39 protein-coding genes are annotated in these 45,446 nt (G+C 59.9%); 23 read left to right on the top strand and 16 right to left on the bottom strand.

Annotated features, from left to right (window positions below; translation table 11 throughout):
- The first annotated feature begins 131 nt into the window (after positions 1 to 131).
- On the top strand, positions 132 to 536 hold the full coding sequence (locus ACQ4OE_RS26010; protein WP_430948372.1) for a cupin domain-containing protein: 405 nt from the start codon (positions 132 to 134) through the stop codon (positions 534 to 536).
- A 229-nt stretch (positions 537 to 765) separates the two neighbouring features.
- Positions 766 to 1,479: an ATPase gene (locus ACQ4OE_RS26015; RefSeq protein WP_430948373.1), complete on the top strand. Its 714-nt coding sequence runs from the start codon at positions 766 to 768 to the stop codon at positions 1,477 to 1,479.
- 164 nt (positions 1,480 to 1,643) lie between these two features.
- Here the strand turns inward: ACQ4OE_RS26015 and ACQ4OE_RS26020 are convergent, their stop codons facing one another.
- Both ACQ4OE_RS26020 and ACQ4OE_RS26025 read right to left on the bottom strand, forming a co-directional pair.
- Positions 1,644 to 6,539 (bottom strand): NAD-glutamate dehydrogenase, encoded by a 4,896-nt coding sequence (locus ACQ4OE_RS26020; protein ID WP_430948374.1) that lies wholly within the window; start codon positions 6,537 to 6,539, stop codon positions 1,644 to 1,646.
- A 480-nt stretch (positions 6,540 to 7,019) separates the two neighbouring features.
- Positions 7,020 to 8,414 carry a hypothetical protein gene (locus tag ACQ4OE_RS26025; RefSeq protein ID WP_430948375.1) on the bottom strand — a complete coding sequence of 465 codons (1,395 nt, stop codon included), beginning with the start codon at positions 8,412 to 8,414 and terminating at the stop codon, positions 7,020 to 7,022.
- Between the two features lie 384 nt (positions 8,415 to 8,798).
- Here ACQ4OE_RS26025 and ACQ4OE_RS26030 point away from each other — a divergent pair, with 384 nt between their 5' ends.
- From ACQ4OE_RS26030 to ACQ4OE_RS26065, 8 genes are all read left to right on the top strand, one after another.
- Positions 8,799 to 9,356, top strand: coding sequence for a hypothetical protein (locus ACQ4OE_RS26030; protein ID WP_430948376.1), 558 nt, complete (start codon positions 8,799 to 8,801; stop codon positions 9,354 to 9,356).
- A gap of 77 nt (positions 9,357 to 9,433) precedes the next feature.
- A complete protein-coding gene (locus ACQ4OE_RS26035; protein ID WP_122594297.1) occupies positions 9,434 to 9,787 on the top strand; it encodes a hypothetical protein in 354 nt (117 codons plus the stop codon).
- Between the two features lie 272 nt (positions 9,788 to 10,059).
- Positions 10,060 to 11,019 (top strand): AAA family ATPase, encoded by a 960-nt coding sequence (locus ACQ4OE_RS26040; RefSeq protein WP_007913915.1) that lies wholly within the window; start codon positions 10,060 to 10,062, stop codon positions 11,017 to 11,019.
- Between the two features lie 5 nt (positions 11,020 to 11,024).
- The gene (locus tag ACQ4OE_RS26045) at positions 11,025 to 11,969 is read left to right on the top strand and encodes a DUF58 domain-containing protein (protein ID WP_430948377.1); all 945 of its coding nucleotides are present in this window, start codon (positions 11,025 to 11,027) and stop codon (positions 11,967 to 11,969) included.
- Positions 11,966 to 12,463: a DUF4381 domain-containing protein gene (locus ACQ4OE_RS26050; RefSeq protein ID WP_430948378.1), complete on the top strand. Its 498-nt coding sequence runs from the start codon at positions 11,966 to 11,968 to the stop codon at positions 12,461 to 12,463. Before ACQ4OE_RS26045 ends, ACQ4OE_RS26050 begins: the two co-directional genes overlap by 4 nt.
- A complete protein-coding gene (locus ACQ4OE_RS26055; protein ID WP_430948379.1) occupies positions 12,456 to 13,535 on the top strand; it encodes a vWA domain-containing protein in 1,080 nt (359 codons plus the stop codon). The genes ACQ4OE_RS26050 and ACQ4OE_RS26055 overlap by 8 nt, the downstream gene beginning before the upstream one ends.
- Positions 13,532 to 15,268, top strand: a complete 1,737-nt coding sequence (locus tag ACQ4OE_RS26060; protein WP_430948380.1) for a tetratricopeptide repeat protein — start codon at positions 13,532 to 13,534, stop codon at positions 15,266 to 15,268. The genes ACQ4OE_RS26055 and ACQ4OE_RS26060 overlap by 4 nt, the downstream gene beginning before the upstream one ends.
- Positions 15,265 to 16,902, top strand: coding sequence for a BatD family protein (locus ACQ4OE_RS26065; protein ID WP_430948381.1), 1,638 nt, complete (start codon positions 15,265 to 15,267; stop codon positions 16,900 to 16,902). The genes ACQ4OE_RS26060 and ACQ4OE_RS26065 overlap by 4 nt, the downstream gene beginning before the upstream one ends.
- Positions 16,903 to 17,014: 112 nt before the next feature.
- On the opposite strand, the gene ACQ4OE_RS26070 is transcribed toward ACQ4OE_RS26065, so the two are convergent.
- The 3 genes from ACQ4OE_RS26070 to ACQ4OE_RS26080 all read right to left on the bottom strand — a co-directional run bounded on the left by ACQ4OE_RS26070 (position 17,015) and on the right by ACQ4OE_RS26080 (position 18,946).
- On the bottom strand, positions 17,015 to 17,317 hold the full coding sequence (locus tag ACQ4OE_RS26070; protein WP_430948382.1) for a hypothetical protein: 303 nt from the start codon (positions 17,315 to 17,317) through the stop codon (positions 17,015 to 17,017).
- 314 nt (positions 17,318 to 17,631) lie between these two features.
- Complete coding sequence (locus ACQ4OE_RS26075; protein ID WP_430948383.1) at positions 17,632 to 17,934, bottom strand: hypothetical protein; 303 nt, start codon at positions 17,932 to 17,934, stop codon at positions 17,632 to 17,634.
- Positions 17,935 to 18,469: 535 nt separating this feature from the next.
- Complete coding sequence (locus ACQ4OE_RS26080; protein WP_430948384.1) at positions 18,470 to 18,946, bottom strand: hypothetical protein; 477 nt, start codon at positions 18,944 to 18,946, stop codon at positions 18,470 to 18,472.
- 210 nt (positions 18,947 to 19,156) lie between these two features.
- Here ACQ4OE_RS26080 and ACQ4OE_RS26085 point away from each other — a divergent pair, with 210 nt between their 5' ends.
- Genes ACQ4OE_RS26085 through ACQ4OE_RS26095 form a run of 3 tightly spaced genes read left to right on the top strand, consistent with a single transcriptional unit; the run spans position 19,157 to position 24,632 of the window.
- Positions 19,157 to 20,401 carry an exonuclease SbcCD subunit D C-terminal domain-containing protein gene (locus ACQ4OE_RS26085; RefSeq protein ID WP_430948385.1) on the top strand — a complete coding sequence of 415 codons (1,245 nt, stop codon included), beginning with the start codon at positions 19,157 to 19,159 and terminating at the stop codon, positions 20,399 to 20,401.
- Positions 20,398 to 24,039, top strand: a complete 3,642-nt coding sequence (locus ACQ4OE_RS26090) for an AAA family ATPase (RefSeq protein WP_430948386.1) — start codon at positions 20,398 to 20,400, stop codon at positions 24,037 to 24,039. The genes ACQ4OE_RS26085 and ACQ4OE_RS26090 overlap by 4 nt, the downstream gene beginning before the upstream one ends.
- Complete coding sequence (locus tag ACQ4OE_RS26095) at positions 24,036 to 24,632, top strand: glutathione S-transferase (RefSeq protein WP_430948387.1); 597 nt, start codon at positions 24,036 to 24,038, stop codon at positions 24,630 to 24,632. Before ACQ4OE_RS26090 ends, ACQ4OE_RS26095 begins: the two co-directional genes overlap by 4 nt.
- Positions 24,633 to 24,692: 60 nt before the next feature.
- On the opposite strand, the gene ACQ4OE_RS26100 is transcribed toward ACQ4OE_RS26095, so the two are convergent.
- From ACQ4OE_RS26100 to ACQ4OE_RS26135, 8 genes are all read right to left on the bottom strand, one after another.
- The gene (locus ACQ4OE_RS26100) at positions 24,693 to 24,950 is read right to left on the bottom strand and encodes a hypothetical protein (protein ID WP_430948388.1); all 258 of its coding nucleotides are present in this window, start codon (positions 24,948 to 24,950) and stop codon (positions 24,693 to 24,695) included.
- Positions 24,947 to 25,159, bottom strand: a complete 213-nt coding sequence (locus tag ACQ4OE_RS26105) for a hypothetical protein (RefSeq protein ID WP_430948389.1) — start codon at positions 25,157 to 25,159, stop codon at positions 24,947 to 24,949. The genes ACQ4OE_RS26100 and ACQ4OE_RS26105 overlap by 4 nt, the downstream gene beginning before the upstream one ends.
- Before the next feature lie 365 nt (positions 25,160 to 25,524).
- On the bottom strand, positions 25,525 to 25,704 hold the full coding sequence (locus tag ACQ4OE_RS26110) for a hypothetical protein (protein ID WP_430948390.1): 180 nt from the start codon (positions 25,702 to 25,704) through the stop codon (positions 25,525 to 25,527).
- Between the two features lie 156 nt (positions 25,705 to 25,860).
- Entirely contained in the window at positions 25,861 to 27,036 is a 1,176-nt protein-coding gene (locus ACQ4OE_RS26115) for a lactonase family protein (RefSeq protein ID WP_430948391.1), read from the bottom strand.
- Positions 27,023 to 27,334, bottom strand: a complete 312-nt coding sequence (locus ACQ4OE_RS26120) for a DUF5629 family protein (protein WP_122594284.1) — start codon at positions 27,332 to 27,334, stop codon at positions 27,023 to 27,025. The genes ACQ4OE_RS26115 and ACQ4OE_RS26120 overlap by 14 nt, the downstream gene beginning before the upstream one ends.
- 179 nt (positions 27,335 to 27,513) lie before the next feature.
- A complete protein-coding gene (locus tag ACQ4OE_RS26125) occupies positions 27,514 to 29,094 on the bottom strand; it encodes an aldehyde dehydrogenase (NADP(+)) (protein ID WP_430948392.1) in 1,581 nt (526 codons plus the stop codon).
- Between the two features lie 9 nt (positions 29,095 to 29,103).
- Positions 29,104 to 30,096 carry an AraD1 family protein gene (gene araD1, locus ACQ4OE_RS26130; RefSeq protein WP_430948393.1) on the bottom strand — a complete coding sequence of 331 codons (993 nt, stop codon included), beginning with the start codon at positions 30,094 to 30,096 and terminating at the stop codon, positions 29,104 to 29,106.
- 146 nt (positions 30,097 to 30,242) lie between these two features.
- Positions 30,243 to 31,565 carry an MFS transporter gene (locus ACQ4OE_RS26135; RefSeq protein WP_108226766.1) on the bottom strand — a complete coding sequence of 441 codons (1,323 nt, stop codon included), beginning with the start codon at positions 31,563 to 31,565 and terminating at the stop codon, positions 30,243 to 30,245.
- Between the two features lie 193 nt (positions 31,566 to 31,758).
- Here ACQ4OE_RS26135 and ACQ4OE_RS26140 point away from each other — a divergent pair, with 193 nt between their 5' ends.
- Both ACQ4OE_RS26140 and ACQ4OE_RS26145 read left to right on the top strand, forming a co-directional pair.
- Positions 31,759 to 33,495 (top strand): IlvD/Edd family dehydratase, encoded by a 1,737-nt coding sequence (locus ACQ4OE_RS26140; RefSeq protein ID WP_430948394.1) that lies wholly within the window; start codon positions 31,759 to 31,761, stop codon positions 33,493 to 33,495.
- Between the two features lie 240 nt (positions 33,496 to 33,735).
- Positions 33,736 to 34,455, top strand: a complete 720-nt coding sequence (locus ACQ4OE_RS26145) for a FadR/GntR family transcriptional regulator (protein WP_430948395.1) — start codon at positions 33,736 to 33,738, stop codon at positions 34,453 to 34,455.
- 158 nt (positions 34,456 to 34,613) lie between these two features.
- Here ACQ4OE_RS26145 and ACQ4OE_RS26150 read toward each other — a convergent pair whose 3' ends face one another.
- Together ACQ4OE_RS26150 and ACQ4OE_RS26155 are read right to left on the bottom strand one after the other, a co-directional pair.
- Positions 34,614 to 36,998, bottom strand: coding sequence for an efflux RND transporter permease subunit (locus ACQ4OE_RS26150; RefSeq protein WP_430948396.1), 2,385 nt, complete (start codon positions 36,996 to 36,998; stop codon positions 34,614 to 34,616).
- The gene (locus ACQ4OE_RS26155) at positions 36,995 to 38,038 is read right to left on the bottom strand and encodes a WD40/YVTN/BNR-like repeat-containing protein (protein ID WP_430948397.1); all 1,044 of its coding nucleotides are present in this window, start codon (positions 38,036 to 38,038) and stop codon (positions 36,995 to 36,997) included. Before ACQ4OE_RS26155 ends, ACQ4OE_RS26150 begins: the two co-directional genes overlap by 4 nt.
- A gap of 462 nt (positions 38,039 to 38,500) precedes the next feature.
- Here ACQ4OE_RS26155 and ACQ4OE_RS26160 point away from each other — a divergent pair, with 462 nt between their 5' ends.
- From ACQ4OE_RS26160 to ACQ4OE_RS26190, 7 genes are all read left to right on the top strand, one after another.
- Complete coding sequence (locus tag ACQ4OE_RS26160; protein ID WP_122594276.1) at positions 38,501 to 39,091, top strand: amino acid synthesis family protein; 591 nt, start codon at positions 38,501 to 38,503, stop codon at positions 39,089 to 39,091.
- Positions 39,092 to 39,122: 31 nt separating this feature from the next.
- Positions 39,123 to 39,956, top strand: coding sequence for an alpha/beta fold hydrolase (locus ACQ4OE_RS26165; RefSeq protein WP_122594275.1), 834 nt, complete (start codon positions 39,123 to 39,125; stop codon positions 39,954 to 39,956).
- The gene (locus ACQ4OE_RS26170; RefSeq protein ID WP_430948398.1) at positions 39,953 to 41,434 is read left to right on the top strand and encodes an aldehyde dehydrogenase; all 1,482 of its coding nucleotides are present in this window, start codon (positions 39,953 to 39,955) and stop codon (positions 41,432 to 41,434) included. The genes ACQ4OE_RS26165 and ACQ4OE_RS26170 overlap by 4 nt, the downstream gene beginning before the upstream one ends.
- Before the next feature lie 12 nt (positions 41,435 to 41,446).
- Positions 41,447 to 41,932, top strand: coding sequence for a flavin reductase family protein (locus ACQ4OE_RS26175; RefSeq protein WP_430948399.1), 486 nt, complete (start codon positions 41,447 to 41,449; stop codon positions 41,930 to 41,932).
- 72 nt (positions 41,933 to 42,004) lie between these two features.
- Entirely contained in the window at positions 42,005 to 42,409 is a 405-nt protein-coding gene (locus tag ACQ4OE_RS26180; protein ID WP_016984498.1) for a carboxymuconolactone decarboxylase family protein, read from the top strand.
- 42 nt (positions 42,410 to 42,451) lie between these two features.
- Positions 42,452 to 43,204: a GntR family transcriptional regulator gene (locus tag ACQ4OE_RS26185; protein ID WP_122594272.1), complete on the top strand. Its 753-nt coding sequence runs from the start codon at positions 42,452 to 42,454 to the stop codon at positions 43,202 to 43,204.
- Position 43,205: 1 nt separating this feature from the next.
- A complete protein-coding gene (locus ACQ4OE_RS26190) occupies positions 43,206 to 43,769 on the top strand; it encodes an NUDIX hydrolase (protein ID WP_122594271.1) in 564 nt (187 codons plus the stop codon).
- A 144-nt stretch (positions 43,770 to 43,913) separates the two neighbouring features.
- On the opposite strand, the gene ACQ4OE_RS26195 is transcribed toward ACQ4OE_RS26190, so the two are convergent.
- Positions 43,914 to 44,210 carry a DUF1330 domain-containing protein gene (locus ACQ4OE_RS26195; protein ID WP_430948400.1) on the bottom strand — a complete coding sequence of 99 codons (297 nt, stop codon included), beginning with the start codon at positions 44,208 to 44,210 and terminating at the stop codon, positions 43,914 to 43,916.
- Between the two features lie 68 nt (positions 44,211 to 44,278).
- Between ACQ4OE_RS26195 and ribBA the strand changes: the two genes are divergently transcribed.
- On the top strand, positions 44,279 to 45,388 hold the full coding sequence (gene ribBA / locus ACQ4OE_RS26200; protein WP_430948401.1) for a bifunctional 3,4-dihydroxy-2-butanone-4-phosphate synthase/GTP cyclohydrolase II: 1,110 nt from the start codon (positions 44,279 to 44,281) through the stop codon (positions 45,386 to 45,388).
- Positions 45,389 to 45,446 lie beyond the last annotated feature (58 nt).

Raw genomic sequence — 45,446 nt, forward strand, 5'->3', positions numbered from 1 at the left:
TTTGCGCTACACCGACTGCCTTCGTGACTCACCGCCGATTGGTCACCTGATCTTCCCGAATATTGGCCGTTTGAATGCCCCGCCCCGCGGACTAGTGTGATTGCACCCCCAATCATCACAGGTAACCCGCCATGAAAGCCCTGCCCTTGCTCGCCGCCGCCCTCACCTTCAGCCTCTGCACCCCAGCCGCTTTCGCCCACGATCCGTCAGAAAAAATCACCGTCCTCCAGGACCAAATGCTGAAAAACGCCCCCGGCAAAAAAGCCATGATGATCGAGGTCGACTACCAACCCGGCCAATCCTCCATCGCCCACAAACACGACGGCACTGCGATGGCTTACGTGCTCGAAGGCGAAGTGATCTCTCAGGTCAAAGGCGAACAGGCGATCACCTACAAGAAGGGTCAGTTCTGGTACGAACCGGCAGGTTCCGAGCATCTGGTCTCGAAAAACGCCAGCCAAACCAAACCGGCCAAGTTGCTGGTGTTCATGGTGCTGTCGCCCGATGAGCAAGTGTTGATCCCGCTGAAAAACTGATGGTTGTTTAGCCAGCCATAAATAAAAAAGCGCAAATCGACGATTTGCGCTTTTTTATATCCCGATGCAATTAACCAGATCGGGTTACAGCAAATAAAACTATCCAGCACAAAACCAGACAGCAAATTGTCAGGTTATTTACAGCGTGACGGGGTTAGTCTGAATTAACTGTCATTAACGATGACAACTTGAAACTTTCCGACTGATGTTGTTTCACGGGAGAAACACCATGAAACTTGCGTTTGCCACCGTCTTGGCTATATCAGTTTTAACCTTGTCCGCGTGCTCGGTCCCTACGGCACCGAAAGCAGTCTCATCTCTCGATACTTTGCTGCCGCATCCAACCGGTCGCAGTAGCGCCACTCAGGTAAAAAGCGGTCCCGCCGTATCGCTCGGCGTGGTCTACAGCCCGAGCACCCAGAACAACCGTGAATATCTGCGCGACTATCAGGCCAACGCCGGCACCGGTTTCGGCCAGAGTCTGCTGGTGCAGCCGATCCACGACGCCTACGTCGCCAGCTCGAAACCGGACATGGCCGTGGAATGGGTGAATGCCTCGCTGCAACGCCAGTTCGGCTCGGTGACGGTCTACCCGGATATGCAAAGCCTGCGCGCGGCCAAACCGGATGTCGCAGCGATCGTCGACACCCACAGCCAGTTGATCACTTCGCGCAGTTCCGATATCAAGGCTGATGTCAGTGCCGATTTCTATGATGCGCAGTTGAACTATATCGGTACGGCGAAAGGCTCCGAGGCAAGAGAACTGACGCCGGTGTGGGCGGACTTCAAGCGGTCGGAAGAGATAGTTGCCGATATTAATCAGCAGCAGGATGTGCAAGTTCGGGCGCTGCAGAAGTTTGACCAATCGCTCAGCAATTTAGTCGCGAGACCTGCGGACAAAGTGTCGATGCTCGATAGTAAACAGGATAAAAACCTGTATTGAATGTAAGGGCGCTTTCGCGAGCAGGCTCGCTCCCACATTTGAAATGCATTCCACTGTGGGAGCGAGCCTGCTCGCGAAGAGGCCAGACCAGACAACACAAAACCCTCAAGCATAAAAAAGCCCCGGCATCTAACGATCCCGGGGCTTTCTCATTCAGCCACTACCTACGCCAATTCAAGCTCGGCATTTGCAGTCATAGCAGGCACAACCGCTTGCCCGCTCAAGGCGAGGTCCAGCAGTTCACGGTTGGCCACCGCGTACATGGCGTAGTCCGTGCCGCTTGCCGCGCGGATTTCCACCAGCATGGCGCGCCAGCGCGAGATCATGCTTTCGTGCTGTTCCATCCACAGCGCCAGGCGTGCTTCCACGTCCAGAGTGCCGTCGCCCTGTTGCAGGACGGAGATGGTGATCGCGCGTTGCTGCCAATCGACGTCATCGCGGAACGCTTCACGGGCCAGGGCCTGCCAGTTGTTTTCAACCGGCAGTGCGCTGATCTGTTGCAGGTACCAGGTGATGTCCAGCGCACTGCCCACGGCGAAGTAGGCCTTGGCCACTTCAGCAGGGTTTTGGCCAGTCACGTCGGAGGCTTCGATGATCGGCAGCAGGGTGTACAGGTGCGAGGTGCCCGCCACCATACGCGCCAGCAATTCCGGTACACCGGCTTCGACGTAAGCCTGATAACGCGCCTGCCAGTTTTCACGGATTTCGCCGCTCAGCAGTTCGTCGAGTTTCAGGCCCAGCTCTTTCAGGTGCGGACCGAAGTGCGCGACGTCACGGGCAGCGTTCTGCTCGTTGCGACGGGCACGCAGGAACCAGCGCGTAGCGCGACGGCCCAGACGCATCAGCTCGTCCATCAGCTCCAGTTGCACATCAGCGGAAACCTGATAATCCAGCGCTTCGATCTGACGGAACCAGTGCGGGAGGTGAAAGATGTCGCGCACGATCACATAAGCGCCAGCCACGTTCGCCGGGCTCATGCCGGTCGACTCTTTGAGTCGTTGAACGAAGGTGATGCCCATGTGGTTGACCAGATCGTTGGCGATCTGGGTGCTGACGATCTCGCGCTTCAGACGGTGACGACGCATGGCTTCGGAGAACTTGCTGACCAGGGTCGGCGGGAACGCCGTTTCCATGTCGCGGGTCAGGTAGTCGTCGTCCGGCACCAAGGAGCCCAACAGCTGCTCTTTGAGGTCGATCTTGCTGTACGAGATCAGCACCGACAGCTCTGGGCGGGTCAGACCGTGGCCTTCGGCAATGCGCTCGTTGATCTGCTCTTCGGTCGGCAGGAACTCGATGGCACGGTCCAGCTTGCCACGGCCTTCCAGATCGCCCATCAGACGCTTGTACTCAGCGATGCGCGCATAAGCGCGACGTGCCGCCAGGGACAGGGCCTGAGTCTGCTTGTAGTTGTTGCCCAGCACCAGATTGCCGACTTCGTCGGTCATGCTCGCCAGCAACTGGTTGCGTTGCTTGTCGGTCATGTCACCGGCCTGAACCACTTCGTTCAGCAGGATCTTGATGTTTACTTCGTGGTCGGAGCAGTCCACGCCGCCGGCGTTGTCGATGAAGTCGGTGTTGGAACCGCCGCCATTCAGACCGAATTCCACACGACCCAGCTGGGTCATGCCGAGGTTACCGCCCTCGCCCACGACTTTGCAGCGCAGTTCGTTGCCGTTCACGCGCAGTGCATCGTTGGCCTTGTCGCCGACATCGGCGTGGCTTTCGGTGCTGGCCTTGACGTAAGTGCCGATACCGCCGTTCCACAGCAGATCCACTGGTGCCTTGAGCAAGGCGTTCAGCAGTTCGGTCGGGGTCAGTTTGTCAGCCTTGATGTCGAAGCGTTCCTGCATCTGCGGCGAGATTGCGATGCTCTTCGCGCTACGCGAGAAGATACCGCCACCTTCGGACATGATGCTGGTGTCGTAATCGGTCCAGGCCGAACGCGGCAGGTCGAACATGCGCTGACGCTCGACGAAACTGGTCGCCGGGTTCGGGTTTGGATCGATGAAGATGTGCAGATGGTTGAAAGCAGCGACCAGTTGCAGCTTGTCGGACATCAACAGGCCGTTACCGAACACGTCACCGGCCATGTCGCCGACGCCCACTACGGTGATGCTGTCTTCCTGAACATTGATGCCGCGCTCGCGGAAGTGACGTTGTACGCCAACCCACGCGCCCTTGGCGGTGATGCCCATTTTCTTGTGGTCGTAACCGGCCGAACCACCCGACGCAAACGCGTCACCCAGCCAGAAGCCGTAGTCGATGGCGATGCCGTTGGCGATGTCGGAAAAGGTTGCAGTGCCCTTGTCCGCTGCCACTACCAGGTACGGGTCGTCATCGTCGTGGCGCACCACGTTCAATGGCGGCACCAGTGCGCCGTCTTTCAGGTTGTCGGTGATGTCCAACAGACCGGAAATGAAGATGCGGTAGCAGGCGATGCCCTCGGCCGCGATCTCGTCACGGCTGCCGCCCAGTGGCAGGCGACGCGGCAGGAAGCCGCCCTTCGCGCCCACCGGCACGATGACCGAGTTCTTCACTTGCTGAGCTTTTACCAGGCCGAGGACTTCGGTACGGAAGTCTTCTTCACGGTCGGACCAGCGCAGACCACCACGGGCAACGTTACCGAAGCGCAGGTGCACGCCTTCAACGCGTGGCGAGTAAACGAAGATTTCGAACTTCGGCACTGGCTTCGGCAGTTCAGGGATCGCGTGCGGGTTGAACTTGAAGCTGAAGTACGACTTGTTCTGGCCGTTGGCGTCAGTCTGATAGAAGTTGGTCCGCAGGGTCGCTTTGATCAGGTCGAGGTAACGACGCAGGATGCGGTCTTCGTTGAGCACCTGAACATCGTCCAGTGCGGTCAGAATCGCTTGCTCCAGACGCTGTTGCTTGTCTTCCAGATCTTCATCGCTGAGCTTGCGCGCCAGATAGAAGCGGGTCTTGAACAACCGGGTCAGTTCGCGAGCGATGTCGGTGTGGTTGTTCAGGGTGCTGGCGATGTAACCCAGGTCGAAGCCCAGACGAATCTGCTTCAGGTAACGGGCGTAAGCACGCAGCAGCGCAACGTCGCGCCATGGCAGGCCGGCGGTCAGCACCAGACGGTTGAACGCATCGTTCTCGGCTTCGCCACGGACGATGTGGACGAAGGCGTCCTGCAGGGTGTCGTTGAGTTGCTGGATGTCGAGGTCCAGACCTTCAGCGGCAGTGAACGCGAAGTCGTGAATCCAGAACTCGCGGCCATTGGTGTGACGCAGACGGTACGGGAATTCACCCAATACGCGCAGGCCGAGGTTTTCCAGAATCGGCAAGACGTCGGACAGCGCCAGCGGGGTGTCGGCGTGGTACAGCTTGCAATGCAGCTCGCGTTGGCCGGAGACCTGACCGAGCGGCTGATAGAAGCTCATCACCAACGGATTTTTTTCGTTGAGGCTCAGCAGGTGCTGCATGTCGACCACGGCCGAATGCGCTGCAAAGCGCTCGCGGTAGCCAGCCGGGAAGCCTTTCGGGAAGTCGGCCAGCACGTTGGTGCCGTGGGCTTCGCCGAAGCTCTCGACGGTCAGTGCGGCGTAATCGTCCTGCCAGCTGCGGCAGGCTTGCACGACTTCTTTTTCCAGCAGCACCGGGTCGATGTCGAGACGGTTTTTCGGATCGACGCGCAGAATCAACTGCACACGCGCCAGCACCGACTCGGAGAAGAACGTCCAGAATTCGCAGTCGGAAGCCTTCAGGCGCTCCATCAGCACTTGCTGGATCTTCTGGCGAACTTCGGTGGAGTAGATATCGCGCGGCACGTAGGCCAGGCAGTAGCAGAAACGACCGTACGGGTCTTTGCGCAGGAACACGCGGATCTTGTTGCGTTCCTGGATCTGCACGATCGACATCACGGTGGTGAACAGTTCGTCGACCGGGGTCTGGAACAGGTCATCACGCGGCAGTACTTCGAGCACCTGCGCCAGTTCCTTGCCCAAGTGAGCCTTGGACTGGAAGCCGGAGCGCGTTTCGATTTCTTCGACCTTGCGGCGGATGAACGGGATGACCCGCACGCTCTCGCCATACACCGACGAGGTGTACAGGCCCATGAAGCGGTGTTCCTTGATGACTTTGCCGTCAGCGTCGATTTCACGGATCGACACGTAATCCGGGTAAGCCGGACGGTGTACACGGCTCGGGTGCGCAGCCTTGGCAAACGACAGCAGGGTCGGTTCGCGCAGGTAGTTCACCGCGTAGTCTTCGATGCGCAGGTCATCGTAGGTCAGGCCGGTGCGCAGCAGTTTGGTCAGGCCGAGGAAGGAGCTCTGGTCGTACTCGATGTGGCCGCCATCGGCCTGATCGGTGACCACGAATTCTTCGTAGCCGAGGAAGGTGAAGTGGTTGCCCACCAGCCATTCCAGGAAGCTTTTGATTTCGTTCTTTTCGTCGGCATCGACGGCGAAAGCGCTGTTGTCGAGCTTGGTGAGGAGTTCCTGCACCTTGGCTTTCATCGGCTCGAAATCGGCGACCGCGACGCGGACTTCACCGAGAACCTGTTCCAGCTCTTTGCTCAGCACATTCAGTTCGGCCGCGTTGGCGCAGCGGTCGATTTCCAGGTACATCAGCGATTCGTGCAGAACGCCTTCGCCAGTGCTGCCCTTCGGCAGGATTTCCAGCAGCTCGCCCTTGCTGCCACGACGCACGCTGAGCACGGTGGTTTGCAGGGTGTGGATGCTGTAGCCGCGACGGTTCAGTTCGGTACGAACCGAGTCGACCAGGAATGGCAGGTCATGGTGCAGGACTTCGACCGCAGTGTGGGTCGACTGCCAGCCATGACGCTCGTAATCAGGGTTGTAGACGCGCACTTGCGGTTGCGCGTGATCGAAGCGCTCAAGCAGGCGCCACGCAGAGAGAGTACAGCCAGCGAGGTCGGAGAGGCGACGTTGAGTCAGCTCGTCCAGAGAAATGATGCCGAAGAATTGTTCAGCGAACAGCGCCACTTGTGGCAGTGCCTGTTCACTGATGTGCTGCGCCAGTGCCGCTTGCAGTTGGTGCTGGAAGTCGGCTTTGCTGGCTGCGGTGAAGAACGCCATCTGTGGTACTCCGCTTAAGCTTGTTATTGATGGAAAGCGTCGCGTGCAACACCCCTTTCGGGGCTTGTGTCGCCCTGTTCCTGATTCTCGGGCAGAGGAAACAGGGGGACAGGTGGGTGAAGCTGGACGAGACACTGAGGTCACATTCACCTTCCATTGAATGAGCATCTGCAAAAGCGACTGCCCAGGCTTGCGACAATGCCTTTACGGGTGCTCATCCGTTGCGCAGCTTAAAGGGTGCGACAATGTGTCTGCTTGCGGTGCTGCGACATATTCGGTCATTGGCACGTAAACAAAGGCCTGTGCAACGATAAACACTAGCAGCCATGAGGAAAAATGACGGCCCGAGTACCCGGTTTTACGGGACTTTCGTGCCAGAAACGGCCTGCGCGACGCTACATATCAGGAAACGAAAACGCTCAGGGACGTTTAATCGACCCTGAGCGTGGCATTGGGTTCAGCGCCAGCGGTTGACGCGGATCAGTCGGGCAACTCTTCGTAGGCTCTGAATTTGCTGATGGTGGCGCAGTCGTAGCACATGGTTTTAAGGATCAACTTGTCCATGCTGGCATCGATGTTGCTGGAGTCGCACTCGCGGCAAAACAGCTTCAAATGCCCGACCAGATCACTGTCGAACGCCGCTGCGGAAAAGAACTGCGGCACCAGTTCATCGCGCCAGTACATCCCCGGCGATTTGGAAAACCCCGCGCCGCTGTCCTTGAGCACCACGTCGTACAACAACCGGCTCAACGCCGATTGCGGTACCCGCGAATCGCGGTGGGCATTTTTGCGCCAGTTTCGCGTCAGGGCATCCTGCGCGGTGCCGAGCATGTTGCGCGGGATGGTGTTGGACGCATGATTGCGTCCTTTGGAATTGCCGGTGGCGTAGAAGTGCGCGGCATTTTTCACCGCCAGACGGGCGAAGTAGTAGAGCTGACTCACGGAAAAATCCTGCAAGAGTTGCCCCACCACCGTTTCAGCACGGGCCTCGGCCGTGAACGTGAAACTGACTTCATTGGCCAGCACGCGGATGTATTGCAGCGACTCTTCCCGGGCCAGATCGAAGATCAATCCGTAGAGCTCGCTCTTCCACGCAGCCTGAACGTCACCGGACAATTCCTGATAGAGCGCCAGGTACAAACTTTCCCGGGTGCAGCGCGCAGTACCGCCAAGCGCGACATTGGGTTGCCAGCGTACCGCCGAATAGTCGCTGATACTGCAACCCTCAGTGCGATCAAACGCCCTGATATCAGAACTCGTCGCAACCGTTAACACGCCGGACTCATGCAGGCTCTTCAGCCTTTCCTCACTGGCCTCGGTGGTCAGTGCGAGATGTTCGTTGCGCGAAGGCGCGCCCAACGGGGCGATCGATTCGATTGGGCTGCCACTGCCATCGTCGAGCAAGGCCAGCAATGTCAGCTTCTGCACAAACCCCAGCGCCGAATAAGGCACTGCCGGGCACGGCGTGCCGTAGCGTGATTCAAGTTCCCGCCGATCACGCTCGGCCTGCGCCGCCAGTTGTTGCTGATGAACTTTGAAGCATGCCTGGCAATTACACGCTGTGCGTCGGCCATTACGGGCGGACGCAGAATAGCGGTGTTCGCACCGCACGCACTTGTACGGATGCCGCAGCGAGACCGGCGTGCCCCGCGCGTGCCGGCGTACCCACATGGGCAAATCGCAGTACGGGCACTTCAGATCCTGACTGACGATCGGTGGCAACACTTTCAGCAAACTGCGAACCGTGGCCGGTATTTGATATTCGGCCATGAGTGCGGCACTTTTTTCCCCGTCCAGATAACGCTGGTAAACCTGCTCGATCTGCTCTTCGGACAAGTGCGCGATTTCCCCGGCGCGTTCAAAATACTGATGCATTGAAAGAGGTCCTTTTTTTCAGTTTTTGTTTACGCACTCCTTTGCGTTCGAACGGCGAAAATAATTGCATCTGCGCGGTGAAAACAAGCCTGAAAACACCAATCACCCGAAATATTCAGCCACTGGAATACATCCTACGGCCCATTTGGAAATTTCCTTATCTGACTTTAGAAAGAGTTGCAGGAAATCCCCTACAAAAGTGAAAAGTCATGAGACGACGCATTGGCCGCTATCATCAGACCCGATTGGGCACCGGAAAACCTGGAGAAAATAAAACCTTTGACCTCCTTGCCCAATTGAAAGACAAGCGCTACACACACTTCAGGGGCTTGCGCGACACCGGCCATAACTTGGTTTAACCCGTGGATCCGTGGACAACAGATCATGATGAAAGAGAAGCCCGCCCAGCCTTTCCCCTGGAAAGCGTTTGGATTGTTCATAACTCCAATTTTTCTCATGAACCTGATGCTTCCGGCGCACCCACAGTCCAGCCTGGACATTGCTATAGATCAATTTCTGGACGACCAGCTATTCGGCGTGATTGGATTCTGGTCATCCTTATTCCCCTTCAGCTCAAAAGTCACAGCAAATTATGTTGCGATTTTTGGGCCACTACTCGCCGCAACTTCAACTTATTACGCCTTCACGAAAAAATTCGAATCGGCGAAATTTACACAACTCACATTGAGACGGTATCTAGGCGTATTGGCTGGAGGTGTAATGCTTCCTGCACTTTTTGTCTGGTTCTTTTATCTAACCTCCACTGACCTCGGAATAGGCAAAGGCAGATATGGCAACTTGTTTGGGTCAAACGTCATCTTTGTTTCCATACCCAACGTAACATTGTCTTTATTTACGTTTGTTGTCGCCCCATTCGTGGTGCATCGCTGCCTCTATTACATTCCGCGCCACCTGATAGAGAAATGGTTGGCTACCCGATAAAATCCTGGGCCAATAGCCCCAAAACACCCTTGGGGTGGCAAACTTACGTTTTTGACCTGCCCTTCAGGAATTCCCCCATGCAAATGACCACCGCCCTGCTCATCGTCAACCCATGCGATGACGAAGAAGACAACATGGCCATGCTCTGCTGCCACAGCGACAAGGGCGACATGTTCCTGATGAGCCGCTATCCGGACGAGGATGAGCTGGAAATCACCCTGGATGGCGAGCCTTCCACGCTGGACGGGGTGAAAGTTACCTTGACCTCGACGCTGCTGAAGATCGAGATCGCGGCGGCGGATGCTGATGCGTTGAATGGGGATGATGTGCTGGAGATCAGTTTTAACCCGGATATGGTGGATATGGATGAGGTGGTTGAGACCCTGAAAAACATCCTCGACGGGACTGGCACCTTCATCAACGAGGCTTGATGGTGCTTCAACCGGCCCCTTCGCGAGCAGGCTCGCTCCCACATTGACGGATGTACGCCGCTCAAAATGTGGGAGCGAGCCTGCTCGCGAAGACGTCCGAAAGAACACCGCACTTTCCCGGCACTACAAAATTCCAACAATTCCCCCAGTCATTTCCCGCACTTTGCGCAAAATGCCGTTAGTCGCCACCCCCCGCGATGGATTAAAGTAACGCCCCCAGCCCCGGCGTTATCCGAACGCCCGTGGCCACCCCTTTCCAGGAACAGTCACCGATGGAACATCGTGAAGCGCTATTGGCGCTGCGAACCTTTCTTTCAACGCAGATTCTCGGCCAGGAAAAACTCATCGAGCGTTTGCTCATCGCCCTGCTCGCCGACGGCCATATGCTGGTCGAGGGCGCTCCGGGTCTGGCCAAGACCAAAGCGATCAAAGAACTCGCCGAGGGCATCGAAGCCCAGTTCCATCGCATTCAGTTCACCCCTGACCTGTTGCCCGCCGACATCACTGGGACCGAGATCTACCGCCCGGAAACCGGCAGTTTCGTGTTCCAGCAAGGGCCGATTTTCCACAACCTGGTGCTGGCGGACGAAATCAACCGTGCCCCGGCCAAGGTGCAGTCGGCGCTGCTCGAAGCCATGGCCGAGCGCCAGGTCAGTGTCGGCCGCAGCACCTATGAGCTGTCGCCGCTGTTTCTGGTGATGGCCACGCAAAACCCCATCGAGCAGGAAGGCACTTACCCGCTGCCGGAAGCGCAACTCGACCGTTTCCTGATGCACGTGAAAATCGGTTTCCCAGACGCCGCCGTCGAACGCCGCATCCTCCAGCAGGCCCGTGGCGAAGCGCTGAACGGCGAGACCAAACCCGAGCGCCGCGTGAGCCAGCAAGCGATCTTCGCCGCGCGCAAGGAAATCCTCGGTCTGTACATGGCCGACGCCGTGGAGGAATACCTCGTGCAACTGGTCATGGCCACGCGCAACCCGGCCAAGTTCGACCCGGAAATGGCCGAGTGGATCGCCTACGGCGCCAGCCCGCGTGGCTCGATCGCCCTCGACCGCTGCGCCCGCGCCCACGCCTGGCTGGCCGGTCGCGACTTCGTCAGCCCGGAAGACATTCAAGCGGTGCTGTTCGACGTGTTGCGTCACCGCATCATTTTGTCGTTTGAAGCCGAAGCCGCTGGCATCGATCAGGATCGCGTGGTGCAGCGGATTCTCGACGTCGTAGCCGTCGCTTGACCCCCATGAACGCCCCCCTGCCGTCCGAACCGGGTGTCCGCATCAGCCTCGCCGAGCTGATCGAGATGCGTCACCGCGTGCGCGAGGTGCAGCTGTTTTCCACGCCGAGTCAGCGCAGCCCGCTGATCGGCCTGCATCACTCGAAATTCCGTGGCCGTGGCGTCGACTTCGATCAGGTGCGGGTCTATCAGGCCGGCGACGATGTGCGCACCATCGACTGGCGCGTCACGGCGCGCACGCAAGAGCCGCACACCAAGCTGTTCCATGAAGAACGCGAACGACCGATTTTCATCATGGTCGAGCAAAGCACGCGGTTGTTTTTCGGCTCGGGGCTGATGTTCAAATCGGTGTTGGCCGCACAAGTCGCGGCGCTGATCGGCTGGGCCGCGCTCGGTCATAACGACCGGGTTGGCGGGCTGGTGTTCGGCGACAACGAGCACTACGAAATCAAGCCACGGCGCAGCAAACAGAGCCTGCTGCAACTGCTCAACCGCTTGGTGAAGGTCAATCAATCGCTGCACAGCGAGCGTGAGCCGGATCGTGATGCGTTTGGCGTGGCCCTGCGCCGCGCCCGTGAAGTGCTGCGTCCGGGCAGTCTGGCCATCGTGATCTGCGACGAGCGCGCGTTGTCCGACAGCGCCGAGCAACAGCTGAGCCTGCTGGCACGCCATTGCGACCTGTTGATGCTGCCAATTTCCGATCCACTGGATCACGCCCTCCCCGCTGCCGGCCTGCTGAGGTTTGCCGAGCGCGGCGCGCAGCTTGAACTCGACACGCTGAACTTCGACCTGCGCCAGACTTACCGCGCTCAGGCCGAAGCGCGCATCGCCCGCTGGGAATTGCTAGCGCAAAAACTGCGGGTGCTGCTGATGCCGCTGAGCACGCAGAGTGAAATGGTCGAGCAGATGCGCGAATTCCTCAATCCGCAGCGTCCGGGGAAAGGTCGATGAACGGCCTCGAACAATTGCAACCGCTGATCTCGCCGCCGCCGATTGCCTTTTGGCCACCGGCGCCGGGTTGGTGGCTGCTGCTTCTGTTGTTGCCGCTGTTGGGTTTCGGCGTATGGAAACTGCGCCGCTTCGTTCCCATGAAAAAACGCCCGATCGTCCGCGCTGAACAACCGCTCGACCCGGTGCGCATCGCCGCCCTCGCGGAACTCGCGCAAATGCCCAAGCCCTACGACGGCGCCCCGGCCGGCGCCTGGCTGCAACAACTCAACGGTCTGCTCAAGCGCTTGTGCCGCAACCACTATCCCTACAGCCAAAGCCACACGCTCAATGGCCGCAAATGGCTGGCGTTCCTCGATAACCGCTGCCCGGCGGCGGGCCTGACGCGTTGGATGGTATTGGTCGAAGGCGCCTACAAACCGGAATGCAAACTCGACGACAAAGCCATCGCCGGCCTGACCCAAGCCGTCGACACGTGGATTCGCAAACATGTTTGAGTTCGCCTGGCCGTGGATCTTCTTGCTGTTGCCGCTGCCGTGGCTGATGCGCCTTGTGCTGCCGGTGGCCGACAGCGGCGAGCCGGCGTTGAAAGTCAGCTTCCTCTCCGACCTCGAAGGTCTTGCCCGCCGTCGCGCCCGTGCCAACCTGCCGGCATGGCGCCAACAAGCGCCATTCATGCTCCTGTGGTTGTTGCTGTTGACCGCCGCCGCCCGCCCGCAATGGCTCGGCGAACCGTTGCCGATTGCCGCCAGTGGTCGTGATCTGCTGGTGGCGGTGGATGTTTCGGGCTCGATGGATTTCCCTGACATGCAGTGGCAGGACGAAGAAGTCAGCCGCCTCTCGCTGGTGCAGCACCTGCTCGGCGACTTCCTCGAAAGCCGTGACGGCGACCGCGTCGGCCTGATCCTCTTCGGCAGTCAGGCATACCTGCAAGCACCGCTGACCTTTGACCGCCGCACCGTGCGCGTCTGGCTGGACGAAGCGCGGATCGGCATTGCCGGCAAGAACACCGCCATCGGCGACGCCATCGGTCTGGGCCTGAAACGCTTGCGCATGCGTCCGGCACAAAGCCGCGTGCTGATTCTGGTCACCGACGGCGCCAACAATGGCGGCGAGATCAACCCACTGACCGCGGCGAAACTGGCGGCCAGCGAGGGCGTAAAGATTTACCCGATCGGTATTGGCGCCAACCCTGAAGACAGCGGCTCGACCGGCCTGCTCGGCGTCAATCCGAGCCTGGACCTCGACGAGCCGGCGCTCAAAGCCATCGCCGAAGTCACCGGCGGCCAGTATTTCCGCGCCCATGACGGCAAAGAACTGCAAGCGATCAAAGACACCCTCGACCAACTCGAACCGGTGACCCAGCAACCGACTCAGGCGCGCCCGGCGCAGGCTTTGTATCCCTGGCCTCTGGCGCTGGCGCTGTGGTTGAGTCTGCTGCTGGTCGCCCGTGAATTGTGGCCGGATAACCCGTTGCAACGCCTGTTCACCAAGGAGCTGTACCTGCAAAGTCCGCTGCCCGACTGGCGTGAACGCTTGAAACGCCTGCGCTTGCGGAGGCGCCGATGATTGCGCTCTGGCCGCACTGGTTCCGCCCCTGGTGGCTGCTGCTGTTGCCGCTGCTCGGCTGGCTGATCTGGCAGCTCTGGCATCGGCAGAAACGCGCCGGACGCTGGCAGATGATTCTGCCGCCGGCGTTCCATGCCGCGCTGCTCAGCGGCGGCAACGGTCGCGACAGCAAACTGCCGTGGATCGCCCTCGGCGCTGCGTGGCTGCTGACGATCCTGGCGCTGCTCGGGCCGAGTTGGGAACGCGTCGAACAGACCAGCCAGAAACCCGCCGCCCCCTTGGTCGTGGTGCTGGAACTGACGCCGGAAATGCTTGCCACCGATTCGCCGCCGACACGTCTGGAACAGGCGCGGCGCAAGCTGTTCGACCTGTTGCAGGCGCGCAGCGATGCCCAGACCGCGATCGTCGTCTACGCCGGCAGCGCACACACGTTGGTGCCGTTGTCCGACGATCTGGCGACCAGTCGCAACTTGCTCGACGCGCTCAAGCCGTCGCTGATGCCGGAGAGCGGCCATCGCGCCGATCTGGCCGTCAGCAAAGCATTGGCCTTGCTGAAACAGGGCGCGCTGGGTCAGGGGCGGATTCTGTTGATCGGCTCATCCTTGAACGAAGAAGAGCGCCAAGGCATTCGCCGGGCGCTGAGCGGTGAATCGGCGCAACTGTTGATGCTCGGCATCGGCACCGCCGAGGGTGCGCCGATTGCGCAGGAGGACGGCAGCTTCCTCAAGGACGAGCAAGGTGCGATCCGTGTGCCGCAACTCGACAGCCCTGGCCTTGCAGCGTTTCTGAACAGCGTCGGCGGCGAATACCACCCGGCACGACTCGACGAAGCTGACCTCGGCGCCCTCGGCCTGCTCAACGGCCCGCGCAGCCTGCGCGACGACGGGCAGACCGTGCGCCTCGACACCTGGGCCGATCAGGGTTACTGGCTGCTGTTGCCGCTGTTGCTGCTCGCCGCCTGCGCCGGTCGACGCGGCTGGCTGTTTTGCCTGCCGTTGCTGTTCTGCCTGCCGCAGCCAAGCTACGCTTTCGACTTCGAAGACCTGTGGCTGCGACCCGATCAACAAGGCTTGCACTTGCTCAAGCAGAAGCGCCCTGCCGAAGCGGCGCAGCATTTTGACGATCACCAGTGGCAAGGGGTGGCGTTGTACGAGGCCGGCGACTACAGTGGCGCCGCCCAGCGTTTTGCCGAAGGCAGTGACGCCCGCGCCCACTACAATCGTGGCAACGCCCTGGCGAAAAGCGGTGAGCTGGAAGCGGCCATCGACGCTTATGAACAGGCCCTGGAACTGCAACCGGATCTGCGCCCGGCGCAGACCAACAAGGCATTGGTGGAAAACCTGCTCAAGCAGAAAAACGCGCCGCCACCCGCCGACCCGGACCAGAAACCGACCGAGCAAAGCCTGCCCGGCGATGAACCGCCGCCCGCGACTGCGCCACCGCCCGCGGTGAAAAGCGAAACCCAGGGCGACACGCAGCCTGCCGAACCGGCCAGCGAACCACCGCCGACCACACCGCCGCAACCGGGCCCCAATGAAATACCGGGCAGCGACGAGGAAGAAGAAACCGACACCGTGCCCACCCTGCGCCCCACCGAGGACAACCTCGAAGGCGAGCAACGTCAGGCATTGGAGCAATGGCTGGGCAAGATCCCGGACGATCCGGGCGAACTGCTGCGACGCAAATTCTGGTACGAACAGCAACAACATCAGGATCAGGAAAACAACCGATGACCCGCTTCACCGTGCTCTTGCTGCCCCTGTTGATCTGCACGGCCACCGCTCAGGCGGCCGAGCTGACCGCCAGCGTGGATCGCAGTCGCCTCAATTCCGGCGAGACGGTCGAGCTCACGCTCGAATCCAGCGACGTCACCCAATTCGGCAAACCTGACCTGACCCCACTGGAGCCGCTGTTCGAAGTGCGCGGCACGCGGCAGGTCAACCAGTTGAACACGCTCAATGGCGACAACCGCGCGACCACGCGCTGGATCGTCACCCTGCTGCCGAAAGAGACCGGCAGTGTGGTGATTGCGCCGCTGCAACTGGGTGACGCGCAAAGCGAGCCGATCACCGTGCAAGTGGTCGAGAGTGACGCTCGCGAAGAACAGAACAACCTCGCCCCGGTGTTCATCGAAGCCAGCCTCGATCAGACCAGCGTCTACGTGCAGGCCCAGGCCATCCTGACCCTGCGTATCTATCACTCGGTTTCGCTGTACGACGACAGCAGCCTGACCCCGTTGCAGATCACCGACGCACGCATCGAGCAGCTCGGCGACACCCGCACCTACGAAAAAGACATCAGCGGTGTGCGCCACGGCGTCATCGAGATGCGTTATGCGATCTATCCGCAGCACAGCGGTTTGCTGAACATCGCGCCACAGACATTCAGTGCCACGCTGGTCGACACTCAGCCGGCGCAGGACGCCGCCGCACAGGGGCCGAAGCCCGGCAAACTGATGCGCGTCAACTCGGCGCAGATGTCGCTGACGGTCAAACCGAAACCACTGACCTACCCCGCCGACGCGCCGTGGCTGCCAGCGCGCAGCCTGACCCTCAGCGAGAGCTGGAACCCGGAACCGGAACACACCCAGGTCGGCGACTCCCTGACCCGCAGCCTGACGCTGAAAGTCGAAGGCCTCGCCGCCTCGCAATTGCCGGCCCTGCCCGCCACCGACGTCAACGGTTTGCGCCGCTACCCCGATCAACCGGTGCTGAGCAATCAAAGCGGCGACCGTGGCCTGATCGGCAGCCGCGAAGAGCGCGAAGCGCTGGTGCCGAGTCGCAGCGGTTCGATCGATTTGCCGACCGTCGATGTGGTCTGGTGGAACACTTTCGAAGACCACCTGGAACACAGCAGCCTGCCGGCACGCACCCTGCAAGTGGCCAACAACCCGAGCCTGCAGGTCGACACACCGGCCGGCAGCCTGCAACCGACAACCGTCGATAGCGATGTGTTGTGGTGGTGGAAACTCAGCACACTGATTTTCGCCTGCACCACCCTCCTCGGCTTCGGCCTGTGGTGGCGCGCGCGTTGGCAACCGGCGGTCCATCGCGCCGCACAAACCGGGCCGAGCCCGCGCACCCTGATGGACGACATCAAACGCGCCAGCCAGGCGAATGATCCGCAGGCGACGCGGCAGGCACTGGATGCGTGGGCGCGGCAGCAGCCGGAGACGCTGGCAGACATGGCGGCGCGGTTTGTGCCGTTGTCGGATGCGCTGGATGGGCTCAATGGCGCCTTGTATAGCGAAACCGGGCAGCATTGGCAGGGTGAGGATTTGTGGCGGGCGATCCGTACCATTCCGGCATTGGAGCGTGTGCAGGATCCGGTGGGTGACAGTGGGTTGCCGCCGCTTTATCCGAAGTAAAAGCAAAAGATCGCAGCCTTCGGCAGTTCCTACAGAGGGTATGTGTAGGCGCTGCCGAAGGCTGCGATCTTTCGATTTTGCTTTAGGGAAAAAAGGCTGAAGACAATCGGAATCAATAGTCGAATTTCGTTTTCACTTGTTCGCCTTCGCGATAGGAGAGAACAAATGCCTTCCAGGGCTCACCGCGAGCGACTGCATGCTCGTGTAATTTTTCTACAAGCGCATAGATTTTCGAATGGTTGAAATCAGTTTCAGCGTCCCAGATTTCTGAGCCATTTTTTTCAACGGCGAGGTCTGCCTCCATATAGTTCCCCCCCCATTCAACGCGGTATCGAAAGGCGTCATAACCGTGAACAATTCCGACCTCAACCAGCTGAAAAAGGGCTGTCACAAGTTCAAAATCTTCAGCAATCACTCTCTGACCTCCGGAAATTGATTGTTCCAATCATCCACTCTTCTAAGTGTGCGCGGAAAAGCTCGACACAGTTGGCCTCGACATCCTGTCAACTTCAATCGCCCAATCCCAAGCAACTAATTCAGAACCGGGGACAGACCACGTTTATTTAAACGTGGTCTGTCCTCCCATTATCCTCCGGTATGAAGGAGGATACGCTTCGAGATGCTGCCACGAAGCGCAGGCAACGAAGTAATTCAAATGCGAAAAACGGACGGCGAGTGCAGTCCATCGTTCCGGACATAAGGTCACGCTTTTGAAAAGACTTGGGTGAATTACTGATTGAATTTGGTCTTCACTTGCTCACCGTCGCGATAAGACATGACAAAAGATTCCCAGGGTTCGCCACGCTGCACGGCATTCGCCTTTAAATCTTTTGCCAAAAAATACACGTCGGAGACATCAAAATCGACTTCAGCGTCCGTTACCTCAACTCCGTCTTTTTCGACTATCAGTTCGGCTTCCATGAACCCTTCACCCATCTCTATCTCGTAACGGAAGGCGTCGTATCCGTGAACAATACCCTCGTGGACCATCTGAAAAATTTTTTTGACGATTTCTAGATCATCTGTAATCACTCGATTATCTCCGGTATTTTTCGGGCTTGAGGCCAGAATCGGGGACAGACCACGTTTACTTAAACGTGGTCTGTCCTATTTATAGCTTCCTCGACCTAACACCACAGCGTACCGACTGTTCATCAAATCCTTATCGATTCTAAGCTCAGCCCCTTTCTTCCGTTTCAGTGATGGCCTATGGCAATTTCAGCACGACCTCGTCAGATCCATCCGGCAATTCGAGAAGCCACTTCCATTGCTCCAGAACCTCCCTCCACGCCAGATTCACACCGCCTAAGGCTCTTCGGAAATGATGTCCAACTCGCCCCACAGCATTGAAAGCCCCAGGCTTTTCATGTAAGTACCAAAATCCATAGAAGGTTCAATGCCAACTTTCTCAATTGCAAACCAGATGGCGTCACACTCTGGACATATAAATAGCTCAGTCCCGGTAGCCCTGATACTGGCACCGACAATGTGGTCCTGCTCGCACCTCGGGCAAAGTATCTTCACTGCCCGTATTCTCCGGGCGGAAAGCCTGCCAACCCACTATCAATCATTTCTTCACCTGATAAAACGTAATCACCGGGCCGTAATTCTCATCGGAGTTCGACACCTCGACACTGAACAACTTGTCCGGGAATTTTTCCTTCAGCACCATGCGCCAGGCAAACCCAATGACCTCGCACAATTGCAGAAATATGCTGTGTGATACGCCATCTCCGTATTGACCAAATACATCGTAGAGCTTCACATAATTCAACAGCCGCTCAGTCTTTGCCATGTCGTGAGAGGCCAGGCTCAAGCAGCGCGCGAACGTTTCAATTGAAAAATTTCGCTCTAGAAAAACGCCCCCTTGAGACACGACGAACGTCGGGAAGAACAATGTCGAAAACACCAGCATCTGTTCCGGATGGCATTGATCATTGATGTAAGAATGGATATCCAGGCCTTCCTGATTCGCCCACTGTTTCTTCCAGGCGTCATATTGTTCAGTATCGATGACCGGGGGTATAGAGTTGATCAGTTGCACTGCGTTTGCTCCATGCAGCCGAGATGATATCAATATCATGGCCAGATACTAGATAGCTGCTGTTTGGGCGTCAATGAAGGGATTCATCGAAATGCCCGGCCGCGTGCCGTCCGGATAAGCCCTCCCGCCGCAATAATCTGTAAACTCTCCCCTCTTTTGCCGCCCATCATTTCCTCGCGGCCATCACCTCTAATTGTTGCGGAGTCCACCTTGCGTCTGTTCCACACCTCCGACTGGCACCTTGGGCAAAACCTGCACGGCCAGGAGCGCGATTTCGAGCACGGCTGTTTTCTCGAGTGGCTGCTGCGCCAACTGCAACTGGCGCAGCCGGATGTGCTGCTGATCGCCGGTGACATCTTCGACACGGTCAATCCGCCGGTCAAAGCCCAGGAACGTCTCTACGACTTCATCGTCAGCGCCCACGAGCAGCAGCCGTTGCTGACCATCGTGATGATTGCCGGCAACCACGATTCCGGCTCGCGGATCGAACTGCCGGCGCCGTTGATGCGCCGTTTGCGCACCCATGCGCTGGGTCGGGTGTTGTGGCTGGACGACGGCCAACTCGATGCCGAACGCTTGCTGCTGCCATTGCCGAATGCTCAAGGCGATATCGCCGCATGGTGTCTGGCGCTGCCGTTCCTGCGTCCGGCGGAAGTGACGGGTGCGCATCTGGGCGACAACTATTTGCGCGGCATCGGCCAAGTGCATGAATGGCTCATCGAAGCCGCCAACGCCAAGCGCAAACCGGGTCAGGCGCTGATCGCCATCAGCCATGCGCACATGGCTGGCGGCTCCGTTTCGGAAGACTCCGAGCGTAGCCTGATCATCGGTAATGCCGAAGCGTTGCCCGCCAGCCTGTTCGGGCCGAGCATCAGCTACGTCGCCCTCGGCCATTTGCACAAGCCGCAGAAGGTCAACGGTGAGGAGCGCATTCGCTACAGCGGTTCGCCGATTCCATTGTCGTTCTCGGAGATCGGCTATCAACACCAGATCCTCGACGTCACCCTCGACGGCGAAACCCTGGTCAGCGTCGAGCCGAAACTGATTCCGCGCTCGGTCAACCTGCAACGCATCGGCCCGGCACCGCTGGCGGAGATTCTGTTGCAACTGGCCGACCTGCCGAACATCGACCTGCTCGCCGAAACTCAGCGCCAGCCGTGGCTGGAAGTGCGGGTGATCCTCGACGAACCGCAGCCAGACCTGCGCCATCAAGTGGAAAACGCCCTGCAAGGCAAAGCCGTGCGCCTGGTGCGCATCGCCGCCGAATACGCCGGCAACCGTGGCGCGGATGGCAGCGAGGACGGCACCGCGCTGATCGAACTGGATCAACTCACCCCGCAGGAATTGTTCAGCCGCGCCTGGCTCGACAACTACGGCAACGAGGTCGACGAACAGACGCTGAAGGACTTCGCCGAACTGCTGCAAGACGTGCAACTGGAGGGCGAGCAGCCATGAAGATTCTCGCCATTCGCTTGAAGAACCTCGCCTCGCTGGCGGGACCGTTCGAAATTGATTTCACCGCTGAACCGCTGGCCAGCGCCGGTTTGTTCGCGATCACCGGCCCGACCGGCGCCGGCAAAAGCACCCTGCTCGACGCGTTGTGTCTCGCGCTGTTCGGCGCCGTGCCGCGTCTGAACAACACCGGCCGTGACGCCAAAGTCCCCGATGCCGACGGCGAAATCGCCACCGGTGACCCGCGCACCCTGCTGCGTCGCGGCACCGGCGAAGGCTATGCCGAAGTCGATTTCGTCGGTGTCGACGGTCGCCGCTATCGTGCGCGCTGGGAAGCCAATCGCGCTCGCGAAAAGGCTGGCGGTAAGTTGCAGGCCAGCCGTCAGAGCCTGCGCGACATCGATCAGGATCAACTGCTCGCCAGCCAGAAAGGCGAGTACAAAACTCAGTTGGAAGCGGCACTGGGCCTGAACTTCGAACAGTTCACCCGCGCCGTGCTGCTGGCGCAGAGCGAGTTCAGCGCGTTCCTCAAGGCGGACGACAACGACCGCAGCGAACTGCTGGAAAAACTCACCGACACGGCGCTGTACACCCGCCTCGGCCGCCGCGCCTTCGACAAGACCAAAGAGGCCCGCGAAGCGCACAAGCTGTTGCAGGATCAGGCCACTGGCGTGACGCCGTTGCCGCCTGAGACTCGCGCCGAACTGGATGAGCGCTTCAACGCTGCGCAGCAACAACTGAAATTGCAGCAGGCCCAGCTCAAACAGCTTGAGCAACAGCACGCCTGGCTTAAGGATTTGCGTGTCTTGCAAGACGCGCAGCAGGCCGCCACGGAACAACTGGACAGTGCGCAACAGCAATCGGAAGGTCTGGCCGGCGAACGGCTGAAACTGACGCGACTGGAGCAACTCGGTCCGCAACGGCATCAATTCGCGCGTAAAACCGAACTCGATGCGCTGCTGACGCCGTTGGCAGCACAAATTGCCGAACACACCCGGCAGCACGCGGAACTGACTGATCGCCAGACGCAACTTGAGCACAATCTTGAAGCAGCCAGAGTCGCACTGTCCGATGCGCAACAGCGCCAGTCGGAAAACGCCCCGCTTTTGCGTCAGGCCTTTGAAGAGCAAAGCACCCTCGCCCGTCTGGCTAAGGAAGTCGCCGCTTGCGCTGACGCCAAAGCCAACGCGCAACAGGCCAGCAGCGACGGCCAGAGTGCCATTCAAACCTTGCTGGAAAAGCAAAACCAAGTGGCCGAGCGCCTGCAGCGCATTGCCGCTGAGCTCGAACAAAGCGCTCATCTGGCGCCGTTGAGCGATGCGTGGCACGCCTACCGCGATCGTCTGCAACAGCTGATGCTGATCGGCAACCGTTTGAACAAGGGCCAGGCCGAATTGGCAGCCCTTGAAGAAAGCGCCACGCGCAGCGCTGAGACGTTGACCCAGCAGAAGCAGCAATTGGAAGTGCTGTTCAAAGAGGCCGGCGCCGAACCGGACGCCGTTGCAGAACAGATCGGCATCCTCGGCACGCTGCTGCAGGACAACCGCAAGCAACTGCGCGCCTTCGAAGATTTGTCGCGCCTTTGGGCCAGCCAACAGGATCTCGACAAGCGCGGCGCTGAGCTGCAAGAACGCCAGCTCAGCGCCCAGCAAGAACGTGAACGGCTGACCCAGGACGGCGTGAAATCGAAAGCCGAACTGACCATTGCCGAACAAACCCTCAACGTCACCCGCGAACTGCTTGAGCGCCAACGCCTGGCGCGCAGTGCCAGTGTCGAAGAGCTGCGTGCGCAGTTGCAGGACGATCAGCCGTGCCCGGTCTGCGGCAGCAACGAGCACCCGTATCACCAGCCGGAAGCGCTGCTGCAAAGCCTCGGTCGCCATGATGAAAGTGAGCAGGCCAACGCCCAGCACGTCGTCGATCAGCTCAAGGAAAAACTCACGGAGTTGCGCGCCGAAGTGGTCGGCGTCATCGCGCAACAAAAAGAACTGCTGCAACAACAGGAGCAATTGGCGAACCAGCAACAGGCCCTCGCGCCGAGCCTCGATGCGCATTCGCTGTCTGCACAGTTGCTGAATCAGGACGCCGACAAACGCGACGCTTGGCTCAATCGCCAGAACGAGCAACTGAACCAGAGCATCGCGCAGGACGAACAGCGCCAGAGCGCCCTGCTCACCCTGCAACAGGATGCCGCGCGCCTGACCCAGCAATTGCGTCAGGCCGAAACTGCGCATCAGCAAGCGGCGCAGCACCTGAGCAACCAGCAGCGCGAACTGAGCAGCGACCGCCAGCGACTCGACGAAGAACTGACGGCGTTCGCCACTCTGCTCCCTCCAGACACACTCGAAGCCCTGCGCCAAGAGCCCGCGGCGACGTTCCTGCAGCTCGACCGGCAGATCGCCGAGCGCCTGGCGCAAGTGGATCAGCAAAAGGAAGAACTGAGCGAGCAGCAGCAACGTCAGCAGACGCTGGAGAAAGAACAGGATCGTCAGCAGACTCGCGTGCAGCAAGCGCAGACTGCCGAACAGCAATTCGCAGCGCTGGCCGAGCAGCAGCAACTCTGCCAGCAGAAACTCGCACAATTACTTGGCGAGCACAGCAGCGCCGAGCAGTGGCAGCAGCAGTTGGAACACGCTGTGGAACAAGCGCGCAGCGCCGAAACCACTACGGCGCAGGAACTGCAAAGCGTGCGCACGCAGCTCGTGCAGATCGCCGCTGAGCTCAAGGCGCAGCAGGAACGTCAGCAGGCGCTGGAAAGCGAAGACCAGGATCTGGCCGGCAAGATTGCCGACTGGCGCGCCCGTCATCCGGAACTGGATGACGGTGGTCTCGAAGACTTGCTGCGGGTCGATGACGCGCAACTCGCTGAACTGCGCCAACGCTTGCAGCAAAATGAAAAAGCCATCGAACAGGCCAAGGTTCTGCTGCAGGAACGCGATCAACGCTTGATCGCGCATCAGGCTCAGCACAACGGCAATCTCGAGGCCGAGCAACTCGCCACCGCCCTCACTGAGTTGCAGAATCAGTCCACCGTCAGTGAGCAGCAATGCGCCGAACTGCGCGCCGAACAAGTCGAGGATCAGCGCCGACAAAACGCCAATCAGGCGCTGGCGCAGCAGATCGCCGACGCCTATGCCGAATATCAGCGCTGGGCTCGACTGAGTGCCTTGATCGGTTCGGCGACCGGCGACACCTTCCGCAAGATCGCTCAGGCCTACAACCTCGACTTGCTGGTGCATCACGCCAACGTGCAACTGCGCCAACTGGTCAAACGCTATCGCCTGAAACGGGGCGGCAGCATGCTTGGTTTGCTGGTGATGGACACGGAGATGGGCGACGAATTGCGCTCGGTACATTCGCTGTCCGGCGGTGAAACGTTCCTGGTGTCGCTGGCGCTGGCGTTGGGTCTGGCGTCGATGGCATCGAGCACGCTGAAAATCGAGTCGCTGTTTATCGATGAAGGCTTTGGCAGCCTCGATCCGGAGTCGCTGCAACTGGCGATGGATGCACTGGATGGCTTGCAGGCGCAGGGCCGCAAGGTCGCGGTGATTTCCCACGTGCAGGAAATGCACGAGCGGATTCCGGTGCAGATTCAGGTGCAGCGCCAGGGCAATGGTTTGAGCACACTGGAGGTGAAATGAACACGCTGTATTCGTTCCGCCGCTGCCCGTACGCCATGCGTGCGCGGATGGCCCTGCGTTATTCGGGCGTGCCAGTGGACATCATTGAAGTCAGCCTCAAGGCCAAACCGGCTGACATGTTGGCGATCTCGCCCAAAGGCACCGTGCCAGTGCTGGACGCTGAGGGTCGGGTGATTGATGAGAGTCTGGAGATCATGCGCTGGGCGTTGGCGCAGAATGATCCGGATGACTGGTTGCTCAAGGATGATCCCGCAGGCGAGGCCATGATGGACATGCTGATCCAGACCAACGACCAGACCTTCAAGACCTCGCTGAATCACTATAAGTACGCAGAGCGCTATCCCGAAAAGCCGATGGATGTCTATCGCATGGAATGCTCGATGATCGCGCAGCATCTGGATTTGCTGCTGATGGAAAACGATTACCTCGTCACCGATCATCCTTGTCTTGCCGATATCGCCCTGCTGCCGTTCGTTCGGCAGTTTGCTCATGTCGATCGCGAGTGGTTTGCGCAGACGCCTTATGTTCGCTTGCAGGCCTGGTTGCAGCGCTTTCTCGAATCAAACCTTTTCACTTCAATTATGAAGAAGTAATCCTTACCCTCCTGCGTGATGATCGTCCCACGCTCTGCGTGGGAACGATCAGTCATCAACTCAGGCCAACACCTGGCACATGCCAAGTGCCGAGCAATCCACTTCAAACGGGCCGAGGAAATTGGCGGCAGCCTTCACCGGTGGATTGCCGGCCATCAGTCCCAGCGTATTCGCCCTTTCGATGTTGTGCGCAATGCTGTGATTGGCCTCTATGGCCCGGGCCAATGCGCCTACCGAGCCCTGGCCGATGCCCAATAATGAAGCGCCGTTGGTGAAGAACGCCAGAGCGCCGATCACCCAGAGTCTGTAGCCTTTCATGCGCCGCCGACTCCTGCGAGTTCAGCCCGATCGACCATCACGCTGTGCGAGCGGACTTCGAACTGGATGCCTGGATGGGCGACGTCAATCGGTGCGGCGAAGTTGTGTTCCATTTGCGCGGCGATGCTGACAAACAGCACCACGGCCAGGTAAAGACCGATGGCCAGATAGGCGCCGCGTTTGGCTGAAGTGATGATTGCACTGGCCATGGTGTTCTCCCGTGGGCATGTTTCGATGACCACAGGATCAATCAGAAAAGCCGGAGTAACCACTCAGGGTTTGCCATAGTGAACATCAGCTTCGTTGATTATTTAGCCGGTCTATCTGCGCGTTCGGGAAAACCTATGATGCTGCCGAGCGCCTACGAAGGCAGCGTTGATCGTTCCCTCGCTCCGCGTGGGAATGCAGCCCGTGACGCTCCGCGTCACTGGACGCGGAGCGTCCCTAGAGGCATTACCACGCAGAGCGTGGGAACGATCAAAAAGCTGCCGAAGGCTGCGATCTGTTGAGTGTGCTTTTAACAAACACGTTCAACAGATCGCAGCCTTCGGCAGCTCTGGCAGAGGCAAAAATTTCAGTGTTGAGTTTTGTGATCCAGCGCGGCGTAGAAGTTGGCGCTCTGCTGCAGGTATTTCTGGGTGTAGCTCTGGGTGTGGGATTTTTTGCTGGCGATTTCCACGTTGGCGCTGGCTGGCAGCACAACGGTGGCGGAGATGGCGGAAGCGGCGATAACGGAGAAGAGATTGAAGTTCATGGCGGTAACCCTCGTGTTCGGTTGGCTTGCTTGCCCGGTTGGGCTGTGAAGCAAACTTAACGCTCGACGGTTACTCGCTTGAAATGCTTTGTAGCATTACCGGTTATCAGCGCGATTAATACAAAGAGACAGGCCCCGTAAACCGGGGCCTGTGGCTTATTGTCGCACTAGAAACTTGAGGTCGCTGGGCGCGTCCATAGGTAGTTTCTGCACGGTTTTGCCGAGCAGACCGGTCTTGCCGTCACGTTCAACGACGACGATCTGGTTGCTCTTCTGGTTGGCGATGAGCAGGAATTTGCCGCTCGGGTCGAGGCTGAACTCGCGCGGGTGATCACCTTCCACCGAGCGCTTTTGCAGCTCTTTGAGCTGGGCGGTCGCCGGATCGATGCTGAACACCACCAGTTGATTGGCGGTGCCACGGTTGCTGACGTAGAGGAACTTGCCATCCGCCGAAGCATGCAACGCTGCGCCAGCCTTGTCCGAAGTCGGCTGGCCGGCGGCGAGATCGACCAGTTGCGTCTGGGTCAGCACGCCGTCGTTGTAATCGAACACCGCAACCTGCGCGCTCATTTCCATGGTCAGCCAGGCGTGTTTACCGTCAGCACTGAACAGCAAATGGCGCGGGCCGCTGCCAGCTGGCAACGTCACCGAGGCAGTTTTCGCCGGGGTCAGTGGCAGCTCAGGATTGGCCTTCGGGTCGAACTGGTAGATGAACACCTTGTCCGCACCCAGGTCGTTGGAGAACACATAGCGACCGTCCGGCGAAGAGACCGTCGAGTGCACGTGGTTCGAAGCCTGACGCTCAGGATTGACCCGGCTGGCCGGATGCGCGCTCATTTGCACGACGGGTTTCAGTTTGCCGTCAGCACCCACCGGCAACACCGCCAGGGTTCCGCCCGGATCTTCCACCACCGAATAGTTGCTGACGAACAAGTGGCTGGCGTCAGCGCTGAGGCTCGAATGCGTCGGCTCGTTGCCCAGGCTCTGCACCTGATTGATCAAGGTCAGCGCGTGGGTTTTCGGGTCGACCGAATAGCTGCTGACGCGACCGACCGGGTCTTTCTGGCCCGGGCCGTTTTCGTTGACCACGAACAGGCGCTGCTGGTCTTTGGACAGGGTCAGCCACGACGGGTTTTCGCTCTTGACCACTTGAAGCGGCTTGGCGGCGACCTGGCCAGTGGCGCTGTCGAAGTTCATTCGATAGATGCCCTGGCTGGTGCCGGCGGTGTAGGAACCGACCAGCAATTGGAAATTTTCGGCAGATGCCGTGGACAGGCCCATGGCACCGACGCTGCCGGCCATCAGCAGCGGCCAGAATTTACGCATTTTCATCAGTGTCATCCTCTTCGTCGCTGCTGCTGACGACATCGCCATGGCAAACCAGGCGGTGCTCGCCGATCGCTTTGGTTTCATTGAAATAACCGACGATCAGCCAGCTCTGCAGAGAGTCGTCGAACGTTGCCGCTGCAACCTGAGCCGGGGTGAATTCCCAATGCTTGGCCGCTCGGCCGTCGATGCATTCGATGTGCAGGTTGTCGTCTTCATCGAGGGCGAATTCGAAGGCGTGCAGGCCGTCGATTTCGACCATTCCGCAGTGTTCGAGGGCGTTGAGAAGGGTTTGGGCAGTCATGGCAAACAGTCTTTCTAGGGGGGAAAGGGCCAATGATAGCTCAATGTGATCCAGAGGCCTTATGGGGAACCCTTGTGGGAGCGAGCCTGCTCGCGAATGCGGTGTGTCAGGCATGAAAGGCTGACTGAAAGAATGCATTCGCGAGCAGGCTCGCTCCCACAGGGGATATTGGCTGTCAGTTACAACGCGTCGCGCGAGGGCTTGCCGTCAACCAGGCGCTGGATGCGCAGCGGGTTGGCGTTTTTCAGCGGCTCGGGCAACAAGCTGTCCGGGTAGTTCTGGAAGCACACCGGACGCAGGAAACGGTCGATGGCCAGCGTACCGACGGAAGTGCCGCGCGCATCGGACGTCGCCGGATACGGCCCGCCGTGGACCATTGAGTCGCACACTTCGACGCCGGTCGGATAGCCGTTGAGCAAGATCCGTCCGACCTTCTGCTCCAGCAACGGCGTCAGCTCGGGGAAGCGTTCGAAGTCCGCCAGCTCACCGATAATCGTCGCCGTCAGTTGCCCATGCAGGCCGTGCAGCGCGGCGCTGAGTTGCGCCTTGTCCGCCACTTCAACAATCACCGTGGTCGGGCCGAACACTTCTTCCTGCAGCACTTCATCGCCATCGATTAACAGACTGGCATCGGCCTTGAACAATTGCGGCTGCGCCTGATTGCCCTGCTGTGGATTGCCGGCCAGATGTTCGATGCCGGAATGAGCCAACAGCTTCTGCAGACCTTTGCCGTAACTGCCGAGGGTGCCCGCGTTGAGCATCGTTTGCGCTGGCTGATCACCGATCAAACCAGCGACCTGCTGCACGAACGCGCTGAACGCTGGCGAGCGGATGCCGATCACCAAACCGGGATTGGTACAGAACTGACCGCAGCCTTGCACCACCGAGGCGGTCAGGTCGCGGGCGACGGTTTCCGAGCGCTCGGCGAGGGCCTGCGGCAGGACGATCACCGGGTTGATGCTCGACATTTCGGCGAACACCGGAATGGGTTGCGGGCGCGCCGCCGCCATATCACACAGCGCACGACCGCCCTTGAGCGAACCGGTGAAGCCGACCGCTTGAATCGCCGGGTGCTTGACCAGCCATTCGCCGACGCCACCGCCGTAGATCATGTTGAACACGCCCGCTGGCATGGCGGTTTTTTCTGCGGCGCGAATCAGTGCGTCAGCGACCCATTCAGCCGTGGCCATGTGGCCGCTGTGGGCCTTGAACACCACCGGGCACCCGGCGGCCAGTGCCGAAGCGGTGTCGCCGCCAGCGGTGGAAAACGCCAATGGAAAGTTGCTCGCCCCGAACACCGCCACAGGGCCGAGGCCGATGCGGTACTGACGCAGATCCGGGCGTGGCAATGGCTGACGATCCGGCAGCGGCAGGTCGATCCGCGCACCGTAGAAATCACCCCGGCGCAGGACTTTGGCGAACAGGCGCATCTGGCCGCTGGTGCGACCGCGCTCACCTTGAATGCGCCCGGCCGGCAACGCGGTTTCGCGGCAGACCACGGCGACGAAATCATCACCGAGAGCATCCAGTTCATCGGCAATCGCATCGAGAAACTGCGCGCGGCGTTCGGCGCTGAGGCTGCGATAGGCCGGGTACGCGGCAGCGGCGGCTTTGGCGGCAGCGTCGACTTCTTCAGCCGTGGCCTGGATGAAATCGTGGGGCAGCTGTTCGCCCGTCGTCGCGTCGACCGATTGCAGTTTGACGTTGCCAGCGGCGCTGCGCTGACCACCAATGTAGTTGTGACCGAGAATCTGAGTCATGGGATCTCCTTAAAGGGTGCCGATGCTGTCGGGTTCAAACGCCGCCGGAACCGGGACGATGCCGTTGACCAGCGGCGCGCCGAATTCAGCCTGGCTGATTTCGAAGACGTCGCCCGGCTGGGTGCGGATGCCATCGGCAAACGACAGGGTCGCGGTGCCGAAGAAATGAATGTGCACGTCGCCCGGACGCAGGAACTGGCTGTATTTGAAGTGGTGGTATTCGAGGTTGGCGAGGCTGTGGCACATGTTCGCCTCGCCGCTGAGAAACTCGTTCTGCCAGAGCACTTCGCCGTTACGCAGGATGCGACTGGTGCCTGCCAGATGTTGAGGCAATTCACCGGTGCGAAGTTCCGGCCCGTAACTGCAACTGCGCAATTTCGAGTGCGCGAGGTACAGGTAATTCTTGCGTTCCATGATGTGATCGGAGAACTCGTTGCCCACCGCAAAGCCCAGTCGATACGGCTTGCCGTCATTGCCGATGATGTACAGCCCGGCCATCTCGGGTTCTTCACCGGCGTCCTCGGCAAACGGCGGCACTGGGAACGGCTGGCCGGGGCGAACGACGATGCTGCCATCGCCTTTGTAGAACCATTCTGGTTGCACACCGGCCTGCCCCGCCGCCGGTTTACCGCCCTCCACGCCCCATTTGAAGATGCGCATGGTGTCGGTCATCGTCGCTTCATCGCCGGCCTGCTGGTGCATTTTGTCCCGCGCCGAAGCGCTGCCGAGGTGCGTCAGGCCGGTGCCGCTGATCAGCATGTGCGCCGGGTCCGGGTGATCGAGTGGCGGCAGGATGCGCAGTTGCGACAGCAGCTCGGCGTAATCGTGGCTGATGCCGAGGCCGAGGGTTTGCACTTGCTGTTCGAGGGTGTTGCCGACCTCGATGGCGGCGAGCGCCAGATCGCGCACGCTGCGGGCGTCCTGCACTTCGCGCACCAGACCGTTGTCGACCACGCCGACGCGGCGCTCGCGGTTGCTTAATTCGAATTGAACCAGATGCATGATTTTCTCCTATTCCCTCAAAAACACCGCTGTCCCCTGTGGGAGCGAGCCTGCTCGCGAAAGCGGTGTAGCAGTCACCTCAAATGTTGAATGTGCCGGCCTCTTCGCGAGCAGGCTCGCTCCCACAGGGGGTCGGTGTGGGTCTGTCAGGTGCGGGTAGCGCCGCGTGCGCTGGCGGCGAACTGGTCAACCGGCAGAACGTGTTTGCGTTCCAGCACGCGATAAACGATGCCGGTCAGAATCAAGCCAAACACCATCACCCCCGAGAGAAAGTAAAGCCCGGACGCCAGATTGCCGGTGTATTCCTTCAACGCGCCAATCACAAACGGCCCGATGTACCCGCCGAGATTCCCCACCGAGTTAATCAACGCAATCCCCGCTGCCGCACTCGCGCCGGCAAAGAATCGCCCCGGCAATGTCCAGAACACCGCTGTGCAGGAAAACAGCGCGAACGCCACCAGACACAGCGCCGCCAGTTGCGCCACCGGCATCGACAGCCACGCGCTCATGAACAGGCCAATCGCGCCCAGCACATACAGAACAGCCAGATGCCCGTAACGATCATTCAGACGGTCGGAACTACGCGGCACGATCAGCAAACCGATGATCCCGAAGATGTACGGCACCGATGACACGAAACCGGTGACCAGATCGCTGCCGCCAAACTGTTTGATCAGCGTCGGCAACCACAGGCCCAACCCATAAATGCTCAACGTCACCGGCAGATAAAACAGGGCGAGCAGCAACACGCGCTTGTCTTTCAGCGCATGCAGCGGATTGCCGTGGCGGGTCTGGCCGTATTCCTGCAGATCCTTTTTCAGCTCGCCGGTCAGCCAGTCTTTCTCTGCCTGATCCATCCACTTCACTTGCTGCGGGCCGTCCGGTAACCAGCGCAATACCGGCCAGGTCAGCAGGATCGCCGGGGTGCCGATGACGATGAACAGCCACTGCCAGCCGTGCAGGCCGAGCACGCCATCCATGCCGAGCAGACCGCCGGACACCGGGCCGGTGATCATCATCGCGATAGGCTGCGAGAGGATGAACAGGCCAAGGATCTTGCCGCGATGGCGCACCGGGAACCATTGGGTGATGTAGTAGAGAACGCCGGGGAAGAACCCCGCCTCGGCCGCGCCGAGCAGGAAGCGCATCACGTAGAAACTGTGCGGGCCCTGAACGAAGGCCATGCCGATGGTGATGGCGCCCCAGGTGATCATGATCCGCGCGAACCAGCGCCGTGCGCCGAAGCGTTCAAGCATCAGATTGCTGGGGATTTCGAGGAGGAAGTAGCCAATGAAGAACAGCCCGGCGCCGAGGCCGTAAGCCGCATCGCCGATGCCGATGTCGGCGCCCATGTGCAGCTTGGCGAAGCCGACGGCGGAGCGATCCACATAGGCGATCAGGTACAGCAGGATCAGGAAAGGAATCAGTTTCAGCGTTATGCGCCGGATTAGCCGCAGTTCCTGGCTCATGAGATCGGTCTCCGATTGTTGTTTTTATAGAACCTCGGGGGACGCCTCTCACGGAAAACCGTCAGGGCAATCCCTCCGTCGAAAACGACTATATAGTAATACTAATTCACCAACAACACTTCCAAACCTAGGATTTTGCGCTTAGATTAAGCCGTAGCTGGAACATTATAGTCATACAATAAGAGAATCGATCATGTCTGATAAGAAACCCACCCTGCGCTCCGCCCAATGGTTTGGCACGGCCGACAAGAACGGCTTCATGTACCGCAGCTGGATGAAGAATCAGGGCATCGCCGACCACCAGTTCCACGGCAAGCCGATCATCGGCATCTGCAACACCTGGTCGGAACTGACCCCGTGCAACGCGCACTTCCGCCAGATCGCGGAGCACGTCAAACGCGGGGTGATCGAGGCCGGTGGCTTTCCTGTGGAATTCCCGGTGTTCTCCAACGGTGAATCGAACCTGCGCCCGACCGCCATGCTCACCCGCAACCTGGCGAGCATGGACGTGGAAGAAGCGATTCGCGGCAACCCGATTGACGGCGTGGTGCTGCTGACCGGATGCGACAAAACCACTCCGGCGCTGCTGATGGGCGCGGCCAGTTGCGACGTGCCGGCGATTGTTGTGACCGGCGGGCCGATGCTCAACGGCAAACACAAGGGCAAGGACATCGGTTCCGGCACCGTGGTCTGGCAGCTCAGCGAACAGGTCAAGGCCGGCACCATCACCATCGACGATTTCCTCGCAGCCGAGGGCGGCATGTCGCGTTCGGCGGGCACGTGTAACACCATGGGTACCGCGTCGACGATGGCCTGCATGGCTGAAGCACTCGGCACTTCCCTGCCCCATAACGCGGCGATTCCGGCGGTGGATGCGCGACGTTATGTGTTGGCGCACATGTCCGGCATGCGCGCGGTGGAGATGGTTCGCGAAGATCTGAAACTGTCGAAGATTCTGACCAAAGAAGCCTTCGAGAACGCTATCCGGGTGAACGCTGCTATCGGTGGTTCGACCAACGCGGTGATTCACTTGAAAGCCATCGCCGGGCGCATCGGCGTCGAGCTGGATCTGGACGACTGGACCCGCATCGGGCGCGGCATGCCGACCATCGTCGACCTGCAGCCGTCCGGGCGTTTCCTGATGGAAGAGTTCTATTACGCCGGTGGTTTGCCAGCGGTGCTGCGCCGTCTCGGTGAGGCCAATCTGATCCCTAATCCGGATGCGCTGACGGTCAACGGCAAGTCCATCGGCGAGAACACCAAGGACGCGCCGATCTACGGTGAAGATGAGGTGATCCGCACCCTCGACAATCCGATCCGCGCCGACGGCGGGATTTGTGTGTTGCGCGGCAATCTGGCGCCACTCGGTGCGGTGCTCAAGCCGTCGGCTGCGACGCCGGAATTGATGCAGCATCGCGGCCGTGCGGTGGTGTTCGAGAACTTCGACATGTACAAGGCGCGGATCAACGATCCTGAACTGGACGTCGATAAGGATTCGATTCTGGTGATGAAGAACTGCGGGCCGAAGGGTTATCCGGGCATGGCTGAAGTCGGCAATATGGGCTTGCCGGCCAAGCTGTTGGCTCAAGGTGTGACCGACATGGTGCGCATTTCTGACGCGCGGATGAGCGGCACCGCTTACGGCACGGTGGTTTTGCACGTGGCGCCGGAAGCCGCCGCTGGCGGACCTTTGGCGACAGTGAAGGAAGGCGACTGGATCGAGCTGGATTGCGCCACCGGGCGTCTGCACCTGGATATTCCGGATGCCGAACTGGCGGCGCGCATGGCGGATCTGCAACCACCGCAGCAGTTGTTGGTGGGTGGCTATCGTCAGCTGTATATCGACCATGTATTGCAGGCGGATCAGGGTTGTGACTTTGACTTCCTCGTCGGTTGCCGCGGGGCTGAAGTGCCGCGCCACTCTCACTAACAGCGCAATTCTCCTGTGGGAGCGAGCCTGCTCGCTCCCACATTGATCGTTTGATCGTTCCCACGCTCCGCGTGGGAATGCCTCAAGGGACGCTCCGCGTTCCAGCTCTGAAATGGGACGCAGAGCGTCCCGGGCGGCATTCCCACGCAGAGCGTGGGAACGATCATTCCCCGCCTCAAGATTGTGCCGTGCCTGCTATGATGCCCGGCATCTCCATCGCTCAGGATCGCGCCGCTCCCCATGGATTACCGCAAACCCTCCGACCGCAAAAGCATGCACTCGCGCATCGTCCAGGAACTGGGCATGCAGATCGTCTCCGGACGCTTCAAGCCCGACGACAAACTGCCCGCCGAAGCCTTGCTCTGCGAGGAGTACGCGGTCAGCCGGCCGGTGTTGCGTGAAGCCACGCGGGTGCTGGTGGCCAAGGGTCTGGTGTATTCGAAGCCGCGCGTCGGCACGGTGGTCAAAGCGCGCCGCGAATGGCACATGCTCGACCCGGACGTGCTGCACTGGTTGATGCAAAGCAGCCCGCAGAATGAATTCTTCAACGTGCTGACCAGCGTGCGCAGCATCATCGAACCCGCCGCAGCCGCCCTCGCCGCCCAGCATGCGACTGACGCCGATATTGCCGCGATTGGTGAGGCCTATCAGCGCATGGAAGCGGCGCCAACCCCGGAAGCGCTGCTGCAGCCGGATCTGGATTTCCACAGTAGGATTGCCGATGCGACCCACAACGACTTGCTGGCGAACCTGTGCAACATGCTCTCGGTGGCGATTGCCGAGGCGTTGAAGCATTCGAATCAGCGACCGAATCTGCATGAATTGGCGTTGCCGCGGCATAAGGCGATTCTTACGGCGATTGAGAATCGTGATGCGCTGGGGGCTCGGCATGCGACGTTGGTGCAGCTGGATGATGCGCGTAGTGCTTTGAGTGTTGTGCTTGGCGCTGAACTCACTTAACGCTTGAGATCCTCTGCCCTCACCCTAGCCCTCTCCCTCGGGGCGGTCCGACGTTTCCGGAGGGCTAGGGTGAGGGGCTGTTGATCTTGACTTTGATATTGAGCCACAAAAAAAGCCGCAACCCTAAGGTTGCGGCTTTGTCGTTTCAGCCCTTCAAATCAATGCGCAAACAGCGAGTTACCCTTCTGCCCCGCCAGTTTCTCCGGCTTGATCAGGAACTTCGCCAGGGCCGGCAGCAGCCACAGTGCACCGAACATGTTCCACAGCAGCATGAAGGTCAGCATCAGGCCCATGTCAGCCTGGAACTTGATCGCTGAGAAGATCCAGGTGCACACGCCGATCGCCAGGCACAGACCGGTGAACAGCACTGCCTTACCGGTAGATTTCAGCGTCTGGTAATAGGCCTCCTGCAACGGCAGCCCCGCGCGCAGGAAACTTTCCAGGCGGCTGTAGATGTAGATGCCGTAGTCGACACCAATCCCCACACCCAGCGCCACCACTGGCAGCGTCGCCACTTTCACACCGATGCCCATGAAGGCCATCAGCGCGTTGCCGAGTACCGAGGTCAGCACCAGCGGCAGGACAATGCACAGGGTCGCCGCCCACGAACGGAAGGTGATCATGCACATCACCGCCACGCAGATGTACACCAGAATCAGGATGGTCAGCTCAGCCTGTTTAATGACTTCGTTGGTGGCCGCTTCGATCCCGGCATTACCGGCAGCAAGGATGAATTCCAGACCGTCCTTGTTGTTGTCCTTGGCGAAATCCTGCACTGCGTGCACCGCTCGATCCAGGGTTTCAGCCTTGTGATCGTTGAGGAACACCAGCACCGGCGCCAGCGAGCAACTGTTGTTGTACAGACCGTCGGCGCGGGCAATCGAGTTGTTCAGCACGTCCGGGTTGCGCGACAGGGTTTCCCATTTCAGGTTGCCCTCGTTCATGCCTTTGATCATCTGCTTGGACACGGTCACCAGCGAGATCGCCGACTGCACGCCCTCGGTGTTCTGCATCTTCCACATCAGTTCATCGATCGGCGCCATGGCTTCGTAGCGCGAGCAGCCTTCGGCCTTGGTCTTGACCATCACCACCAACACGTCGGAACTGGTCGAGTAGTTGTTGATGATGAAGTTGTTGTCCTTGTTGTAGCGCGAGTCCGGACGCAGTTCCGGCGCGCCTTGGTCGAGGTCGCCGATTTTCAGGTTCTGGCCGTACCAGAGACCGCCACCCAAGGCGATCAGCGCCAGGGCAATGGAGATCGGCGCGACTTTCGGGCTGGCGAAGTTCGACAGCAGGCGCCAGAACGGGTGTTCGCGGTTCGCGTCTTTCTTGCTCTTGGCAATCGCGCGCTTGCTGATGCCGACATAGGAAATGGCGACCGGCAGCAGAATCAGGTTGGTGAACACGATCACCGCCACGCCGATGGACGCGCCAATGGCCAGTTCACGGATCACGCCGATGTCGATGATCAGCAGCGTGATGAAACCCACCGCGTCCGCGAGAATCGCGATCATCCCCGGCAGGAACAGTTGCCGGAACGTGCGCCGCGCGGCGGTCAACGCGTTGTCGGCCTCGCTGGATTGCAGGGCGATACCGTTGATCTTCTGTACGCCGTGGGAAATACCGATGGCGAAGATCAGGAACGGCACCAGCATCGAATACGGATCGAGCCCGAAGCCGAAGAAGTGCATCAAGCCGAGTTGCCAGACCACCGCCACCAGCGTTGTACTCAGTACCGCGATGGTGCTGCGCAGGCAGTTGGTGAACCACAACAAGAGAATCAGGGTGATGACGAATGCGATGCCGAAGAACAGCACCACCATCACCAGACCGTCGATCAAATCGCCGACTTTCTTGGCGAAGCCGACGATGTGGATCTTGACGTTGGGGTTCTGCGCTTCGAACTTGTTGCGGATCTTGTCTTCGAGTTCATGGGAGAACTTGCGGTAGTCCAGTGCGAGCAACTTGCCCTGGTCTTCCGGGTCCGGGTAGGACTCCAGCAGCGGGATGTCGACGATGCTCGACTTGAAGTCGTTGGACACCAGACGCCCGACCTGGCCGGACTTGAGTACGTTATTGCGCAGCAGATCGAGGCTGTCCTGCGAGCCGTTGTAGCTCTGCGGGATCACTTCCCCGCCGGCAAAACCCTCTTCGGTCACTTCGGTCCAGCGTACGCTCGGGCTCCACAGCGACTTCAGACCGGAACGGTCAACGCCGGAAATATAGAAAACCTCGTCGTTGATCTGGCGCAGGGTCTCCATGTATTCCTTGGAGAAGATGTCGCCATCGGTGGCTTCGACCGAAATGCGCACCGTGTTGCCGAGGTTCGCCAGATCGTTGCGGTGCTCCATCATCTTCTCGATGAAGGGGTGCTTGAGCGGGATCATTTTTTCGAAACTGGTCGACGGCCGGATGAGCGTGGCCTGCCAGAACAGGAAAATGCTCACCACCAGACAGATGAGGATCACTGCCGGGCGGTTATTGAAGATCAGACGCTCAAGTACCGTCGCTTTTTCCTGCTGAGGAGTGATCAAGGAAGTCATAGCCCCGCCTTCTTATTATTAACTTCGGCGCCGTTTGGCTGAGTGGTGTGGACGCCACCCTGCCCGGTCAGAATCAGGTTGCCGTCGCCGGCAGCGGTGACGGAAGACAGTGAGATGCGGTCCGGACGGTTGAACACGCTGAAGGTCTCGCCGTTGTCGCTGCTGCTGATCACCGAACCGCCGTTGCCGACGATGACGATCGAACCGTCTTCAAGCAGGGTCGCGCCGGACAGACCGAACTCCAGCGCACCGCGCGCGGCTTTCAGTTCGACCTGCTCCCAGTTGCTGCCGAAATCGGTGGAGCGGTAGAGGTTGCCGCGCAAGCCGTAAGCCAGCAGGGTCTGCGGTTGCGCCGTGCCGATCACGCCGAACAGCGAGCCTTCGTAAGGGCCTTCGAGTTTTTCCCAGGTCTGGCCGTCGTCGGCGGAGCGAAACATGCTGCCCGACTCGCCGACAATGAACAGCCCGGCGTCCTTCACCGCCGCGATGGCGTTGAGGTGGAACTGGTCTTCGTTGTCGAGGCGGTCGCTGACGTCTTCCCAGTTTATGCCGCCGTCGGTGGTTTCCAGCAGCGCACCGTAAGCGCCCACGGCGAAACCGCTGTCGAAGTCCTTGAACCAGACGTCGAGCAGCGGCGATTCACGTTTGAGGTCTTCGAATTGCTTGGTCCAGGTCAGACCGCCGTCTGCACTGGCGAGGATCTGCGCGTCGTGGCCGACCGCCCAGCCGTGCTTGTCGTCGACAAAATACACCGCCGTCAGCAGTTGCCGGCTCGGCACCTTGGCCTGGGTCCAGGTTTTGCCCTGGTCATCGGAATAGAGAATGTGCCCGCGATCCCCGACCGCCACCAAACGCGCACCGGCGTGGACAACATCGAGAATCAGGCTTTTCGCGGCTTTGCTGGATTCGGTGGCATAGACCACGTCGGCTGGCGCCTCGGCAGCCATTACCGGTGCCGATAACATGGCCAGGCCCAGCATCGAGAGTGCTGTGGCCAACAACGCGGTGTTGCGTAACGCCGGCGGGCGGCAACGACTCATAGACCTTCCCCTCTTTATTATTGTTAGGCCATCTGGCCTTCAAGGGCGCCGCAAGTGTGCTCCGCTGATGGCTGCTCAGGAGCATAGTCCTGAAACCCGCAATCCAGAGCCACTTCGGAAGCTGGCTCATCCTATCGGGCTTTCGAAACGTCTGACAATCGGCGCCACGTTATCTTTTGTTAACCGCACACAGGCTTCTGCTGCCAGTGATTTCCATTGTGGGAGCGAGCCTGCTCGCGAATGCGGGGTAACAGTCACCCTCTTTATTGGCTGACCCACCGCTTTCGCGAGCAGGCTCGCTCCCACAGGGACCTGAGGCGAATTGGGGATGTGGGGTGGCGGGTGAATACAGCGCCATTCGCCGGATGGATGAAACGAATCTTGCCGGGGGGACTTGCACGATCGGTATTATGGTATACCATCAGACGCACAGACACTCTCAATCCCTCAACGGAGCAGCTCATGAGTTTCGAAATTCGCAAGATCGTCAGCTATGTCGAAGAAACCTTCATCGAAGGCGGCAAAGCCACTGACAAACCCGTGACCATGGTTGGCCTCGCCGTGGTGATGAAAAACCCTTGGGTCGGCAACGGTTTCGTTGAAGACCTCAAGCCGCAGATCCGCGCCAACTGCTCCGACCTCGGTGCGCTGATGGTTGAGCGTCTGGTCGGCATCATCGGCGGTGCGGACAAAATCGAGGCCTACGGCAAAGCCGCTGTGGTCGGTGCTGACGGCGAGATCGAACACGCCTCCGCCGTGATCCACACCCTGCGCTTCGGCAACCACTACCGCGAAGCCGTCAACGCCAAGAGCTACCTGAGCTTCACCAACAAGCGCGGCGGCCCGGGCACCTCGATTCAGATCCCGATGATGCACAAGGACGACGAAGGTCAGCGTTCGCACTACATCACTCTGGAAATGCAGATCGAAGACGCGCCACGTGCCGACGAAATCGTTGTCGTGCTGGGTTGCGCCGACGGTGGTCGCCTGCACCCGCGCATCGGCAACCGCTACATCGATCTGGAAGAACTGGCCGCCGAAAAAGCCCAGTAACCACAATAAAAAGGCATTGCAGGAGCGCTCCATGATTCGGCTCACCGCTGAACTCACCCCGGCTGGCACCAGTTACCTGGCGACCGGCCAAGGCCAGCCCGTGGTTTTGATCCACGGCGTGGGCCTGAACAAAGAAATGTGGGGCGGGCAGATTGTCGGCCTGTCCAGCCAGTACCGGGTGATCGCCTACGACATGCTTGGCCATGGCGCCAGCCCGCGACCGGCCAGCGGCACCAATCTGCTCGGTTACGCCGATCAGTTGCTGGAGCTGCTCGATCACCTGAATCTGCCCCAGGCAGCGGTGATCGGTTTCTCCATGGGCGGTCTGGTCGCGCGGGCCTTTGCCCTGCATTATCCGGAGCGCCTGCAAAGCCTGGTGGTGTTGAACAGCGTGTTCAACCGCAGCGAAGAACAGCGTGCCGGCGTCATCGCACGTACCGCGCAAGCCGCCGAACATGGCCCGGACGCCAATGCTGAAGCGGCGTTGTCACGCTGGTTCAGCCGCGAGTATCAGGCGGCCAATCCGGCGCAGATCGCCGCATTGCGCCAGACCCTCGCCAATAATGATCCGCAGGGTTACCTGACCACTTACGAATTGTTCGCCACTCAAGACATGTACCGCGCCGACGACCTGAGCAGCATTCAGGCGCCGACGCTGATCGCCACCGGTGAACTCGATCCGGGTTCGACCCCGCAAATGGCCGAGCAACTGGCCCGACGCATCCCCGGTGCGAAGGTTGCCGTGTTGCCCGAGCAACGGCATATGATGCCCGTAGAGTCGCCGCGCCTGGTCAATCAGACGCTGCTGGAATTTCTCGAATTCGCACACTCCCGACAAAACCATATAAAGGGGATCGTTGCATGACGCTCGCACGCTTCCAGATGTGCATCGGCGGAGAATGGGTCGACGCCCTCTCCGGCAAGACCTTCGAAAGCCTCAACCCGGCCACGGCGCAAGCCTGGGCCGAACTGCCTGACGCCGATGAAGCTGATGTCGAACGCGCAGTGCAATCGGCACAGACTGCCTTCGACAGCCCGGCCTGGCGTGGCCTGACCGCCACCGCGCGCGGCAAACTGCTGCGCCGCCTCGGCGACTTGATCGCCGAAAACAAAGAGCAACTGGCGCAACTGGAAAGCCGCGACAACGGCAAACTGATCCGCGAAACCCGCGGCCAGGTCAGCTATCTGCCGGAGTTCTTCCACTACACCGCCGGCCTTGCCGACAAACTCGAAGGCGGCACGCTGCCGCTGGATAAGCCCGATCTGTTCGCCTACACCGTGCACGAAGCGATGGGTGTGGTCGCGGCGATCATTCCGTGGAACAGCCCGCTCTATCTGACCGCGATCAAACTCGCCCCGGCCCTCGCCGCCGGCAACACGATTGTGATCAAGCCGTCCGAACACGCTTCGGCGACGATTCTTGAGCTGGCACGTCTGGCCCTCGAAGCCGGGATTCCGCCGGGTGTAGTCAACGTCGTCACCGGTTACGGCCCAAGCACCGGCGCCGCCCTCACCCGCCATCCGCTGATCCGCAAAATCGCCTTCACCGGCGGCGCGGCGACAGCGCGGCATGTGGTGCGCAGCAGCGCCGAGAACTTCGCCAAGCTGTCGCTGGAACTGGGCGGCAAGTCGCCGAATATCATCTTCGCCGACGCCGATCTGGACAGCGCGATCAACGGCGCGATTGCCGGGATCTATGCCGCGTCCGGTCAGAGTTGCGTGTCGGGTTCGCGGCTGTTGGTGCAGGACGAAATCTACGAAGAATTCGTCAATCGACTGGTCGAACGCGCCCAGCGCATTCGCATCGGCAACCCGCAGGAAGACAACAGCGAGATGGGCCCGATGGCCACCGCGCAGCAACTGGCGGTGGTGGAAGGTTTAGTTGCCGATGCTATCGCTGAAGGCGCGCGTTTGCGTACCGGCGGCAAGCGCCCAACCGATCTCGGCGAAGGCTGGTTCTACGAGCCGACGCTGTTCGAATGCGACCGCAATTCGATGAAGATCATGCAGGAAGAAGTCTTCGGCCCGGTGGCGTCGGTGATTCGTTTCAAAGATGAAGCCGAAGCGCTGGCGATCGCCAACGACTCGCAGTTCGGCCTCGCCGCCGGCATCTGGACCCGCGATCTCGGTCGTGCCCATCGTCTGGCGCGCGACGTGCGTTCGGGGATCATCTGGGTCAACACGTACCGCGCGGTGTCGGCGATGGCGCCCATCGGCGGCTTCAAGAACAGTGGCTATGGACGCGAAAGCGGCATCGATTCGGTGCTGGCCTACACCGAACTGAAAACGGTGTGGATCAACCTGTCTCAGGCGCCCATGCCTGATCCGTTTGTGATGCGCTAGGAGTCCTGAGAAATGATCGAACCCGGCATTTACAAAGACGTCATGAGCTCGTTCCCGTCCGGCGTCACGGTGGTCACCACTGTTGACCCGGAAGGCGGGATCGTCGGCATCACCGCCAGCGCCTTCAGCGCGCTGTCGATCGACCCGGCGCTGGTGCTGTTCTGCCCAAACTATGCTTCTGACACGTACCCGATTCTGCGGGATAGCAAGAAATTCGCGATCCATTTGCTGTCCGCCGACCAGACCGCCGAGGCCTATGCCTTCGCCGGGAAAGGCAAGGACAAGGCCAAGAACATCGAATGGCATTTGAGCGAACTCGGTAACCCGATCCTCGCCAAGGCTACGGCGATCATCGAGTGCGAGTTGTGGCGTGAATACGATGGCGGCGATCACGCGATCATTGTTGGCGCGGTGAAGAATCTGATCCTGCCGGCGCAACCGGTGACGCCGATGATTTACCACAAGGGCAAGCTCGGGCCGCTGCCGACCTTGGCCTGATTGCCACACAGATTCCATGTGGGAGCGAGCCTGCTCGCTCCCACAGGGAACACCTTGTGGAATGGAGGAATGATGAGTAACGAAAAGTACGAAAAAGGCCTGAAAATCCGCACTCAGGTGCTCGGCGAAGCCTACGTGCAGCGCTCGATCGACAACGCCGATGACTTCACCCGCCCCCTGCAGGAAATGGTCACCGAATACTGCTGGGGCCATGTCTGGGGGCGTGAGGGGTTGTCGCTCAAGGAGCGCAGCATGATCAACCTGGCGATGATCTCGGCGCTCAACCGTCCGCACGAACTCAAGCTGCATGTGCGTGGCGCCTTGCGTAACGGCCTGAGTCGTGAGCAAATACGCGAAATTCTGCTTCAGGTCGGCATTTATTGCGGCGTTCCGGCAGCCGTGGACAGTTTCCGGCTGGCCCGTGAAGCCTTTGCCGAAGCCGACGCCGAAGCCTCAGTTAACCCCTCGGCTGTTTAGATGCCCGTCTGGCATGGACAGCCAAACCAAAGAGCGGACCCCATGAAACGCCAGCCCCTCGACGACAGCTTCAAGGTCAATCGCAACCCCGTTACCCTGCGCGAAATCGTGCTGGATAAACTGCGTAGCGCGATCATGAATTTCCAGCTCATGCCCGGTGATCGCTTGGTCGAGCGCGATCTGTGCGATCGCCTTGGCGTCAGCCGCACCTCCGTACGCGAGGCGTTGCGTCACCTGGAATCCGAAGGACTGGTCGAGTTCGCCGATGCCAAAGGCCCGCGTGTCGCCATCATCACGTTGGCCGATGCCGTCGATATCTACGAATTGCGTTGCGTACTGGAAGGTTTGATCGTTCAGCTGTTCACCTTGCGCGCCAAGGCCAAGGACATCAAAGCCCTGGAAAAAGCCCTGGATGACAACCGCAAAGCGTTGAAGGACGGCGAGTTGCAACAGGTCATCGACTCGGTGCAAGGCTTCTACGACGTGCTGCTCGAAGGTTCGGGCAACCATGTTGCGGCCACTCAGTTGCGTCAGTTGCAGGCGCGCATCAGCTACTTGCGCGCGACCTCGGTGTCCCAGGAAAACCGTCGCGGCGCGAGCAATCAGGAAATGGAAAAAATGGTCGCGGCGATCAAGAGCGGCGATCCGCTGTTGGCGCATCAGGCCTGCGTCGATCACGTTCGCGCAGCGGCTGCCGTGGCCCTCGACTACCTCAAGCGCAAGCAGGAAGAGACCGGCGCAACTCCGGCCATGACCCTGCCGATCGCGCTGAAAGAACCGCGCATAGGTCAATGACATGTTCAGCCCGAGCTTTTGCCCGAAATGCGGTGGCCCTGACCTCGGTCAGCAGATACCGGCGGGCGATACGCACGAGCGCCTGATGTGCCGCGGCTGCGGCTACATCCACTACATCAATCCGAAGATCATTGCCGGCTGCATCATCGAGCAGGACGGCAAATACCTCTTGTGCCAACGGGCGATTCCCCCGCGCCCGGGCACCTGGACGCTGCCGGCCGGCTTCATGGAAAGCGGCGAGACCACCGAGCAAGCGGCCGTCCGCGAAGTCTGGGAAGAAAGCGGCGTGCGCGCGGAAATCGTCTCGCCGTACTCGATTTTCAGCGTGCCGAAGATCAGCGAGGTGTACATCATCTTCCGCGCCATCGCGCTGGAGATCACCGGGCAATACGGACCGGAGACCATGGATTACAAGTTCTTCGCGCCTGAAGACATTCCGTGGGAGCAGATCTATTACCCGGCGATCCGGCAGATTCTCGAGCGCTATATCGAAGAGCGCCAGGCTGGGGTGTATGGGATCTATATGGGCAATGACGATAGCGGGAAGATCCACTTTATCCGCTGATCACCCAACCTGCTTTTTCTGATCGTTCCCACGCTCCGCGTGGGAATGCAGCCCAGGACGCTCCGCGTCCCTTTCAAAGCCGAACGCGGAGCGTCCGAAGAGGCATTCCCACGCGGAGCGTGGGAACGATCAATACCCTAGGCTTCAGAGTGGGCCGATACCTTCAACGATGATGATTTCCGCCCTCGCCCATTCTTCGCGATAACTTTTCGCTTCCTGATACGCCGCCGAGTGGTAGCACGCCACGGCTTTCTCATAGCTCTCGAACTCGATCACCACGCTGCGTTGCGGCGTCTCGCGCCCTTCCATCGCCTCGCTGCGCCCGCCTCGTGCCAGAAACTTCGCGCCAAACTCGGCAAACGCCGCCGGCGCGCGCTGGGTGTATTGGCTGTAGTGATGGGCATCAGCTATATCCACATGAGCAATCCAGTACGCCTTCATAGTGACCTCTTTGTTGATTTTGTATTATGGTATACCAATATATTTCCAACGAACCCTGAGAGTCCAGCATGGCCTTCAACAGCATCGAAGAAATCATCGAAGATTATCGTCTCGGCAAAATGGTCTTGCTGGTCGATGACGAAGACCGCGAGAACGAAGGCGACCTGCTGCTGGCCGCCGACCGTTGCACGCCCGAAGCGATCAGCTTCATGGCCCGTGAGGCGCGCGGGCTGATTTGCCTGACCCTGACCGACGAACATTGCCAGCGTTTGGGTCTGGAGCAAATGGTCCCGGCCAACGGTAGCGTGTTCAGCACCGCATTTACCGTGTCGATTGAAGCGGCGGTTGGCGTGACCACCGGCATCTCGGCGGCTGATCGCGCTTGCACCGTGGCCGCTGCGGTCGCCCCCAATGCCCGCGCTGAAGACCTGGTGCAGCCGGGCCATATCTTCCCGTTGCGCGCTAAGGAAGGTGGCGTGCTCACTCGCGCCGGGCATACCGAAGCGGGTTGTGATCTGGCTCGCTTGGCCGGTTTCACCCCGGCTTCAGTGATCGTCGAGGTGATGAACGACGACGGCACCATGGCCCGTCGCCCGGATCTGGAAGTGTTTGCGCGCAAGCACGGGATCAAGATCGGCACCATCGCCGACCTGATCCACTATCGCCTGAGCACCGAACACACCATCGAACGGATTGGTGAACGCGAGCTGCCGACGGTGCATGGCGCGTTCCGCTTGATCACCTTTGAGGATCGCATTGAAGGCGGCGTACACATGGCGATGGTCATGGGCGACTTGCGCCGTGACGAACCGACGCTGGTGCGTGTGCATGTGATCGATCCGCTGCGGGATCTGGTTGGCGCCGACTACAGCGGGCCGACCAACTGGACGCTGTGGGCGGCGTTGCAACGGGTCGCGGCTGAGGGGCATGGGGTTGTTGTGGTGCTGGCTAATCATGAGTCTTCGCAGGCGTTGCTGGAGCGCGTGCCGCAATTGACCCAGCCGCCGCGGCAGTTCAGCCGTTCGCAATCGCGGATTTATTCGGAGGTGGGGACTGGGGCGCAGATTCTGCAGAATCTGGGGGTGGGTAAGCTGCGGCATCTTGGGCCGCCACTCAAATACGCCGGGTTGACCGGGTATGACCTGGAAGTGGTCGAGAGCATCCCCTTCAGCGAATAACCCGAGACCTCCGCAAATTCAGTGTGGGAGCGGGGAGGGTTGTTGGAAAAAAGAGTTG

Source organism: Pseudomonas sp. WC2 (genome assembly GCF_050586545.1).
Lineage (GTDB): Bacteria > Pseudomonadota > Gammaproteobacteria > Pseudomonadales > Pseudomonadaceae > Aquipseudomonas.

What these genes read in the sequence shown, in the direction of transcription:
- ACQ4OE_RS26095 (WP_430948387.1), top strand. Translation starts at nt 24,036, where the DNA reads ATGAACACGCTGTATTCGTTCCGCCGCTGCCCGTACGCCATGCGTGCG.
- ACQ4OE_RS26065 (WP_430948381.1), top strand. Translation starts at nt 15,265, where the DNA reads ATGACCCGCTTCACCGTGCTCTTGCTGCCCCTGTTGATCTGCACGGCC.
- ACQ4OE_RS26175 (WP_430948399.1), top strand. Translation starts at nt 41,447, where the DNA reads ATGATCGAACCCGGCATTTACAAAGACGTCATGAGCTCGTTCCCGTCC.
- ACQ4OE_RS26020 (WP_430948374.1), bottom strand. Translation starts at nt 6,539, where the DNA reads ATGGCGTTCTTCACCGCAGCCAGCAAAGCCGACTTCCAGCACCAACTG.
- ACQ4OE_RS26120 (WP_122594284.1), bottom strand. Translation starts at nt 27,334, where the DNA reads ATGACTGCCCAAACCCTTCTCAACGCCCTCGAACACTGCGGAATGGTC.
- ACQ4OE_RS26110 (WP_430948390.1), bottom strand. Translation starts at nt 25,704, where the DNA reads ATGAACTTCAATCTCTTCTCCGTTATCGCCGCTTCCGCCATCTCCGCC.
- ACQ4OE_RS26100 (WP_430948388.1), bottom strand. Translation starts at nt 24,950, where the DNA reads ATGAAAGGCTACAGACTCTGGGTGATCGGCGCTCTGGCGTTCTTCACC.
- ACQ4OE_RS26055 (WP_430948379.1), top strand. Translation starts at nt 12,456, where the DNA reads ATGTTTGAGTTCGCCTGGCCGTGGATCTTCTTGCTGTTGCCGCTGCCG.
- ACQ4OE_RS26195 (WP_430948400.1), bottom strand. Translation starts at nt 44,210, where the DNA reads ATGAAGGCGTACTGGATTGCTCATGTGGATATAGCTGATGCCCATCAC.
- ACQ4OE_RS26135 (WP_108226766.1), bottom strand. Translation starts at nt 31,565, where the DNA reads ATGAGCCAGGAACTGCGGCTAATCCGGCGCATAACGCTGAAACTGATT.
- ACQ4OE_RS26140 (WP_430948394.1), top strand. Translation starts at nt 31,759, where the DNA reads ATGTCTGATAAGAAACCCACCCTGCGCTCCGCCCAATGGTTTGGCACG.
- ACQ4OE_RS26125 (WP_430948392.1), bottom strand. Translation starts at nt 29,094, where the DNA reads ATGACTCAGATTCTCGGTCACAACTACATTGGTGGTCAGCGCAGCGCC.
- ACQ4OE_RS26115 (WP_430948391.1), bottom strand. Translation starts at nt 27,036, where the DNA reads ATGAAAATGCGTAAATTCTGGCCGCTGCTGATGGCCGGCAGCGTCGGT.
- ACQ4OE_RS26060 (WP_430948380.1), top strand. Translation starts at nt 13,532, where the DNA reads ATGATTGCGCTCTGGCCGCACTGGTTCCGCCCCTGGTGGCTGCTGCTG.
- ACQ4OE_RS26050 (WP_430948378.1), top strand. Translation starts at nt 11,966, where the DNA reads ATGAACGGCCTCGAACAATTGCAACCGCTGATCTCGCCGCCGCCGATT.
- ACQ4OE_RS26025 (WP_430948375.1), bottom strand. Translation starts at nt 8,414, where the DNA reads ATGCATCAGTATTTTGAACGCGCCGGGGAAATCGCGCACTTGTCCGAA.
- ACQ4OE_RS26185 (WP_122594272.1), top strand. Translation starts at nt 42,452, where the DNA reads ATGAAACGCCAGCCCCTCGACGACAGCTTCAAGGTCAATCGCAACCCC.
- ACQ4OE_RS26190 (WP_122594271.1), top strand. Translation starts at nt 43,206, where the DNA reads ATGTTCAGCCCGAGCTTTTGCCCGAAATGCGGTGGCCCTGACCTCGGT.
- ACQ4OE_RS26155 (WP_430948397.1), bottom strand. Translation starts at nt 38,038, where the DNA reads ATGAGTCGTTGCCGCCCGCCGGCGTTACGCAACACCGCGTTGTTGGCC.
- ACQ4OE_RS26010 (WP_430948372.1), top strand. Translation starts at nt 132, where the DNA reads ATGAAAGCCCTGCCCTTGCTCGCCGCCGCCCTCACCTTCAGCCTCTGC.
- ACQ4OE_RS26145 (WP_430948395.1), top strand. Translation starts at nt 33,736, where the DNA reads ATGGATTACCGCAAACCCTCCGACCGCAAAAGCATGCACTCGCGCATC.
- ACQ4OE_RS26030 (WP_430948376.1), top strand. Translation starts at nt 8,799, where the DNA reads ATGATGAAAGAGAAGCCCGCCCAGCCTTTCCCCTGGAAAGCGTTTGGA.
- ACQ4OE_RS26015 (WP_430948373.1), top strand. Translation starts at nt 766, where the DNA reads ATGAAACTTGCGTTTGCCACCGTCTTGGCTATATCAGTTTTAACCTTG.
- ACQ4OE_RS26180 (WP_016984498.1), top strand. Translation starts at nt 42,005, where the DNA reads ATGAGTAACGAAAAGTACGAAAAAGGCCTGAAAATCCGCACTCAGGTG.
- ACQ4OE_RS26170 (WP_430948398.1), top strand. Translation starts at nt 39,953, where the DNA reads ATGACGCTCGCACGCTTCCAGATGTGCATCGGCGGAGAATGGGTCGAC.
- ACQ4OE_RS26165 (WP_122594275.1), top strand. Translation starts at nt 39,123, where the DNA reads ATGATTCGGCTCACCGCTGAACTCACCCCGGCTGGCACCAGTTACCTG.
- ACQ4OE_RS26045 (WP_430948377.1), top strand. Translation starts at nt 11,025, where the DNA reads ATGAACGCCCCCCTGCCGTCCGAACCGGGTGTCCGCATCAGCCTCGCC.
- ACQ4OE_RS26150 (WP_430948396.1), bottom strand. Translation starts at nt 36,998, where the DNA reads ATGACTTCCTTGATCACTCCTCAGCAGGAAAAAGCGACGGTACTTGAG.
- araD1 (WP_430948393.1), bottom strand. Translation starts at nt 30,096, where the DNA reads ATGCATCTGGTTCAATTCGAATTAAGCAACCGCGAGCGCCGCGTCGGC.
- ACQ4OE_RS26035 (WP_122594297.1), top strand. Translation starts at nt 9,434, where the DNA reads ATGCAAATGACCACCGCCCTGCTCATCGTCAACCCATGCGATGACGAA.
- ACQ4OE_RS26160 (WP_122594276.1), top strand. Translation starts at nt 38,501, where the DNA reads ATGAGTTTCGAAATTCGCAAGATCGTCAGCTATGTCGAAGAAACCTTC.
- ACQ4OE_RS26090 (WP_430948386.1), top strand. Translation starts at nt 20,398, where the DNA reads ATGAAGATTCTCGCCATTCGCTTGAAGAACCTCGCCTCGCTGGCGGGA.
- ACQ4OE_RS26040 (WP_007913915.1), top strand. Translation starts at nt 10,060, where the DNA reads ATGGAACATCGTGAAGCGCTATTGGCGCTGCGAACCTTTCTTTCAACG.
- ribBA (WP_430948401.1), top strand. Translation starts at nt 44,279, where the DNA reads ATGGCCTTCAACAGCATCGAAGAAATCATCGAAGATTATCGTCTCGGC.
- ACQ4OE_RS26105 (WP_430948389.1), bottom strand. Translation starts at nt 25,159, where the DNA reads ATGGCCAGTGCAATCATCACTTCAGCCAAACGCGGCGCCTATCTGGCC.